This window comes from Microbacterium dextranolyticum, from assembly GCF_016907295.1.
Taxonomy (GTDB): Bacteria; Actinomycetota; Actinomycetes; order Actinomycetales; family Microbacteriaceae; genus Microbacterium; species Microbacterium dextranolyticum.
In genome coordinates, this window is sequence record NZ_JAFBBR010000001.1 from 515,986 (window position 1) to 573,656 (window position 57,671).

Sequence of the window (57,671 nt, forward strand, 5' to 3'; positions counted from 1 at the left end):
ACCGGAGCGCCCGAGCTGCCGGTATGCCGACGGGCGCGCCCCGCACCCGCGCCGCGCGCGCCGCGTCCGCCCGTCGTGGCCATGAGGCCAGCGTACCGGCGCACCGGACCCGCACCCGCCGTGCCCCGCCATCCGCGCGCTCAGCGCGCGCGGGTCGCCGAATCCGGTCGGGCGCCGGTCGCACGGGATGCCTGGGGGCGCGCCTGCTCGAAGGACAGAGCACAGACGCCGACCGCCGGGCGGGCGCCGCTCCCGAGGGGCCGACCAGCCGTCGGTGATGCGCCGATGATCAGGCCGCGAGCCGCAGTCCGCGCTGGTCGGTGGCCACCTGCTCGCCGTCGGCGATCTGGATGTCGTCGCCGATCAGAGAGCCGCCGGCGACGCGTGCGCGCGCACCCACGACGGCGCGCACACCGATCTTCGCGCCGGAGCCGATCGCCGCGCCCGATCCGATGTGCGCGTGCGGAGCGATCTCGGCGTCGGGGCCGATGACGGCGTCGGGCTCGATCCAGACGCCGCGGCCGATGTGCGCACCGGCCGCGATCTGCACACCCGGCTCGATGTAGGCGCCCGCCTCGACGAGCGCGCTCGCATGCACCTTGGCGCCGTTGGCGATCAGGCCTCGCCCGTTCACGTGCTTGCGGTAACGGAGCGTCCGGCCCTGATCGTCTTCGATGTCGACGTAGTTCTTGCCCACTGAAGTCCTCCTGACCGTGTCAACGATCTCCGTCCGCGGATCATTCCCGGCGTCGTGGCAGGCCGTCCGTGCCGCCGCGCTTGCGATGATGGATGCCATGCCCCCCACCCCGCCCGAGGCGTCAGGCGCCCCCGTCGACGATGCCGATGAGTTCGCGACGGGCAGAAGGCCAGACCCCGCCACCGCGCCGTCGCTCGTGTTCGACGCCAAAGCCCAGGAGCACTCCATCGTCGAGGACATCCTCGGGATCGGCACCGGGACGTTCCTCACCTCGCTCGGATTGCACGTGCTCCACGCCGCGCACGCGGTCACCGGAGGCACCGCCGGACTCTCGCTGCTGCTCGGCTACGCCACCGGCTGGCCGTTCTGGGTGCTGTTCCTGGCGATCAACGTGCCGTTCGCCCTCCTCGCCGTCTGGCGTCGCGGGTGGGACTTCACGCTCCGCACCATCCTGTGCGTCGGGCTCGTCTCGGGCTGGGCGCTGGTGCACGACGCCCTGTTCCCGATCGCGACGATCGAACCCTGGTACGGCACCCTGACGGGGAACCTGCTCGCCGGCGTCGGCGTGCTGATCCTGTTCCGACACCGCGCGAGCGTCGGAGGCGTCAACATCATCGGGCTCGAGGTGCAGGACCGCACGGGCTTCCGGGCGGGCTGGACGATGATGATCTTCGACGTGCTCATCATCCTGTGCGCGCTCGCCGTGATCCCGTGGACGGGCGTCGTGATGAGCGCACTCGGCGCGGTGCTGCTGAACCTGGTGCTCGCACTCAACCATCGACCCGGCCGATACCTCGGCCACTGAGGCCGCAGCCGGGGGGGTCAGGTCTGGCAGCGCGGGCACCAGAACACGATGCGCTCGCTCGTCTCGGAGGCCCCCAACTCGGTGCGACGGATGGGGGTGCCGCAGCGGCGGCACGACCGCCGTTCGCGTCGGTAGACCCAGTTCTGCCGCCCGGGGCGGCTGTCACCGGTGAACGTGCGTCCGTTCCGGTCGCGGTTGGCCCGGATCATCCGCGACGCGGTGTCGACTAGGCCCACGGCATCCACTTCTGTCGCGGGACGCGTCGGCAGGATGCCCCGGACGAACAGCAGCTCGTTGGCGTACTCGTTGCCGAGTCCGGCGAGATTGCGCTGGTCGAGGATCGCGACGTGGACGGCGCGCGGGTCGGATGCCACCCGGCGTGCGGCCTCGGCAGCATCCCAGTCCGGGCCCAGAAGATCGGGACCGAGGTGGCCGACCAGCTGGTCCTCATCGGAGGTCGGCACGAGATCGACCATCGCGATCTCGAAGCCGACCGCGACGGCCTGCGCTGTGCCGACGATCGCCCGCGCCTGGTGGGCGGGGGAGCGCCACGCCTCGCCCGGCCGGAAGAGAAGCCAGCGGCCCTCCATCTTCAGATGCGAGTGCAGCGTGTACTCACCGATCCGCATCAGCAGGTGCTTTCCCCGCGCTGTCACCTCGTGCACGATCTCGCCGGTGAGATCGGCGGTGGCGTGGCGCGGCACCCGGAGGTCGAACCGCGTCACCTCGTGGCCGGCGAGAGCCTCATGCAATCGCCGCGCCGCACGGAAGACGGTGTCGCCTTCAGGCATCCCTCGACCCCGTCCGCATCTCAGCCATAGGTCGACCCCGCTCCGCTCGGCGGTCTCATCGCTGCCGCCGCAGGGTGAGGCCCTTGCTGGATTCCACGAAGCCGGCGCCGAGCAGTGCGCGACCGGCCGGGGTGCCGTAGACGAAGGCTCCCGAGACCTGCTCGACGGTGAGCGTGTCGAGGCGGCGCGATCGGGCCGTCTCGACGAGGCTGCGGGCGGCGGCGGCGAGCACCTCGTCGTCGTCGGTGAAGACCAGCGCGGAGCGCCCGCCGCGCTCGAGGTAGAGCACGAGCGCGCCGTCGACCAGGGTCACCAGGCCTCCCGCCTTGCGACCGGGCCGGTGCGCGACGCCCTCGAGCGCCGGCCAGCCGAGCGCGGCGCCGTAGGGGTTCGCGGGATCCGTCGCCGCGAGCGTGACCGCGATGCGGGGCGCCGGATCGGGGAGCGCGGCGTACTCGCGCAGCCGGTCGACCGTCGCGGAGACCGCGAACTGGGCCGCGCCGAGCTTCTCGACGAAGTAGCCGCGGCGCGTGTGGCCGGCGTCTTCGAACCCCGCCAGGGTGCGGTAGGCCTGGGCGAATCCGCCGGGCATCCCCTCGTTCTGCACGCTGCCGCGCGTGACGACGCCGTATCGCTCGAGCAGCAGGCTCGCCGCGGCGGCCGTCCGCAGCGCGCCGTCGGTGCCGGCCGGGGGCAGCAGCGACCATCGGCCGCCGATGAGCGGGGGGCGCGGGGCCGGGGCGGCCCCGGTCGTACGCACACCGGCGAGCGGCGAGCCACGGAACATCCGGGCGCGCGGCGCCCGGCGCACGGTGCGGTGGGCCTGCGAGCCGCCGCCGAGCAACGAGCGGATCGGAGCGAACGTGTCGTTGGTGACGCGGGCAGTCCAGGTGAGGTTCCACAGCGCCTCGACGACCGACTGCTCGCTCTCGGCGCCGACCATGCCGGCCAGCTGCCCGGCGAAGAATGCGCCTCCGCCCGCCAGCACGTCGACGATGCGCTGTTCGAGCGCAGTCGTGGCAGACACGTCGCCGTCGCGGTCGGCGGGAGTCTGTGCCGTCGCGATCGTGAGCGCGACGGTGTCGGCGGGATGCAGCGCGATCCAGCCGTCGCGCCCGGGGAGCGATCCGTGCCCCGACCACAGCACCTCGCCCGTCGCCGTCAGTTCGTCGAGCATCGTCGAGCTGTAGTCGCGGACGCGCGAGGGCAGCACCAGCGACTCCCAGGAACTCGCCGGCAGCGGCACACCGGCGAGCTGTTCGACGACGGCGAGCACGCCGTCGACGCCATCGAGGGGGCGGCCTCCTGCCGAGCCCGAGACGTGCTGCCACGACGGCAGGAAGCGTGCAAAGGCGTCGGGCGACACGGGTTCGACCGTGCCGCGGATCGCCGCGAGCGACCGCAGCCGCAGACGGCGCAGGACTTCGGTGTCACACCACTCCGCGTCGCCGCCCGCGTCGGACGCCGCGCCCGCCTGCGGCGGTGCGGACGGGCCGGGCAGGAAGAACCCGCTCGAGAGCCGTCCCTGCGATTCGAGTCGTTGCAGTGCCTGGCGGGCGACGGCGACGCCGATCCCGAGCCGGGTCGCGACATCCGTCGTGCGGAACGGCCCGTGGGTGCGCGCATGCCGTGCCACGAGGTCGGCGAGCGGATCGGCGAACGGTTCGAGGAACGCATTCGGGATGCCGACGGGCAGAGCGAGCCCGAGGGCGTCACGCAGGCGGCCGGCGTCCTCGATCGCTGCGAACCGGTGCGCCCCGGCCATGGCCACGGGAATCGCACGGCGGGCGTCGACGAGCCCGTCGAGAAGTGCCCCGGCGGTCGCCGCATCGGCGGATGCCCGTGCGCCCGGCTCGTCGGTGGGGGAGGCGTCGGTACTCGCCGGATCGAGGCGTTCGGCCACCTCGTCGACGCTCAGGGGTCCGAGCAGCCGCAGCAGATCGGCGATGCCCTCGACGCCGCGGGCCCGCCGATCCGGGGACAGACGCTGCGCCTCGGCCTCGAACTGCGCAATGACGCCGGGGTCGAGCAGCTCTCGCATCTCGACCTTGCCGAGCAGCTCCGACAGCAGCGCCGGGTCGACCGACAGGGCGGCCGCGCGGCGCTCGGCGAGGGGGGAATCCCCCTCGTACATGAAGGCGCCGACGTAGCCGAACAGCAGGTCGCGCGCGAACGGCGAGGGCTGCGTCGTGGTCGTCTCGACGAGCCGGATGCGCCGATCGCCGATCGAGCGCGCGAGCCGCAGCAGCGCCGGCAGGTCGTAGACGTCCTGCAGCACTTCGCGGAGCGTCTCGAGGATGATCGGGAACGTCGGATGGTTCTTCGCGACCTCGAGCAGCTGGGCCGACTTCTGCCGCTGCTGCCAGAGCGGTGACCGCTTGTTCGGGTTGAGGCGGGGGAGCAGCAGCGCGCGTGCCGCGCACTCGCGGAACCGCGAGGCGAACAGCGCCGACCCGCCGACCTCGTCGGTCACGATCTGTTCGAGCTCGTCGGGTTCGAAGACGAACAGCTCCGCGCCGGGGGGCTCGGCCTCGGCATCCGGGACGCGCACGATGATCCCGTCGTCGCTCGCGACCGCCGACCCCTCGACGCCCAGGCGCTCGCGCACCCGCGCGTTCACGGCCAGCGCCCACGGCGAGTGGACGTGCATGCCGTACGGGGAATGCAGGATGATCCGCCAATCGCCGACCTCGTCGCGGGAACGCTCCACCGTCAGCGTTCTGTCGGTCGGAAGGGTGCCGGTGGCCTCCTTCTGCTCGGCGAGGTAGGAGAGCAGGTTGCCGATCGCGTTGTCGTCGAGTCCCGAGTCGCGCAGCCGCGCCGTGGCCTTCTCGGGCGCCGCGCCGGCGATCTCGCGCGAGAACGCGCCGAGGGCCTCGCCGAGCTCTGCGGGGCGGCCGAGACCGTCGCCGTGCCAGAACGGCAGCTTGCCGGGCTGGCCGAAGGCGGGCAGCACGTTGACCCGGTCGTGGGTGATCTCGGCGATGCGCCACGACGTGGTGCCGAGGGTGAACACGTCGCCGACGCGCGACTCGTAGACCATCTCCTCATCGAGCTCGCCGACGCGGGCGTTGCGGGTCTCGCCGGCGACGAACACGCCGAACAGCCCCCGGTCGGGGATCGTGCCGCCGCTCGTGACGGCGACGCGCTGCGCGCCGGGGCGCCCCGCGAGCGTGCCGTGGTCGCGGTCCCAGACGACGCGGGGCCGCAGCTCGGCGAACTCGTCAGAGGGGTACTTGCCGGCGAGCAGATCGAGGGTCGCCTCGTAGGCCGATCGGGGCAGCGTGCGGAAGGGTGCAGACCGGCGGACCGTCTCGAACCAGGTCTCCACGTCGAGGGCGCCCGTCGCGCAGGCGGCGATCGTCTGCTGAGCGAGGATGTCGAGCGGATTGCTCGGCACAGAGATCGCCTCGATGCGACCGGCGAGCATGCGCTCGGTCACGACGGCGGTGTGCAACACGTCGCCGCGGTGCTTGGGGAACAGGGCGGCGCGGCTGACCTCGCCGACCTGGTGGCCGGCGCGGCCGACGCGCTGCAGGCCGGATGCCGCAGACGGCGGAGCCTCGACCTGGATGACGAGGTCGACCGCGCCCATGTCGATGCCGAGCTCGAGCGAACTCGTCGCGACGACGCACCGCAGCGCGCCGCTCTTCAGCTCGTCCTCGACCTGGGCGCGCTGCTCCTTCGACACCGACCCGTGGTGGGCCTTCGCCAGCACGGGTTCGGCCCCCGACGAGGCGCCCGCCTGCGCCATCATCGCGGCGGGCGGCTTCGCGCCGCCGGGAGCGCTCGCGGCGCCCGCGGCCGGGTCGAGCCGTTCGGTGTAGATCTCGTTCAGTCGCCCCGTCAGTCGTTCTGCCAGACGCCGCGAATTGGCGAACACGATCGTGGACCGGTGGGCGAGCACCCGGTCGACGATCGCCTCTTCGACGTGGGGCCAGACCGACCCGGTGATCTCGGGCTGCGCGGGCGTCGAGAACCAGTCGCCGTCGCCCGCATCGCCGGCGTCGCCCCCTGCGGCATCGGAGGTCGACGGCGGCTCGTCGGAGCGCGGCGGAGGCGGCGGGTGCAGCATGTCGTCGATCGGCACGACCACCGACAGGTCGAACGCCTTGGTGGCCCGCGGCGCGACGATCTCGACCGGGGCAGATCCGCCGAGAAAACGTGCCACCTCGTCGATCGGCCGTACGGTCGCCGACAGCCCGATGCGCTGGGCCGGGGCGTCGAGCAGGGCGTCGAGGCGTTCGAGGCTGACCGCCAGGTGTGCGCCGCGCTTGGTCGCGGCCACGGCGTGCACCTCGTCGACGATCACGGTGTGCACGCCCCGCAGGGTCTCGGATGCCTGACTCGTCAGCATCAGGTAGAGCGACTCCGGCGTCGTGATGAGGATGTCGGGCGGATCGGTGAGCAGCCGGCGCCGGTCGGCAGAGGTCGTGTCACCCGAGCGCACACCGACCGTGACCTCCGGAACGGCGAGACCGAGCCGCCGCGCCGACTGGCGGATGCCGACGAGCGGCGACCGGAGGTTCCGCTCCACGTCGACTCCGAGCGCCTTGAGGGGCGACACGTAGAGGATGCGAGTGGCGGGGGCATCCGTCGGCTTCTTCGCGGCCCGCCGCCGCGGTGCGCGCTCGTCGCCGTCGCCCGCGGGCGGGGCGACCGGCTTCTCACGGAACACCCTGTCGATCGCCCAGAGGAACGCCGAGAGGGTCTTGCCCGAGCCTGTGGGCGCGACCACCAGCGCGTGGCGGCCGTGCGAGATCGCCTCCCACGCTCCCGCCTGCGCCGTCGTCGGCTGGGCGAACGCGCCGCGGAACCAGTCCTGCGTCGCAGGACCGAACCGCTCGAGCACGTCAGCCATCGGTCCATCTTCGCGCGGGCCGCCGACATCGCTCCCGGATCTCGCGCCGGGCGAACGCGGGCCGATAGGATGCCGCGGCGGTCGCCTGGACGCACGCGGGGGTCGGTGTCAGCGGGCGGACTCCGCGAGGCGGGCGCGGAGGAAGACGACGACGTCGTCGAGTTCGTCCTGAGAGACGCTGTGGGTGAGGCCCGGATAGACCCGACCGCTGAGATCGACGAAGCCGGGCAGCCACTCGGTGCTGTGCGCGATGCGGTCGGCGGGGATGACCTCGTCGCGCGACCCTCGCCCCCAGAACACCGGCGGGCGCCGGGCCGCGAGCGCCGCGTCCGTCGGCAGGGTGCCGTCGGCGACGAAGCCGGCCAGGGCGACGACGAACCCGATGCGCTCGGGGCGCAGGCGCAGGGCCTGCAGGCCGATCACCGCGCCCTGTGAGAAGCCGAGCAGTCCCACCGGTGTCGCCGGGTCGACCGAGCGGTCCAGCCAGTCGAGCAGTACCGTCGCCGACGCGGTGATCGCGCGGGCGTCGCGCGCCTGCAGACCCTCGATAGGGAACCACGACCATCCGGGTGCCGGGAACGGCGGCGTGAGCGGCGCGCGCACCGCGGCCACGACGAACTCCTTCGGCAGATGGGGTGCGAGGGCGAAGAGGTCGCCCTCGTGCGAGCCGTAGCCGTGCAGAAGGACGAGGAGCGGACGGCCGGCGCGCTCCTCGGGAGGCGCCGACCACTGCACCGCCTCGTCATCGATGCGGGGGACGCCGTCGGAGACCGTGTTCTCGCCCATGCCCCCATCCTGGCATCCACCCCCGACAGGACGCGGCGTCGGGCCGGGACGGGGTATACAAGAGACATGGCCGTCCGAACCCCCGACCCCGACCCGAACGAGCGCGACGACGACGGGACCCCGCGCGATCCCCTCGCGGGCATCGGTGCGGGACGCTCGGGGCATCCCCTCGGCGACGGGTCCTTCGGGTCGCCCGCTCCCGGCAACGCCGCCAATCCGGGCTGGCTCACCGACATCGAACTCGCCGAAGCGCGCCGGCGACTGCCGATCCTCTACGTCGAGGCCGTGCCCGTGCGCATCGACGGCATGGGACAGGTCACCCAGATCGGCGTGCTGCTGCGCGCCACCCCGCTGGGGGAGATCACCCGATCGATCGTCTCGGGGCGCGTGCGCTACGGCGAGACCGTGCGCGACGCGCTGTTCCGCCACCTCGAGAACGATCTCGGCCCGATGGCCTTCCCGCTGCTGCCGCCGCAGCCGGTGCCGTTCACCGTCGCCGAGTACTTTCCGCTGCCGGGCGTCACGGCGTTCCACGACGACCGTCAGCACGCCGTCTCGCTGGCATTCGTGGTGCCCGTCACCGGCACGTGCGAACCGCGCCAGGACGCTCTCGAGGTGACCTGGATGTCGCCCGAGGAGGCGTCCTCCGATGCGCTCGCCGCCGAGATGGAGGGCGGCCGGTCGACACTCGTGCGCCAGGCCCTGGCCTCCGTCGGCGCGCTGCGCTGAGGATCGCCGTGCCCGCGAGTCCCACTCTCGTCGACTTCTCGGTCGCCCTGCCGGTCGTCCTGCTGCTGTCGTATCTGATCGCACGCGGAATCCGGCTGCTGTTCGGTCGCCGCATCGCGCTGTCGACACCGACGCTCACCATCACCGCCGTGCTCGGGATGAGCGTCGGGCTGCTCGTGGCAGGGCTCTTCCTCGTGGGCCAGCGGCTGTGGATGACCACGACCGTGCTCATCGTCTTCGGATGCAGCGTCGGTCTCAGCTTCATCGTGGCCGCCGTCGCCGCCCTCGTGCGCGGTGCGCGCGGCGACATCGACGTGGCGGCGCTTCTGCGCGCGGGCGAGTCCGATCGGGTGGAGTTCAAAGAGACGGCCCGCTGGAACGTCCGCGAAGACAAGAAGGATGCCCGGATGGAGGCCGTCGTCGCCAAGACGGTCGCCGCCTTCCTCAACAGCGACGGCGGCACCCTCGTCATCGGCGTCGACGACGCGGGGCACGCGATCGGCCTCGACCGCGACTACGCGACGCTGCGCACGCCCGACGCCGACCGGTTCGAGCTGTGGCTGCGCGACATGCTGTCGACCTCGCTCGGCAAGAATGCGGCGGCGCTGCCCACGATCCGCTTCGCCGAGGTCGACGGGCGTTCGGTGTGCGCCGTGCGGTGCCCCCGGGCCGGCGAGCCGGTCTTCGTCGCGCAGGGCGGATCGACCGATCTGTGGGTGCGGGTGGGCAACTCGACGCGCTCGTTCGGAGTCGATGAGGCGGTCCGCTACGTCGCGCAGCACTGGCGCCCGAGTCTGCGCAGCTTCGTGGAATCGCCGCACTGATCGCGGCCGTGCCGGTGCCCTGACGACGTCGATGCCGGCGTTTAGGCTCGAGGCATGACCGCTCCCGCTCCGATCGTCTACCCCTCCGACGTCGACGGATGGCTCGCTTTCGCCTCCGATCGCCCCGCCGCCGCGATCGCCCGCGTCGCCGACGTCGACGCACGGCTGACGGAGGCGAGCGCGCGTGGAATGACGCCCGAGGAGCGACTCGACCTGTGGAACGACGCCGACCTCGCGCTGCGACAGGCCACCAGCGAGGTGTACCTGCTGAGCGAGGCGCACCCCGAGGCCGCGGTGCGTGCCGCCGCCGAGGCACAGGTGCAGCGCCTCGAGGCGCTGTCGGCGGGGCGTCTGCTCGAGCGTGCGCTGTTCGAGGCGTTCCGCGAGATCGGCGCGGATGCCGGGAACGCGCTCGATCACGACCGCCGACGCCTGTGGCGCGACGTCCTCCGCGACTTCCGGCGCGGGGGTGTCGACCTGCCGGATGCGGATCGGGAGCGGGTGCGCGTCCTGTCCGACCGCGACACCGAGCTGAGCCTGGAGTTCTCGCGCAACATCCGGGACGGCCGCCGCGAGATCCGCGTCGCACCCGAAGACCTCGAGGGCCTTCCGCAGGACTTCCTCGATGAGCACCCGGTCGGCGACGACGGGCTCGTCCGGCTGACGACCGACTACCCCGACCTCATGCCGGTGCGCGAGTACGCGGTGCGGCGCGAGACGCGCACGGCGCTAGTCGCCGCGGCGAACGACGTCGCGTGGCCCGAGAACGAGTCGGTCCTCGCCGAACTGCTCGCCGTGCGCGCCGAGCGCGCCGACCTCCTCGGCTATGGGTCGTGGGCGGACTACGAGACCGAGCCGCGGATGATCGGGAGCGGTGCCGCGATCGCCGACTTCCTCGAGCGCCTCGACGAGGCGTCCGCTCCCGCCGCGGCGGAGGAGTACCCGGTGCTGCTCGCCCGCCTGCAGCAGGACGGCCCCACGGCATCCGAGGTGACGATCGCCGACCTCTTCTACCTGCTCGGTGCGCTGCGCCGCGAACGCCACGACGTCGACGCCCAGCTCGTGCGCTCGTACCTGCCTTTCGAGCGCGTGCTTCCCGGAGTCCTGGCCACCACCGGGCGTCTGCTCGACGTCGAGTACCTGCCGGTGGACGCCTCGGCGTGGCACGCCGACGTGCGATCCTATGACGTCGTGCGGGGAGGTGAGCGGCTCGGCCGCATCCACCTCGACCTCCACCCGCGCGACGGCAAGTACAACCACGCCGCGTGCTTCGGCATCGCACCCGGCATCGCGGGTCGGGTGCTCCCCGAGGCGGCTCTGCTGTGCAACTTCTCGCGCGGACTGATGCCCCACGACGAGGTCGTCACCTTCTTCCACGAGTTCGGGCACCTCGTGCACGACATCCTCGGCGGGCGCCAGCGCATCGCGCGGTTCTCCGGGGTCGCCACGGAATGGGACTTCGTCGAGGCGCCGAGCCAGCTGCTGGAGGAATGGGCGTGGGATGCCGACGTGCTGGCATCCTTCGCGGCGAACGCGGCGGGCGAGCCGATCCCCTCCGAGCTGGTCGAGAGGATGCGCGTCGCCGACGGCTTCGGACGGGCCCTCGAAGTGCGCCGCCAACTGGGGCACGCCAACGTCTCGTACCACCTGCACGTGGACCGGCCGCACGACCTGCAGTCGGCCACCGAGCACTGGTACCGCACCACGTCGCCCGTGCAGCCGCTCGCCGGCCGGCACTCCTATGCCGGATTCGGTCACCTCACCGGCTACGGTGCGTGCTACTACACGTACCAATGGAGCCTCGTGATCGCCCGCGATCTGCTGTCGGGGTTCGGCGGCGACCTCATGAGCCCCGAGGCCGCGGCGCGCTACCGTCGCGAGATCCTCGAACCGGGTGGCAGCCGCGACGCCGCCGAGCTCGTCGAGGCCTTCCTCGGCCGGCCCTCCTCGTTCGACGCGTACCGGGCGTGGCTCGACGCCGAGTGACCGACGCCGAGTGACCGACGCCGAGTGACAGCGGCGGGGTGCGAGCGGGCGGCGCGTGGCTCAGGTGAGACGCGCGAGCTCCGCGACGAACGCGTCGACGTCGTCCTCGGCGGTGTCGAACGAGCACATCCACCGCACCTCGGTCGTGGATGCGTCCTCCTCGCCGGCGGGGCCCCAGTCGTAGAAACGGAACATCGTGCGCAGCTCGTCCGCGGCGCGGCGGGGAAGGGTCGCGAACACGCCGTTCGACTGCGTCGGCTGGGTGAAGGCGACGCCCGAGATCGTGCCGGCCGCGAGCTGCGCCTCGACGCTCGTGCGCAGGCGCTGCGCCATCGCGTTCGCGCGCCGCGCGTTGCGCAGGTACAGGTCTCCCTCGAGCAGGGCGATCAGCTGCGCCGAGATGAACCGCATCTTCGAGGCCAGCTGCATGTTGAGCTTGCGCAGGAACAGCAGGCCCTCGGCGGCATCCGGGTTCAGCACGACGACGGCCTCGCCGCCGAGCGCGCCGTTCTTGGTGCCGCCGAAGCTCAGCACGTCGACGCCGACGTCGGTCGTGAACGCGCGCAACGGCAGGTCGAGGGCGGCCGCCGCGTTCGAGATGCGGGCGCCGTCGAGGTGCAGACGCATGCCCCGGGCGTGCGCGTGGACGGCGAGGGCCCGGACCTCATCGGGCGTGTAGAGGGTGCCGAGCTCGGTCGACTGGGTGATCGAGACGACGAGCGGCTGCGCGCGGTGCTCGTCGCCCCAGCCCCACGCCTCACGGTCGACGAGCTCGGGGGTGAGCTTGCCGTCGCCGGTGGGGACGTTCAGGATCTTGATGCCCGCGACGCGCTCGGGCGCACCGCCCTCGTCGACGTTGATGTGCGCGGTCGACGCGGCGATGACCGCGCCCCACCGCGGCAGCATCGATTGCAGCCCGGTCACGTTCGCCCCCGTGCCGTTGAACACGGGGAAGGCCTCCGCGGCGTCGCCGAAGTGGTGGCGGAAGACCTCCTGCAGCCGGGCCGTATAGGCATCCTCACCGTAGGCGACCTGGTGGCCGTCGTTGGCGGCGGCGATGGCCTCGAGGATCTCGGGGTGGACGCCGGAATAGTTGTCGCTCGCGAAGCCGCGGACGGTCGCGTCATGCAGGGTGCTCACGACGGATCAGCCTAGTTCGGCCGGTTCGCGGGGGATGCCGCGGGCACCGGGTAGCCCCTCACGCCGCACGCCCCGTGATCCCTTCCGTCGAGGCGATGACGTCGCGCATCTTCCTCTCCAACGCCTCGAAGAACATCGACAGGGGGAACTCGTCGTCGCGCACCGCGTCGGTGTACCCCTTCGGCGGCCCCGCGAGGATCTCGTCGCTCAGCCCGCGGGCCCACAGCGAGGCCGGGTGAGGCGTCACGACGTCGGAGACCAGCCGATACGCCGCGAGCCAGTGCGCGGTCTTCGGGCGGTCGATCGATTCCCAGTACAGGCGGTCGATGGCATCCGAAAGCGCGATGACCGCGCCGGGCACCCCGTCCCAGTCGAAGGTCAGTGCCGTGTCGGTCCAGTGCAGCACGCCCCGCTGATGCAGCCACGCGAACAGTAGCTGGCCGCCGAGACCGTCGTAGTTGCGCACCCGCGACCCGGTGATCGCGAAGCGGAAGATGCGGTCGAAGACCACGGCGTACTGCACGAGCTGCGCCTGGTCGAGCATCTCTGCCTCCGCCGCGGTCAGGTCGCCTCCCGCGTCGACGCGTGCCTGCAAGTGCGCCTCGATGCCGACGCACTCGCGGAAGGCCGTCAGGTCGCACCGCAGCTCCTCGAGCGAATAGAGGAAGAACGGCATCCGCTGCTTGATCATGAACGGGTCGAACGGCAGGTCGCCGCGCATGTGCGTGCGGTCGTGGATGAGGTCCCACATGACGAACGTCTTCTCGGTGAGCTGCTGGTCGGCGAGCATCCGCGCGGCGCCGTCCGGCAGATCGAGCTTGGTGATGTCGGATGCCGCGGCCACCACCCGTCGGAATCGTGCCGCTTCGCGGTCCTGGAAGATCGCACCCCACGTGAAGGTCGGGACCTCGCGCATCGCGACCGTCTCGGGGAAGAGCACCGCCGAGTTCGTGTCGTATCCGGGGGTGAAGTCGATCAGCCGCAGCGAGACGAACAGGCGATTCGTATACGTGTGCTCCAGCTCGTCGATGGACTCCGGCCAGATCACCTCGCACAGCACGGCCTCGACGAACCGGTTGCGCGATCCGTTCTGCGTGTACATCGGGAAGACCACCAGGTGCCGGAGCCCGTCGACCCGATCACGCTGCGGCTGGAACGCGACCAGCGAGTCCAGGAAGTCCGGAACGCCGAAGCCGCCCTCCATCCAGCGCGAGAAATCGGCGACGGATGCCTCGAGATAGGCCGCGTCGTGGGGGAAGAGGGGCGCGAGCGCGCGGATCGAGGTCGTGATCGCGGCGACGAGGGAGGCTGCACGCGGGTGATCGTCGACTGCCGGGACCGAGCCGTCCTGCACCTGCAGAGACTGCAGTTCGGTCGCCGCGGCCTTGAGCGAGAGCCAGGCGGGCTGCTGCTCGATCGGCGCGTTCGCTCGGTCGTCTTCGACGACCAGCCTGTTCGCTCGGTCGTCTTCGACGACCAGCCTGTTCGCTCGGTCGTCTTCGACGACCAGCCTGTTCGCTCGGTCGTCTTCGACGACCAGCCTGTTCGCTCGGTCGTCTTCGACGACCTCGGGCTCCCCGATGACCGTCTTCAAAGTTGACGCGGTCAGTGACATGTGAACCTCCGATCGACGAAAAGCAGGAATAATTCCGGCTGACATAGCTTGCTGCAGGTATTCTTCCATGCATGGAAGACGATGTCGACGCCCGGATCCTCGCCGCGGTCTCTCGGGACGGTCGGGTGACCCTCGCCGATCTGTCCGCCGACGTCGGTTTGTCCGTCTCTGCGGTGCAGGCCCGTCTGAAGCGGCTCGAGTCGCGCGGCGTCATCAGGGGGTACCGCGCCGTCGTCGACCCCGAGGCGGTCGGGCGCCCCCTGTCGGCGTTCGTCGAGATCACTCCACTCGACCCCGGCCAGCCCGACAACGCCCCCGAACTGCTGCAGCACCTCTCCGAGATCGAGGCCTGCCACTCGATCGCCGGCGACGCCGCGTACATGCTGTTCGTGCGCGTCGCCTCGCCCCGTGCGCTCGAAGATCTCATCCGCGAGATCCGGCACATGGCCTCCGTCAACACCCGCACCACCGTCGTCCTGCAGACGTTCTACGAAGGGCGGCCGCTCGTGCCCTGACCTCCGACCGGGCGGCCGTCGGTGGCGACATACATCCCGCGGCGGATGCCACGGCATCCCGCTCTCGCGTAGCGTCGGAGGGTGTTCCGATCGCTGACCCGCACGCAGCGCAACGTCGACATCGTCGTCGCTGTGCTGTTCGGGCTCTGCTCCCTCGCTCTCACGATCGTGCCGTGGGACTCGGTGGGCTCGGCCCTGCTCTCGCCCGGGGTCGCGCTCGCGATGGCGCTCGTGCTCTCGGGGGTCTTCGCCGGTGCGCTCGCCCTGCGACGCCTCGCACCCGGAGTCGCACTCGGGATCGCGTGGGGCGCCGCGCTCATCCAGATGGGCTCGGGTCTGCCCCCGCTCCCCGCCAACGTCGCGATCTTCGGGATCCTCTACACGTGCGCCGCGTACGGCACGCGACGCGTGTACTGGACCGGCCTGGCCTCGTCGCTCGTCGGTGCTGCGGCCATCTCGGTCTACCTCGTCGCTCTGCCGATCCTCCGCAACGGCGCCGGCAACGGTGCCGTGTCGTTCGCCGCCACCCTCGTGTTCGCGAGCGCCGCGACCTTCGCCGCGGCGACCTTCGCACTGCTGCTGTCGTGGACGGGGGGCGCGCTCGTGCGTTCGAGCATGCGTGCCCGCGACAACCGCCTGGCGCAGCAGCTCGCCGAAGCGGCGGCGGCCGCCGAGGCGGAGCGCACCCGCATCGCGCGCGACATGCATGACGTCGTCGCTCACTCGCTCGCCGTCGTGATCGCACAAGCCGACGGGGCGCGCTACGCCGCGGCATCCGACCCGGCCGTCGCGACGGCGGCCCTCGGCACCATCTCGTCCACGGCGCGCGCCGCCCTGTCGGACGTGCGGATGCTCCTGACGCAGCTGCGCCATACCCAGGCCGAAGGTCCGCAGCCGACCCTCACCGAACTCGAGCAGCTGTACGCCCAGGTCCGCGCGGCCGGCATCGAGCTGCGCGTCGAGGTCTCGCCCATGCCGCCGGCCGACGTGCCGGCTGCAGTCCAGCTCGCCGTCTACCGGATTCTGCAGGAGGCTCTCACCAACGCCCTCCGACACGGGGCTCCCGACCCCGTCACCGTGCGGCTGGCGTGGCACCCTGGACGGGTGGATCTCACCGTGCGCAATGCCGTCGTCGGGGCGGAAGCCCCGGCATCCGCCGCCTCCGAGGGCGCGCGAGGCCATGGGCTGATCGGCATGCGCGAGCGGGCCCAGCTGGTGGGCGGCACGGTCGATGCGGCGCGGCAGGGCGACGTGTTCGTCGTGCACGCCGTCCTCCCGGTCGCCACGGCCGACAGGGCGAGCGGAGGTGCCGCGTGAGCGCCGCCGTGCGTGTCGTCCTGGTCGACGACCAGGCCCTGTTCCGCGCCGGCATCCGCATGGTGATCGACTCCCAGCCCGACCTGGAGGTCGTCGGCGAAGCCGGCGACGGCGCCGAGGGGCTGCGCGTCGTGCGCGCGACCCGGCCCGACGTCGTGCTCATGGACATCCGGATGCCGGTCATGGACGGCCTCGAGGCGACGGCGGCGCTCCTCGCCGATCCCTCGTTCGGCGACGCCCCACCGCGGATCGTCATGCTCACCACCTTCGACCTCGACGAGGCCGCCGCGCGCGCGATCCGTCAGGGGGCGAGCGGGTTCCTCCTGAAGGACGCCGATCCCGAGTTCCTGCTCGCGGCCATCCGTTCGGTGCACGCCGGGTCGGCGGTCATCGCGGCATCCGCCACGCGCGACCTCTTCGCGCACTTCTCCGAACCCGAGTCGAAGCCCGTGCCGCCTGCGTACGGCGACCTGACCGACCGCGAGCGGGAGATCTTCGCGCTCGCCGCGCGCGGCCTCTCCAACGCCGAGATCGCGCAGCGCGAGTTCCTGTCGGAGGCGACCGTGAAGACCCACATCAGCCGCATCCTCGCCAAGCTCGGCGTGCGCGATCGGGTGCAGCTCGTCGTCTTCGCCTTCGAGCACGGCCTCGCCTGACCCGCCCGTCGCCGCGCGCAGCCGGCGCGACAGGCCCGTGCGACGGACGACGGATCATCCTCCCGATGTACACGCTCGCGACGCGGGGCCGACGCGGGGGGATGCCCCGCATTCGTAGCGTCGAAGGCATGGAGATCACGACCACACAGCTCGGGCTCGCCGCCCGGGTGCAGAACCTCACGAAGACCTACGGCTCCGGCGAGTCCGGGGTGCGCGCCCTCGCCGACGTCACGGTTGGCATCCGTCGCGGCGAGTTCACCGCGATCATGGGTCCCTCCGGGTCGGGCAAGTCGACCCTCATGCACATCATGGCGGGACTCGACGCCGCCACCGCCGGCCGCGCCTGGATCGGCGACACCGAGATCACCGGCCTCTCCGACCTCGAGCTGACCCTGCTGCGCCGCCGCCGGGTGGGATTCATCTTCCAGGCCTTCAACCTCGTGCCGACCCTCGATGCGCTCGCCAACATCCTGCTGCCCTTCGACCTCGACGGGCGTCGACCGACCGCGCTCGAGCGCGCGCGCATCGACGGCCTGATCGATGCCCTCGGCCTGCGCGAGCGGCTGCGCCACCGCCCGCACGAGATGTCGGGCGGGCAGCAGCAGCGCGTCGCGATCGCGCGCGCACTCGCGACCGCTCCCGACCTCGTGTTCGCCGACGAGCCCACCGGAAACCTCGACTCGCGATCGAGCCGCGAGGTGCTGGCTCTGCTCGCCGCGGCCTCGCGCGACCAGGGCCAGTCGATCGCGATGGTGACCCACGACCCGGTCGCCGCCTCGCACGCCGACCGGGTGCTCTTCCTCGGTGACGGCCGGATCGTCGCCGACAAGCCCCGGCAGAGTGCCGAACAGGTCTCGGCGTTCATGCTCGCCGCGGAGGTGGCCTCATGAGCGCGGTGCTCGCGTCCCCCGACGTGGATGGCCGTACCGCGGCCTCCCCGCGCGAGGGAGCGGCGTCATGGGCGTGGCTGCGCGAGCGCGGCATGGGGGCGACGGTCCTCGTCTCCGGCATCTCGACGGCGTTCGGCGTGCTCCTGCTGAGCGCGACCGGGTACATCGCCGCGTGGATCGGATCGGATGCCACACTCGGCGACAGCGGGACCGCGGCGACGGTCATCGGCATCCTCAGCGTGCTGTTCCTGGGAGTCGCGGTCTACGTCGCGGCGATCGTGACCGCCAACACTTTCGCGACGATCATCGCGGGACGCACGCGCCGTATCGCGCTCCTGCGGTTGATCGGCGCCTCGGCGAGGTCCCAGCGCGGTGAGGTCGCCCGCCAGGGGCTCGCGGTCGGCGCCATCGGGGCCGCCGCGGGCCTCGTCGGCGGCACGGCGACCGGCGCCCTGTTGCGCCTGTGGGCCGACGCGGCACTCGGCATCTCCACGGATTTCCAGATCCTCCAGCCGGTGCTCGTCCTGCCCGCGATCGCGGTCGTGCTCACGACCTGGGCCGGAACGTGGAGCGGCTCGCGACGCGTCCTCACCGTCACGCCGCTGCAGGCGCTGTCGGGGTCGGCCCCGCGCACGCACGAGCAGGCCGGTCGCTCCCGCGGTCGCACGATCTCGTCGCTGCTGCTGCTCGTGGCCGGCGGAGCGCTCCTCGCCGGCGGCGTGATCCTCGGCTTCACCAGCCCGAGCGGCGTCATCGTCGCGTTCTTCGGAGGCATCCTCTCCTTCACCGGCCTCGTCCTCGCCGCCGTCCTCTTCCTGCCGCCGCTGCTGCGCGCGACGGGGCGACTCATGGGGCGCTCGGCGACGGCGCGTCTCGCCGCCGAGAATGCGCTGCGCTACCCCGAGCGCACGAGCCGCATGGCGATCGGCGTCGTCATGGGGGTCACCCTCGTCGTCATGTTCGCCGTGGCGAACGAATCGGTGAAGCTGCTGCTGACGACCGCGGCGGGCGGCGAACTGCCGGCCGAGCTCGGCAGCATCATGGACACCTTCGCCGCCATCATGATGGGGCTCGTCGCGGTCTCGGCGGTCATCGCCGGCGTGGGACTCGTCAACCTTCTGACGATCGGCGTCGTGCAGCGTCGCCGTGAGCTCGGACTGCTCCGCGCGCTCGGTCTCAGCTCGGCGCAGGTGCGACGCGTCGTGCTGTTCGAAGCGGTGCACATCACGGTCACCTCGCTCGTGCTCGGCCTCATCCTCGGCGTCGTCTACGGATGGATCGGTGCGCAGTCGCTGCTCGGATCGGTCGCCCTGTCGGCCACCGTGCCGCCGCCGACCTTCATCGCCCCCGGGGTGCCGTGGGTCCCGGTGCTCGTCGTCGTCGCGGCCACCGCGCTTCTCACGATCATCGCGACGGTCGTCCCGACGCGGCTGGCCACGCGCGTCACCGCCGTCGAGGCGCTCGCCGAGTAGGCGGCTGCCGCGCAGGCGATCTCCGTCTCAGTCGGACGACCCCGACGGGGCCTCACCGGTGAACTCCGGATCGTGGGCCCACGTCGGGGCCGTTCGGCGTAGCCGGGCACCGCGCCACTGCCACGTCGCCCACAATGCCGGCCACAGCGCCGGCGCGGCCGGTCCGCCGATGACGAGCCGATCGCGCCACAGCGTCTTCGTCGGGTCGCCGGGTGCGGCCGAGACCGCCATCTGGTGGTCCCAGACGTCGAGCGAGGCCAACGGGCCGGTCAGCGGGATGCCGCTGTCGCGGAGGATCCGCACCGGTCCGCGTGCCTCCGGCACGTACCGTTCGCTCACGTGGATCAGCTGGTCGCCGAGCCCGACACCGACGGACCCGAGGCCGAGTCGCATCCGCACCGGGACGTCGGCGCCCGGTTCGAGGGTCGGCGGCAGGGCGCCCGATCCGAGCGGCTCGAGCTCGACCAGCGGGCCGTAGAGCTCGGCCACGGCCCGAGGGGAATGCAGGGCGCGCCACGCCGCATCGGCGTCGCAGTCGAGCACGAGCTTGAGCATGATCCGCATGCGGCCAGTCTGGCACCGCGGCACGCGCCCCGGCAGCCGTCGACGTAGCCTGGAGCCATGCCCGCGCCGTTCGACCAGTCCCGCTATCAGGTGCGTTTCGAGTGGGGTGCGGCAGGCCTTGACCGCGTGGCCGCCGCCGATGTCGTCGTGGTCGTCGATGTGCTCCGATTCTCGACGACCGTCGCCACGCGTGTGGCGGATGGCGAGCGCGTCGCGCTGGATGCCGCGGCGCACGCCGTCTCGCTGAACGGCGCCGCGGTGGCCGAGCGGGCGGCCGAGTCCGGCGCGCTCGTCCTCCTCGGCGGCCTCGTGAACGCGTCGGCCGTCGCGGACGCCGTGCTCACCGAACAGCACCGTCGAGCCGAGCGCACGAGCATCCTCGTCCTCGCCGCGGGCGAGCTCACCTCGCGCGCCGCGGACGCGCACCTGCGCTTCGCCGTGGAAGACCTGCTCGGCGCCGGGGCGGTGATCGACGCCCTCGGAGCCCGCGGGATCGACCACACGTCGCCGGAGGCCGCGGCTGCGTGCGAGGCGTTCCGTGGCCTGCGGGGTGCCGTGCGGCACCTGCTCACGGCGAGCGGATCCGGTCAAGAGCTGATCGACCGCGGCGCGCGCGACGAGGTGCTCGCGGCGGCGCGGGTGGATGCCATGGCATCCGCCCCCGTGCTGCGCGACGGCGCGTTCGTCGCGGGGTGATCTCGCGCCCGGGTGTGGCTGCCGCCTTCGGTGCTGTGGGCCGTGGCATCCCTCGGCGGTCAGCGGCATCGATCCGTCGGGCGGTGCGGCGTCGGTGCGGCTGCGCCGGCTCAGGGCGTGCCGGCCACTTCGCGCGGGGTCATCGCGGCGCGCCGCGCCTCGGCGGTGATCTCCCGGCGGGTCCAGACGAACAGGTAGCGGTCGTCGAACGTGCGCGAGCACACGGCGCACGACGTGGGTCGCGCCGCGACGCGATGGCGGTAGGCGACGTGGCCCGCCGGGCAGACGCCGACCCACGGCGCGAGCTCGGTCGCCGTCTCGCCGCGATGGGTGACCCCGCCGGTGTAGCCGATCGCGCGTGCCGTGCGCTTCCACGCCGCGCCGTGGCCGGCCCGAGACCCGGCGAGAGCGTGCGCGATCTCGTGCAGCAGGGTCTGCCGGTTGGTCTCGTCGTCGTACCTCGCGGACAGGTACCGCGACACCGTGATGCGCTGGCGCGTGTAATCGCAGGCGCCCGCGCGGCGTTTGGCGTTGTCGTACGTGAACGACCACGTCGGGTCGAGGTGTCGGGCGATGAGCTCCTCCGCCTCGCGACGGAGCACGTGCAGATCGGACATGCGGCAGCTCAGGTGTCTCTGCGCAGTGCGGACGGACGGGCGGTGGTCATGCCCGACAGGCTAGAACGGACCGCCGACACTCAGCCGGCGACCGACACGTCGGCGCGACGCCGCTCGGCGGCGTCGATCGCGGCGAGGGTCGACTGCAGCTCCGGCTCGGGGGCGCCCGCCTCCTGCCGCAGGAACAGCGCCCGCTTGAAGTCCGCGCGCGCGTTCACGAAGTCGCCCGCGTCGTAGAAGACCTTGCCGCGGTGCTGGTAGGCGAAGGCGGCGAGCGCCGCCCACCCCTGTCCTTCGGCCTCTTCGCCGCACGTGGTGAGCTCTTGCACGGCCGCGGCATACGCGCCGCGGAACTGCAGGACCGTCGCGTGCAGCACCCGGGCGCGCAGCAGGTCCTTGCGGGGTCCGCCCATGCGCGCGACCCGCACCGACTGCTCCGAGACGGCGAGCGCGGCGTCGAGGTCGCCCGTGACCTTCAGCAGCCAGACGCGCTCCAGGAGCGCGGGCAGGGAGCGCTGGTCGCCCAGTTCGTCGAGCCGCTCGCGGCAGTGGCGTACGTCGACGATCTCGCGCAGGGTCTGCGGGTCGAATCCCTGGATGTAGCTCACCGGCATCCCTCTTCTTCTCGCGCGGTCGTTCTCGCGTGCAGGCGTCTCCCGCGTGCGCACGGATCGCGGGAGGGTCGTCGGTCCAGTGTCACCCGACACCGCGGGCATCCGTCGACCCCGCGCGGCGTGCCGCGCAGACGGCCCCCGCCACCCATCGCCGCCCCGGCCCTGGCCCGAACTCCTCCGATTCGTGCCCGCTTTGCCCCGTTACGCAGATTCTGCACACGCCGGGTGCCGAACTGGAGGAGTTCGGTCCGCAGCCCCGGGCGCACGCGGACGCGGAGCCGAGGCCGTCGTGAGCCGTGCGTCAGCGTTCGAACAGCGAGGCCGACGGCTTCGGCGAGGCCGTCGCGTCGGCATCCGTCACGGGAACCGCGCCCCGCACGAACGCGTCGATCTCGTCGCCCTGCGCCACCTTCGCGGGGTGCGGCCCGGCGGCCATGAGCCGGGGCAGCCATTCGACCGGCAGCGGTGCCGCGGATGCCGCGATCACGAGATTCCCGAAGCGCCGCCCCTTGAGGGTCTGCACCTCGGCGAGCACGATCACCTCGGACAGCACCGCGCGCACGGTCGCCACCTCGCGTCGGGCGAAGGCGAGCCCCGCACCGTCGGCGATGTTCACGAGCAGCACGCCGTCGGGCGCGAGCAGACCCGCGAGCACGCGGAAGTACTCGATCGTGGTCAGATGCGCGGGGGTCTGCGCGCCCGCGAACACGTCGGAGACGACGAGGTCTGCCGCGCCCTGCAGGCCCGCAGGCAGCTTGGCGGCCACGGCCCGGGCGTCGCCGATGCGCATCCGTACCTGGGCGGACCGGGCCAGGGGAAGCTCCGCGCGGACCAGATCGATCAGCGGCTGTTCGAGCTCGATCACCTGCTGGCGCGAGCCCGGACGCGTCTGCTCGATGTAGCGGGGGAGGGTCAGGGCGCCGCCGCCGAGATGGATCGCCGTGAGCGGCTGCCCGGGCATCCGCAGGCGGTCGATCACCGCTCCCATCCGTGCGACGTACTCGAAATGCAGATGCGTCGGATCGTCGAGGTCGACGTGCGACTGCGGGGTGCCCGCCACCTCGAGCTCGTACCCGCCCGCGAACCTGCTCGGCACGACGCGGGCGATGCTGCCGTCGCTGAGCCGTGTCTGCGCCGGCTCTTCGAGGTGTGCGCGGGCCATGCGACCACGGTAGCGGGCGGCGAGCCCGGTGCGGCGACGCATGCCGCGGCTCGCCGTGGGCAGCTGACGGGGTGCGTGGCCGGCGGGCGAGGGTGGCGTCTCGGCGCGCGAGATGACAGAGCGCGCGGCAGTGCGCGTGTGGCGGGCGGGGCGTGGATGCCGGTGTGCGTGGTGCACTGCGGACGAGCGCCGCCCCGCGGCGGGCACGACGGCGCCGGATGCGGGGCGGCTAACGTGGCCGCATGAGCACGATCGACCTGAACGCCGACCTCGGCGAGACGGTCGACGGCGAGCCGACCGCCGATGATGCGGCCATGTTCGCGGTCGTGTCGAGTGCGTCGGTCGCCTGCGGCGGACACGCCGGCGACGCCGCCTCGATGCGTGCAGCCATCGCGCGCGCCGCCGAGCGGGGAGTGGCCGTCGGTGCGCATCCGTCGTACCCCGACCGGGCGGGGTTCGGGCGCCTGCCGATGGTGCTCGGTGCGGCGGAGCTGCGAGCGGCGCTCGCCGAGCAGTTGGCCGCTCTCGTCGCCGCCGGGGCGGACATCCGCTACGTGAAGCCGCACGGGTCGCTCTACCACGCGGTGCGTCGCGACGCGCGGCACGCCGCCGCGGTCGTCGCCGCTGTGGCGGCGCTCTCGGAACGCGCGGGGCGTCCGATCCCGATCCTCGGGCTCGATGGCGAGATCTCCCGCGCTGCCGAAGCCGCCGGGCTGCCGTTCCGACGCGAGGCCTTCCTCGACCGCGGCTACCTGCCCGACGGCGGCCTCGTGCCGCGCGGCGACCCCGGCGCCCTGCTGCGCGACCCCGACGTCGTCGCCGCGCGGGCCGTGCGCCTCGCCCGCGACGGCATCGTCGAGGCGGTCGACGGGGCATCCGTCGACACGGGTGCTGCGTCGCTGTGCCTCCACGGTGACTCCCCGGGCGCGGTGGCGATGGCCCGCGCCGTCCGCGCTGCCCTGGATGCCGCCGGGATCGGCGTGGCGGCGCCGTGGTGAGGCCCGGTCTCCGCGCCCGGGTTGTGGTGAGGCCGGGGCACCGCGCCGGCGTGGCGCCGGTGCCGGGTCGCCCCGCCGGGGTCGTGTTGGTGCCGGGTCGCCCGGTGCGTGAGGGGTCAGCCCCCATCCGCAGGATCAGCCGCGGCGCGGGCGCTCTCGGAGACCTCACCCGCCTCATCCGTCACAGGTGCTCCTGCCGTGTGGGGGAGAGCCCGCGCCTCGCCGCGCGAGCCGTGCCCACGTCCGTGCCCGGACGGATGCGGAGGTCCGCGCCCGCGCCAGCCGCCGCGGCGACGACGCGGGGCGTGCGCCGGTGACGTCCCGGGTGCTGCCGTTCGGCGATCGCGCGGTACTGGCCGAGTGCGACACGCTCGAGGACGTGCTCGCCCTGCACGCGCGCCTCGCGGCGTCGCGGCCCGACGGCGTGGTCGATCTCGTCCCGGCGGCGCGGACGGTGCTCGTGCACGTGGATCCGGGCCGGCTCTCGCTCGCCGCGGCGCGTGCCTGGATCGCCCGCCTCGGTACCACACCGGTGGCGCGGGCTGCGGATGCCCCGGTCGTCGAACTCCCGATCGTGTACGACGGTCCCGACATCGAGGACGTCGCCCTGGAGCTCGGCCTGAGCGCCGCCGATCTCGCGGCGCAGCACGCGACGTGCGAATGGACCGTCGCCTTCACCGGCTTCGCCCCCGGATTCGGGTACCTCGTCAGCGACGGCTGGACCCACGACGTCCCGCGTCGTGCCAGCCCGCGCACGCGCGTGCCCGCCGGTGCCGTGGGCATCGCCGCGGGCTTCACCGGCGCCTACCCCCGCGAGACGCCCGGCGGATGGCAGCTCATCGGGACGACCAGCGCGCCGCTGTTCCGGCCGGATGCCTCGCCGCCTGCGCTCCTCGCCCCCGGAACCCGCGTGCGGTTCGTGCCCGCCCCGGCCGGTGCTCTCGGCGACCGCCATGCGCCGCCCCTCCCCGTCACCTCGGAGACCGCTCCCGCCGACGACGTCGCCCCAGGCACCGCCGCCACCCCCGCCCCGGTGCTGCGCATCGAGGCGCCCGGTGCGTTCGCGACCGTGCAGGATGCCGGACGAGTCGAGCACGCCGCCGAGGGCATCGCCGTCTCGGGGGCCGCCGACCGCGCGGCGCTGCGTCGGGCCAACCGGCTGGTGGGCAACCCCGAGGATGCGGCTGTGATCGAGGTCGCCCTCGGTGGGTTCCGCGCCGTCGCCCAGGCCGATCTGTGGGTCGCCATCACGGGCGCGTGGGGGCCGATGCGCCTCGGCGGGCGGCAGGTCGACGCCTCGGCGGCGCACCGGTGGCGGCGCGGCGACGAGCTCGAGCTCGGAGCGTTCGATCGAGGCCTCCGGGCGTGCATCGCCGTGCGCGGCGGCCTCGGCGGGGTCGCCGACGTCGGTTCGCGCTCGACCGACACGCTGTCCGGGCTCGGGCCGCGCCCGCTGCGCGCGGGCGATGTGCTCACGATCTCGGACCCGCGTCCGACGCGCCCGGTCCCGCCCGAGGATCTGCATCCGTGGAATCCGCCCGGCGGGGTCATCGACGTCGAGGTCGCCCCGGGGCCGCGCGCCGACTGGTTCGCCGACCCGCTCGCTCTCTTCGAGACCTCGTGGACCGTCTCGCCGCAGGCCGATCGCGTCGGCATCCGTCTCGACGGCGACCCGCTCGTCCGCTCGCGCGACGGCGAGCTGCCGAGCGAGGGGATGCTCCCCGGTGCGATCCAGGTGCCGCCCGACGGCCGCCCCGTGATCCTCGGGCCGGATGGTCCGGTGACGGGCGGCTATCCCGTCATCGGGGTGGTGGCGGATGCCTCCCGCGATGTCCTCGCGCAGGCGCGGCCCGGCACGCGCATCCGGTTCCGCCACGCCCGTCTCATCGGGTGACGGCGGGCGAGTCGGGGCCCGGCGACGAAGCACCGGTCGCCGGCATCGGACCCGCTCGCGCAGGGGGAGCGGAGCGGGGTTCGCGCGTTTATACCGCAGCATCCAAGAGTCGTCAAGAATCGACTGGACATGGCGCGTCGCCCGGTCTATAGTGGGTAGTTGCGCTCCCTTCTCCCATGCCCTCATATGGTGGTCGGCGTGCGTCTGCAGATCCCCGCTCCGGCGGCGCGTGGCAGACGTGGGGACGGAGCGTTTCACCTGACGACAAGGAAACCCGCCCCCGCCCGGGCTCACGGAGGTAATCCCCTTGGCTGCTGCGAGCAACGCAACATCTTCCACCACCACCCCCAAGAACGGCCGAGGCGCATCGCGTCTCTCGTTCGCCAAGATCTCCGACACGCTGACGGTCCCCGACCTTCTCGCGCTGCAGACGGAGTCCTTCGACTGGCTCGTCGCGAACGACGCCTGGAAGGCCCGTGTCGCCGAGGCGAAGGCCGCCGGCCGCACCGACGTGCCCGAGACCAGCGGCCTCGAGGAGATCTTCGAGGAGATCTCCCCGATCGAAGACCTCGGCGAGACGATGCAGCTGAGCTTCACGAACCCCTACCTCGAGCCCGAGAAGTACTCGATCGAAGAGTGCAAGGAGCGCGGCAAGACCTACGCCGCCCCGCTGTACGTCGAGGCCGAGTTCATGAACCACCTCACGGGTGAGATCAAGACCCAGACGGTCTTCATGGGTGACTTCCCCCTGCAGACCGGCAAGGGCACGTTCATCATCAACGGCACCGAGCGCGTCGTCGTCTCGCAGCTCGTCCGCTCGCCCGGCGTCTACTTCGACAAGACGCCCGACAAGACGAGCGACAAGGACATCGTCTCGGCGCGCGTCATCCCCAGCCGCGGCGCCTGGCTCGAGTTCGAGATCGACAAGCGCGACCAGGTGGGCGTGCGCATCGACCGCAAGCGCAAGCAGTCGGTCACGGTCTTCCTCAAGGCCCTGGGTCTGTCCAGCGAAGACATCCTGAACGAGTTCGCCGGCTACGAGTCGATCGCCGACACGCTCTCCAAGGACACGATCCTCACCAAGGAGGACGCGCTCCGCGACATCTACCGCAAGCTCCGTCCGGGCGAGCAGGTCGCCGCCGAGGCCGCCCGCGCGCTGCTGGACAACTTCTACTTCAACTCCAAGCGCTACGACCTGGCCAAGGTCGGTCGCTACAAGATCAACCAGAAGCTGGGCCTGGACAAGCCGCTGAGCGACTCGGTGCTGACGGTCGACGACATCGTCGCCACGATCAAGTACCTCGTCGCGCTGCACCGCGGCGACGAGTCGATCCCCGGCATCCGTAACGGCGAGGCCGCCGAGATTCGTCTCGACGTCGACGACATCGACAACTTCGGCAACCGTCGCATCCGCGCCGTCGGCGAGCTCATCCAGAACCAGGTCCGCACGGGTCTGTCGCGCATGGAGCGCGTCGTCCGCGAGCGCATGACCACGCAGGACATCGAGGCGATCACGCCGCAGACCCTGATCAACGTGCGCCCCGTGGTGGCCGCGATCAAGGAGTTCTTCGGCACGTCGCAGCTGTCGCAGTTCATGGACCAGAACAACCCGCTCGCGGGTCTGACCCATAAGCGCCGCCTGTCGGCGCTCGGCCCCGGCGGTCTGTCGCGTGAGCGCGCGGGCGTCGAGGTCCGTGACGTCCACCCCTCGCACTACGGCCGCATGTGCCCCATCGAGACCCCCGAAGGCCCGAACATCGGTCTGATCGGCTCGCTGGCATCCTTCGCGCGCATCAACGCGTTCGGCTTCATCGAGACGCCGTACCGCAAGGTCACCGACGGCAAGGTCACCGACCGCATCGACTACCTCACCGCGTCCGAAGAGGTCGACTACATCGTCGCGCAGGCCGGTGCCGAGCTGACCGCGGACGGCACGTTCGCCAGCGAGCGCGTTCTGGCCCGTCGCGGCCAGGGCGGCGAGGTCGACCTGTTCCCGGTCGACGAGATCGGCTACATGGACGTCTCGCCGCGCCAGATGGTGTCGGTGGGTACCTCGCTCATCCCCTTCCTCGAGCACGACGACGCGAACCGCGCCCTCATGGGTGCGAACATGCAGCGCCAGGCCGTGCCGCTGCTGCGCAGCGACTCGCCGTTCGTCGGCACCGGTATGGAGGGCTACGCCGCCATCGACGCCGGTGACGTCGTCACCGCCGACAAGGCCGGTGTGGTCATGGAGGTCTCGGCCGACGTCGTGACCGTGCAGCTGGACGAGGGCGGCACGAAGGACTACTTCCTGCGCAAGTTCGACCGCTCCAACCAGGGCAACTCCTACAACCAGCGCGTCATCGTCTCGGCGGGCGAGCGGGTCGAGGTCGGCGAGGTCATCGCCGACGGCCCCGCCACCGAGAACGGCGAGCTCGCGATCGGCAAGAACCTGCTCGTCGCGTTCATGACGTGGGAAGGTCACAACTTCGAGGACGCCATCATCCTCAGCCAGGACCTCGTCAAGAACGACACGCTCTCCTCGATCCACATCGAGGAGTACGAGGTGGATGCCCGTGACACCAAGCTCGGCAAGGAGGAGATCACCCGTGACCTCCCCAACGTCAGCCCCGACCTCCTGAAGGACCTCGACGAGCGCGGCATCGTCCGCATCGGCGCCGAGGTGCGTCCCGGTGACATCCTCGTGGGCAAGGTCACGCCGAAGGGTGAGACCGAGCTGTCGGCCGAGGAGCGTCTGCTCCGCGCGATCTTCAACGAGAAGAGCCGCGAGGTCCGCGACACGTCGCTGAAGGTTCCCCACGGCGAGCAGGGCACGATCATCGCCGTCAAGGAGTTCAACGCCGAAGACGGCGATGACGAGCTCGGCTCGGGCGTCAACCGCCGCGTCGTGGTCTACATCGCCCAGAAGCGCAAGATCACCGAGGGTGACAAGCTCGCCGGCCGTCACGGCAACAAGGGCGTCATCGCGAAGATCCTCCCCGTCGAGGACATGCCGTTCCTCGCGGACGGCACGCCGGTCGACGTCGTGCTCAACCCGCTCGGCATCCCCGGCCGCATGAACTTCGGCCAGGTCCTCGAGACCCACCTCGGGTGGATCGCGAAGCAGGGCTGGAAGGTCGAGGGCACCCCCGAGTGGGCCGCCAAGCTGCCCGAGGCCGCCCGTGAGGCCGCCCCCGGCACGAAGGTCGCCACCCCGGTGTTCGACGGTGCATACGAGGCAGAGATCGCGGGGCTGCTCGACTCGACGCTGCCGAACCGCGACGGCGAGCGCCTGATCGACAGCTCGGGCAAGACCCAGCTGTTCGACGGCCGCTCGGGCGAGCCGTTCCCGGCGCCCATCTCGGTCGGCTACATGTACATCCTGAAGCTGCACCACCTGGTCGACGACAAGATCCACGCGCGCTCGACGGGCCCCTACTCGATGATCACCCAGCAGCCGCTCGGTGGTAAGGCGCAGTTCGGTGGCCAGCGCTTCGGTGAGATGGAGGTGTGGGCCCTCGAGGCCTACGGTGCCGCATACGCGCTCCAGGAGCTCCTCACGATCAAGTCCGACGACATCGTCGGCCGCGTGAAGGTCTACGAGGCGATCGTCAAGGGCGAGAACATCCAGGAGCCCGGCATCCCCGAGTCGTTCAAGGTGCTCATGAAGGAGATGCAGTCGCTCTGCCTGAACGTCGAGGTCCTCTCGGCCGACGGCACGGCGGTCAACCTCCGCGACACCGACGACGAGGCCTTCCGTGCAGCGGAAGAGCTCGGCATCAACATCTCCGCGCGGTTCGAGTCCTCGTCCATCGACGAGATCTGACCCTTCGGCAAGCTCGGGGACCGATTCCCCGAGCCGCCGAACCACCGATTTCACGAACTTTCTGAGACACAGGAGAACCAGTGCTCGAGTCCACCACTTTCGATCAGCTTCGCATCGGTCTCGCCACCGCCGACGACATCCGTCGTTGGTCCTTCGGCGAGGTCAAGAAGCCCGAAACCATCAACTACCGCACCCTGAAGCCCGAGAAGGACGGTCTGTTCGGCGAGCAGATCTTCGGCCCCTCGCGCGACTGGGAGTGCGCCTGCGGCAAGTACAAGCGCGTCCGCTTCAAGGGCATCGTCTGCGAGCGCTGCGGCGTCGAGGTCACCAAGTCCTCGGTCCGTCGTGAGCGCATGGGCCACATCGAGCTCGCCGCCCCCGTCACCCACATCTGGTACTTCAAGGGCGTGCCCTCGCGCCTCGGCTACCTGCTCGACATGGCGCCGAAGGACCTCGAGAAGGTCATCTACTTCGCCGCGTACATGGTGATCTCGGTCGACGAGGATGCCCGTCACCGCGACATGCCCACGCACGAGGCCAACCTGCGCCTCGAGATCAAGAACCTCGGCGACCGCCGCGACGCCCGCGTCGCCGCGCGTCTGGCCAAGCTGGAGGAAGAGCTCGCCGTCCTCGAGAACGAGGGCGCGAAGGCCGACCAGAAGAAGAAGGTCAAGGACCTCGCCGAGAAGGAGATGGCCTCGATCCGCAAGAACGCGGACGACCAGGTCGCCAAGCTCGAGCGCATGTGGGACGAGTTCCGCGGACTGTCCGTCGGTCAGCTCAAGCAGGAGGACGACGTCTTCCACGAGCTGCAGGACCGCTTCGGCCAGTACTTCGAGGCCTACATGGGTGCCGAGTCGATCCAGCGTCGCCTGCAGGCGTTCGACCTGGCGACCGAGTCGGAGAACCTGCACCTGCAGATCTCCGAGGGCAAGGGCCAGCGCAAGATCCGTGCGATCAAGCGCCTGAAGGTCGTCAACTCGTTCCTGCAGACCGGCATGTCCCCGGCATCCATGGTCCTCGACGTCGTTCCGGTGATCCCGCCGGAGCTGCGTCCGATGGTCCAGCTCGACGGTGGCCGCTTCGCGACCTCCGATCTGAACGACCTCTACCGTCGCGTGATCAACCGCAACAACCGCCTGCGTCGCCTGATCGATCTCGGTGCCCCCGAGATCATCGTGAACAACGAGAAGCGGATGCTGCAGGAGGCGGTCGACGCGCTGTTCGACAACGGCCGCCGCGGTCGCCCCGTCACCGGTACGGGCAACCGTGCCCTGAAGTCGCTGTCCGACATGCTCAAGGGCAAGCAGGGGCGCTTCCGCCAGAACCTGCTCGGCAAGCGCGTGGACTACTCGGGCCGTTCGGTGATCATCGTCGGTCCGCAGCTCAAGCTCCACCAGTGCGGCCTCCCCAAGCAGATGGCGCTCGAGCTGTTCAAGCCGTTCGTGATCAAGCGTCTGATCGACCTCGGTCACTCGCAGAACATCAAGGCCGCCAAGCGCGCCGTCGAGCGTACGCGCCCCGAGGTCTGGGACGTGCTCGAGGAGATCATCCGCGAGCGCCCCGTGCTGCTGAACCGTGCACCGACGCTGCACCGTCTCGGCATCCAGGCCTTCGAGCCGCAGCTCGTCGAGGGCAAGGCCATCCAGCTCCACCCGCTCGTGTGTGCGGCGTTCAACGCCGACTTCGACGGTGACCAGATGGCCGTGCACCTGCCGCTGTCGGTCGAGGCTCAGGCCGAGGCCCGCGTGCTGATGCTCGCCTCGAACAACATCCTGAAGCCGTCGGACGGTCGCCCGGTGACCCTGCCCTCGCAGGACATGATCATCGGCCTGCACCACCTGACCACGGTCATCGAAGGTGCCTCCGGCGAGGGTCGCGTGTTCGGCTCGGTCGGCGAGGCGATCCTGGCGAAGGACGAGGGCACCCTCGACCTGCAGGCCAAGGTCCGCATCCGCATCCCCGGTCTGTCCTTCCTCGAGGGCGAAGCCCCCGAGGGATACGAGCGCCACGGCCTCGTGGATGCCTCGCTCGGCCAGGCGATCTTCAACGACACCCTCCCCAAGGGCTACCCGTTCGTGCGCGAGCAGGCCGACAAGGGCAAGCTGTCGCAGATCGTCAACAAGCTCGCCGAGGAGTACCCCAAGGTCGAGGTCGCCGCGTCGCTGGACCGCATCAAGGACGCCGGCTTCTACTGGGCCACCCGCTCGGGTGTGACCGTCGCGCTCAGCGACGTGCTCACGCCGCCGAACAAGGGCGAGATCATCGCCAAGTTCGAGAAGCAGGCGCAGAAGGTCCAGGGCCAGTTCGAGAAGGGTCTCGTGACCGACGCCGAGCGTCGTCAGGAGCAGATCAAGATCTGGACCGAGGCGACCGACGAGGTCCAGGCGGCCATGAAGGCCAACTTCCCCGCCGACAACACCATCAACCGCATGGTGTCCTCCGGTGCCCGTGGTAACTGGCTGCAGATCCGTAACATCGCGGGTATCCGAGGCCTGGTGAACAACACCAAGGGTGAGATCATGCCCCGTCCGATCATCTCCTCGTACCGCGAGGGGCTGTCGGTCGCGGAGTACTTCACCGCGACGCACGGTGCCCGCAAGGGGCTGGCCGACACGGCCCTCCGTACCGCCGACTCGGGCTACCTGACGCGTCGACTCGTCGACGTCTCCCAGGACGTCATCATCCGTGAAGACGACTGCGGCACCGCCAAGGGCCTCGAGTTCACGATCGCCGCTCCGGATGCCTCCGGCACGCTGGTGCGCGACGCGAACGTCGAGAACTCGGTGTTCGCCCGTACCCTCGCCGCCGCCGTCGTCGCCCCCTCGGGCGAGGTCGTGGCGGAGGCCGGTGACGACGTGGGCGACGTGCTCATCGACAAGCTGGTGGATGCCGGTGTCGAGACCATCAAGGTCCGCTCGGTCCTCACCTGCGACTCGGCGGTCGGCGTCTGCGCGAAGTGCTACGGCCGTTCGCTCGCGACCGGCAAGCTCGTCGACATCGGCGAGGCGGTCGGCATCATCGCCGCCCAGTCGATCGGTGAGCCCGGCACCCAGCTGACGATGCGTACCTTCCACACCGGTGGTTCCGCGTCGGCCGACGACATCACGCAGGGTCTGCCCCGCGTGCAGGAGCTGTTCGAGGCCCGTACCCCCAAGGGTGCGTCGCCGATCGCCGAGGCCGACGGCCGCATCACGATCGACGAGACCGACAAGGCCAAGAAGGTCATCCTGACGCCCGACTCGGGCGACGAGCCGCACGTCTACCCGGTCCTGAAGCGCGCGACGCTGCTGGTCGAGGACGGCCAGCACGTCACGGTCGGTCAGCCGATCCTGGTGGGCACGCTCGACCCCAAGGAGGTCATGCGTGTCATGGGTGCGCGCGAGGTGCAGAAGTACCTCGTGGGCGGCGTCCAGGGCGTCTACCGCTCGCAGGGTGTGCCGATCCACGACAAGCACATCGAGGTCATCGTCCGTCAGATGCTGCGGAAGGTCACCGTGGTCGACCACGCCGACACGACGCTGCTGCCGGGTGAGCTCGTCGACTTCAAGCGCTACCAGCAGATCAACCGCGAGGCCGTGGCCGAGGGCAAGCGCCCCGCGTCGGGCCGTCCGGAGCTGATGGGTATCACGAAGGCGTCGCTCGCGACCGAGTCGTGGCTGTCGGCCGCGTCGTTCCAGGAGACCACCCGCGTCCTGACGCAGGCGGCCATGGAGGGCAAGAGCGACCCGCTCGTCGGCCTCAAGGAGAACGTCATCATCGGAAAGCTCATCCCTGCCGGAACCGGACTCACGAAGTACCGCAACGTCACGGTCGAGGCGACGGAGGAGGCCAAGAGCGAGCGGTACCCCAACCGCATCTTCGCCTCGGACGGTGCGTACAGCGACGCCGACCTGAGCTACGTCGATTTCGACAGCTTCACGACGGACGACTTCACGCCGGGCACCTACAACTGAGTGAGGCGAGAGGAGAACGAGCTCGCTCGTTCGACCGAGCCGATCGAAGTTGTCGAGCGACGTAGTCGCGAGGACAACTGAGCCGATCGTCCGTACATCGGAGAGGGCCCCGGGCATCCGCCCGGGGCCCTCTCCCTTTTCGCCCCGCTGTCCACGCGAGCGGGAAGCGGGCGGAGGGGCGTTAGCCTGGGGGCGTGGCACGGGTCGGAGGGCGAAACGCGGTGGTCGCGTGGGTCATCGGTGTCGGCTGTGCGGCGGCCGTCGGTGCGCTCGCGGTGATCGCCCTGCCGATGCTGCCCGTGTCGGTCTCGTGGCTCGGAGGTGCGGCCGGTGCTCCGATCGCATCGTCGAGCGTCGTCGCCACGGATGCCACGCCGCGCCCTTCCGGGTCGGCGTCCGCGGCCGGTGCCGCGCCGCCCACGACGTGCGATCAGCTCTACGACGAGGCTCTCCAGGCCGACCTGGACGTCGCCGAGGGATCGCAGCTGACCCGATCCATCGACGCGCCCGAGACGACGGCGACGGCCCTCGTCGCGGCGCTCCAGCCACGTGTGACCCTCACGTGCGGCTGGCGATCCGATCAGGGCACCATCTCGACGACGCTCGCGGTCGTGCCGACGGATGCCGGAGCGCTTGCCGCATCCGCGCTTCCGCACGCCGGCTTCACCTGCACGGCGCAGGGCGAGCGTGCCCGCTGCACCCGCACCGAGGGTGATCTCGTCGAGACGATCGAGGCCGGAGGCGGACTGTGGCTGTCCACGAGCGAGCGCGGATGGCATCCGAGCGGCTACGCCGGGCGCACGGCCGCCCGCGTCTGGGGCCACTGACGCGGCGCGCACTGCGAAGGCCGCCGCCCTCGCGTCTGGAGAAGTCTGCTCCCGGGGGGACCGCTCGTGTACCGCCCGTGGGGAGCGCCGGCGGCTCCGATCACGGCGTCGGCGATGAGGACGGACGCGGCGTCGCGGTCTTGACCGAGGTCGCGAAGCGCGGCGGCGTCCCGGGCGCGGGCCACAGCGCGTCGATGACGGCGTCGGTGTAGCCGGCGGGGGAGAGGTTCGAGTACTGCGTGTCGACGACGACCCCGTCACGGTAGAAGACGGTGCGCCCCTGAGGGATCGGCAGCGCGGCATCCTGCCAGGTCTTCTCGCACCGAACCCCGCCGTCGGGCTCCCAGCAGGTGTAACCGTCGGCGCCGAGAGCGTAGAGGGCATCCCGTGCTGCGCGGTCGGGCGAGTAGCCGATCACGGTGACGAGTCGGGTGCCGATCGCGCCCGGGTCGCCCCACACGCACACCCGCGAGCTGTCGGCGCGGATGCCCCCGCCCATGCCGTCGGCGTTGAGCGGGACGCCGTCGAGCTGTGCGAGCACGGCCGTGTCGAGGATGTCGCGGCAGCCCTGCGGCAGATCCGCAGGCAGGGCGGTGGTCGATGTCGCCGCCCCCATCGGGAACGGCGCGAGCGTCATCGCCGGCGACGGCGCAGCGGCGATCGAGGCACGCTGTGAATCACCCGAGGAACCGTCGGAGGGCGCCGGCGCGGGCGAACCCGCGCATCCGGTGGCGATGAGCAGCACAGCGGCGCCCACGACGGCGATCGCGGTGGAGCGGAGAGGGCGGCGCATGCGTCCACGATAGGCATCGCAGCGTCGGGCCCTACGCCGACACGGCGCACGGGGGCGCGGATCGGGGCGGACGGATGGCGCGTCGGGCATGCGCGGACACGGCGGGCCGCCTTCCCGCTGTGCGCGGGGGTCGGCGTTACGCTCACTGTGCGGCGGCACGCGCCCCGCGTGAGGAGCACACGCCATGAGCGATCACAAGTACGGAGAGCCGGTCGAGGACACGTCCGCACCGCGCGACGCGACGTCAGCCGCCGAGGCCGTGGCGAGCGCTCGTGAAGGACTGGCCGACGCCGAGGCCGCGACGCGCGACGTCGTGCCCGACGAGACGACGGTCGCCGAGCCCGCGGTGGATGCCCCGGTGGAGCCTGTCGTCGACGAGCTGTCTGCGCCCGCGCCCGCGGGTAGCCTGTACGCCGACGATCCGGTCGACGAGACCTACGTGCCCGGTGCGTACTCGAGCGACGACGCCGACACCGTCGTGGCGCCGACCGCCGTCGTGGCTCCGGCCGCGTCCGATGTCGCCCCGACCGAGGTCGTGGCGCCCGCGATCGTCGCCCCCGACCTGGCCGCTCCCGCACCCGCACCGCAGCCGATCTTCGTCCAGGCTCCCGAGGCGCCGCGCCCCCGCGGCAACCGTGGCGCGGCCGCCCTCATCGGCCTGCTGGCCGCCGTGTCGTTCGCCGTGCTGTACCTGGCCGCGGCCCTCGGTCTGCGCGCCTTCGACGGCGACGTGACCGGGGCCAACCTGGGCACCGAGGCACTCGCGGCGCTGAGCACCTGGTGGTTCTGGGTGCCGGTCGTCGTCTTCTACATCGCGTTCTGGCTGCTGGGTGCGATCATCAACCGCGGCCGCTGGGGTCACTGGGTGATCTTCGGCATCTTCGTGGGGGTCGCGGCCTACGGCGGTCACATCCTCGGCCAGCTGTTCCAGGCCCCGTTCTGGGAGCTCACGGCACGTGAAGGCGCGGATCTCGCGCGCGGGCAGCTTCTCTCCCCGCTCGCGATCGTCGCATTCGTGCTCGGACGCGAGCTGACGGTGTGGTTCGGCGCGTGGGTCGCCGCCCGCGGTAAGCGCGTCGCCGAGCTGAACCGTGAGGCGCAGCGCGAGTACGAGCGGACTCTCGAGGCGGGGCCGCGCCTGCACCAGAGCTGAGCGGCGAGGACGCGCTCACGATGTCCGAACCGCGCGGGGCCGTCTCGGCGCCGGTCGCGGTGGCGTTCACGCTCGTCGGCTTCTTCGCGTTGCTGATCGCCGGGTTCGGCATGCTGAGCCTGCTCTCGGATGCCGAGGCGCTGTCCGTCGCGGGGCTCGGGCCCCTGCCGGGCGTCCTGGGGGTGGGGTGCGCGTCCGCCGCCTTCGCGGCCTCGACATGGTCGGTGGTGCACCGGGCCGCGCCCCGCTACCGTGGCGTCGCACTCATCGTCGTGGCCGCCTTCCTCGGTTTCCTCGTCGGCGTCCTCGTCGGTGGTGTGCTCGCGGGAGCGGACCTCGTCCGCACCATCGCTGCCGCCGGGAGCTTCGCGACGTCCTGGTTCGCGGTCGTCCTGGCATCCGCCGCGCTCGTCTGCGGCTGGGCCGCCGTCGCGCTCGTGCGGACGCGCACGGGCCGCCCGCGCTGGCCGTGGGAGGGAGACGAGGACTGACCATCGCGGAGGCCCGCCTCGCGCTGCGGAAATCCGCTCGTGCGCACGAAAGAACAGCAGCGCGAGTCGATTCCGACGGCGCGACGGGTGGATGCCCGGGGATGCCACGAGGGCGACGGGAGCCGCCCTCGGCGCCGGCGCCGCGCGGCGGAGAGGCAAATCCCGCCGCTTGGCCTGCCCAGCCGCGACAATGGTCCCGTGGAGCGGTCGATCGAGACCCAGGTCAGCCAGGCAGTCGATGCCTGGCTGCGATGGCTGCCGCGGTGGGCGCCGGCCACGCACCGCGGACGCGTCGCGCCCTGCCGCCGCTGCATCGGCTCGCCCGTGCTGTCGGCGGCCGGCCTCGGGTCGGATGTTCCGCACGGCGTCCAGCACGGACTGTCCACCCGCATCAAGACGATCGTCGACCATGCCGTCGCCGACTACACCGAGCAGAACCTGCCGATGCTCCAGGCCGAGCTCGACCAGCAGGCTGAACGCAACCGCGCCCGCAGCTACCGGCCCTCGGAAGGGCTCGACCCCGAGTTCGACGGACTGCCGCTGGACCCCGATCCCGATCCCGGCTCACCGTTCCTGTTCACGATCGGGGGGCTCGCCGACGAGGCCGATGCCGTCGTGCCCGCCCTGCCCCCGCTCAGCGAGGCCGCGAAAGCAGCCCTGCGGCAAGAGGTCGGGCTCGCCGACGACTACGCCAACATGATCGGCCGTGAGGTGTGCACCGTGCTGCTGCATCACCGCCTGCGCATCCAGGCGGCGATCGCGCAGCACGTCGAGCCCCAGGTCGCCGCGATGCTCGAGGAGCTGACCCGGTCGCTCGACGCGCCCTTCGACCCCCGCGCCGACCCGGGCCTATCCGAGCCGTAGCAGGTGCTGCGGCCCGCGCCGCGACGCGGGAGCGCCGGAGCGGTCTTGCGCTCGTACCCATCGGGCCGTTCCCGCCCCCTCTCCGGAGCGACCCGCGTCGAGGTGGCCGAAGCGCTCGGACCGTCCCTGGCCGGACGCCTCGCCCGGGGAGCCGCCCATGCCGTGTTCGCGCAGGAGGCGCCGACCGCCGAGGATGCCGCCGCCTTCTGGCGGATCGTCGAGACCGGCCGCTGCGACCTCGCGCCCACGCGGGGGGATCGCGTACGCTCCGCCGTATCGTTGAGATCGTTCGTCCACGGGAGCCGGCATCGGTTCCGATCCGCACCGAGAGGGGGAGCCGCGCGCGATGACGCGCGGCGCACCGCATGAGCCCAACCGCCGGCGATTCGCTCGCCTCCGCCGTCGCCCTGCTGAGCGTGCTCTCGGTCGCGGTCGGCGTCGTCCTCTATGTCTGGACCGGCCTCGCCCTGTCCGCGCTGTTCCGGAAGCTCGGCGAGGAGCGCTGGAAGGCCTGGGTGCCGTTCCTGAACATCGCCACCGTCCTCACGCGCGGAGGCTTCAGCCCCTGGCTCGTGATCCTGGCCGTCGTTCCCATCGCCCAGGTCGTGCTCTTCGTGCTCGTCGTCATCTCGGCGCACCGCATCAACCTCGGCTTCGGGTACGGCGCCGGCATGACCGTGCTCGCGGCCCTCGCCTTCGTCGTCTGGGCGAGCGTCCTCGGGTTCGGCTCGGCACGGTGGCTCGGTGCCGGTGCCGAGTCGCGCGGCCGTCTCGAACCGCCGCCGGCTCCACTCGCCCCGAGGCCGCCGAGCGTCCCACCGCTGTCGGTCGTCCTGCCGGGGGCCGAGACCGTCCGTCCGGCTCGGGATGCCGCGGACGCGGGTGCCGCATGGGCGGCCCCCGCGCCGCTGTCCGCGGCACCGGCATCCGCCGCCTCGTTCGCTCCGCCGACACCGTCGGCCTCGCCGACGCCGGGCGGCTGGACACCGCCGGACACCGGCGTGCCGTCTGGACCGATCACGGCCGTGCCCGGAGCGCGGCCCGCGCCCGACGAACCGCGCGCGGTGGCATCCGTCGCCCGCGTCCCCGCCGTCCGCGACGCCCCCGCACCGGAAGCGGCATCGCCCGAACAGGCCCAATCCGTCGTGCCGTCGACGCGTGCTCCGCGGGCTTCCGCCGAGTCGGATGCGGATGCCTTCCCGGAACTGTCCGCCGAGGTGTCCGCAGTCCTGGACGCGCCCCGCGCGGGGGCGCCCCGCTCCGCCGCCGGCGCCGTCCCGGCGCAGCACCGGCTCCTGGGCGACGGTCAGGAGACCGCCCCCGCGGACGACGACGGCGGCTGGTCGCCACCGCGCCCCGTCGAGGCTTCCGCCGTGCCCGAGGACGACATCGATGTGACGGTCATCGCCCGCCGGCGCCGGCGCCCGACCTGGGAGCTCGTACCGGCCGCCGGTGCGCCGATCCCGTTGTCGGCTGCCGTGGTCATCCTCGGTCGGAACCCCGCAGGCGACCCGGCGTTCCCCGATGCACAGCTCGTCTCCGTCGCCGACGAGGCCCGCACCGTGTCGAAGACGCATGCGCGCATCGAGTTGCGCGGCGAGTCCTGGACCGTCTCCGACCTGGGCTCGACCAACGGCGTGCTCGTGCGCACGCTCCGCGGCGAAGAGGTCGATCCGGGTCCGGACGGTCGGATCGAGCCGGGGGAGCGATTCCTCCTCGGCGACGAGGAGTTCCACCTGAGGCGGATCGAGCGCTGATACCGCGTTCCGTGCCGGGATGCCGGTGCGACACGCGTTTGCCCGGTTTCGTCATGCGGCGTAGTATTGACCGGGTGTGCGCCCTCGCGCGCCTTGCGTCGTGCCTCGGCCCGATGTGGGACGAACGGGGCGCCGCATGAGGGATCGGCCTGCGAACAGGTCGCCCCCACGGCATATCCACCACCCAGCACGACGATTTCGTCGTGCGGTGGATCTGTGGTGAAACCACGAACGCTGTCACCGTGCAGCACCTGTGCGCAGCGAGAGCTGCGGACAGATCGACAAGGAGAGAACGTGCCAACCATTCAGCAGTTGGTTCGCAAGGGACGCTCGCCCAAGGTCACCAAGACCAAGGCGCCCGCCCTGAAGGCGAACCCGCAGCAGGCGGGTGTCTGCACCCGCGTCTACACGACCACGCCCAAGAAGCCGAACTCGGCCATGCGCAAGGTCGCCCGTGTCAAGCTCCGCAACGGCACCGAGGTCACCGCCTACATCCCCGGCGAGGGCCACAACCTGCAGGAGCACTCGCTCGTGCTCGTCCGTGGGGGCCGTGTCAAGGACCTCCCCGGTGTCCGTTACAAGATCGTTCGCGGCGCCCTGGACACCCAGGCCGTCAAGAACCGCAAGCAGGCCCGTAGTCGCTACGGCGCCAAGAAGGGCTGAGTGAGATGCCTCGCAAGGGACCCGCACCCCGCCGCGTCGTCGTCAACGACCCGGTCTACGGTGCTCCGATCGTCACCCAGCTGGTGAACAAGATCCTCGTCGACGGCAAGAAGTCGATCGCCGAGGCCATCGTCTACAACGCCCTCAAGGGCGTTGAGGCCAAGAACGGCCAGGACGCCGTCGCCACGCTCAAGAAGGCGCTCGACAACGTCCGCCCCACCCTCGAGGTCAAGAGCCGCCGCGTCGGTGGCTCGACCTACCAGGTGCCCGTCGAGGTCAAGCCGCACCGCGCCAACACGCTCGCGCTGCGCTGGCTCGTCTCCTACGCGAAGGGTCGCCGTGAGAAGACGATGACCGAGCGTCTGCAGAACGAGATCCTGGACGCCTCGAACGGTCTCGGCGCCGCGGTCAAGCGCCGTGAGGACACCCACAAGATGGCCGAGTCCAACCGCGCCTTCGCGCACTACCGCTGGTAACCCGCTGACGGGCTCGGGGGTCGCTCCTCACCGGAGACGCCTCCCGAGCCCGTCGCAGGGCCCCGCCCACACCCACCACAAGTAAGGACACCCCGTGGCACAAGAAGTGCTCACCGACCTCAACAAGGTCCGCAACATCGGCATCATGGCGCACATCGATGCCGGCAAGACGACGACGACCGAGCGCATCCTCTTCTACACGGGTGTCAACCACAAGCTCGGCGAGACGCACGACGGTGCGTCGACGACCGACTGGATGGAGCAGGAGAAGGAGCGCGGCATCACGATCACGTCTGCCGCCGTGACCTGCTTCTGGAACAAGAACCAGATCAATATCATCGACACGCCCGGACACGTCGACTTCACGGTCGAGGTCGAGCGGTCGCTGCGCGTCCTCGACGGCGCCGTCGCCGTGTTCGACGGCAAGGAGGGCGTCGAGCCCCAGTCCGAGACCGTGTGGCGTCAGGCCGACAAGTACGACGTCCCCCGCATCTGCTTCGTCAACAAGATGGACAAGCTGGGCGCCGACTTCTACTTCACCGTCGACACGATCGTGAACCGCCTCGGTGCCAAGCCCCTCGTGCTGCAGCTGCCGATCGGTGCCGAGAACGACTTCGTCGGCGTCATCGACCTCGTCGAGATGCGGGCCCTCGTCTGGCCCGGCGATGCCAAGGGCGATGTCACCATGGGCGCCAAGTACGAGGTCCAGGAGATCCCCGCCGATCTCGCCGACCGCGCGGCGGAGTACCGAGAGAAGCTGCTCGAGACGGTCGCCGAGACCGACGAGGCGCTGCTCGAGAAGTACTTCGGCGGCGAAGAGCTCACTCTCGCCGAGATCAAGGGCGCGATCCGCAAGCTCACCGTCGGCGGCGAGCTGTACCCCGTGCTGTGCGGCTCGGCGTTCAAGAACCGCGGCGTGCAGCCCATGCTCGACGCGGTCGTGGACTACCTCCCGTCGCCCCTCGACGTGCCCGCCATCCAGGCGCACGACCCGAAGGACGAAGAGATCGTCATCGAGCGTCACCCCGACGCCAACGACCCGTTCGCGGCGCTGGCGTTCAAGGTCGCGGTGCACCCGTTCTTCGGTCGCCTCACCTACATCCGCGTGTACTCGGGTCACCTCGACTCGGGCGCCCAGGTCATCAACTCGACCAAGGGCAAGAAGGAGCGCATCGGGAAGATCTTCCAGATGCACGCCAACAAGGAGAACCCGGTCGACTCGGTCACCGCGGGCAACATCTACGCCGTCATCGGCCTGAAGGACACCACCACCGGTGACACCCTGGCCGACCCGGACAAGCCCGTCGTCCTCGAGTCAATGACCTTCCCCGAGCCCGTCATCGAGGTCGCCATCGAGCCGAAGACCAAGGCCGACCAGGAGAAGCTGGGCACCGCGATCCAGAAGCTCGCCGAAGAGGACCCGACCTTCCGCACCGAGCTCAACCCCGAGACCGGCCAGACGGTCATCAAGGGCATGGGCGAGCTGCACCTCGACATCCTCGTCGACCGCATGAAGCGCGAATTCCGCGTCGAGGCGAACGTCGGAAAGCCCCAGGTGGCCTACCGCGAGACGATCAAGAAGGCCGTCGAGCGTCACGACTACACGCACAAGAAGCAGACCGGTGGATCGGGTCAGTTCGCGAAGATCCAGTTCGCGATCGAGCCCCTCGAGGTCACGGCCGAGAAGACGTACGAGTTCGAGAACAAGGTCACCGGTGGCCGCATCCCGCGCGAGTACATCGAGCCCACCAACCAGGGCTTCCAGGACGCGATGAACGTCGGCGTGCTCGCCGGCTACCCCATGGTGGGCGTCAAGGCGATCCTGCTCGACGGTGCCAGCCACGACGTCGACTCGTCCGAGATGGCGTTCAAGATCGCCGGCTCGATGGGCTTCAAGGAGGCCATTCGCAAGGCCAACCCCACCATCCTCGAGCCGCTCATGGCCGTCGAGGTGCGTACTCCCGAGGAGTACATGGGCGACGTCATCGGCGACCTCAACTCCCGTCGTGGACAGATCCAGTCGATGGAGGACGGCTCGGGCATCAAGATCGTGCGCGCGCTCGTCCCGCTGTCGGAGATGTTCGGCTACATCGGAGACCTGCGCTCGAAGACCTCGGGTCGCGCCGTCTACTCGATGGAGTTCGACTCGTACGCCGAGGTCCCCAAGGCCGTCGCCGACGAGATCGTCCAGAAGAACAAGGGCGAGTGATCGCACGGATGCCGGGGGTTCCCGAGCTCGGCGGAGGAACCCCGGCATCCGTCATCACCGCTCCGGTGACACACAACTTCATACGCATACACTAGAAACATCCCCGTAGAGCCTCGGTCGCAATCCAGCGCCCGGAACCTCTACACGAATGTCCTGAGGAGGACCCAGTGGCCAAGGCCAAGTTCGAGCGGACCAAGCCGCACGTCAACATCGGAACCATCGGGCACGTCGACCACGGCAAGACGACGCTCACCGCCGCGATCTCGAAGGTGCTCGCCGACAAGTACCCGTCGGCGACCAACGTGCAGCGTGACTTCGCGTCGATCGACTCGGCTCCCGAAGAGCGCCAGCGTGGTATCACGATCAACATCTCGCACGTCGAGTACGAGACCCCCAAGCGCCACTACGCGCACGTCGACGCGCCCGGTCACGCCGACTACATCAAGAACATGATCACCGGTGCCGCCCAGATGGACGGCGCGATCCTCGTGGTCGCCGCGACCGACGGTCCCATGGCGCAGACGCGTGAGCACGTGCTGCTCGCCAAGCAGGTCGGTGTTCCCTACCTGCTGGTCGCCCTCAACAAGAGCGACATGGTCGACGACGAGGAGATCCTGGAGCTCGTCGAGCTCGAGGTTCGCGAGCTCCTCTCGTCGCAGGACTTCGACGGCGACAACGCCCCCGTCGTTCGCGTCTCGGGCCTGAAGGCTCTCGAGGGCGACGCCGAGTGGGTCGAGAAGATCGTCGAGCTCATGGACGCCGTCGACGAGTCGATCCCCGACCCGGTGCGTGACAAGGACAAGCCCTTCCTCATGCCCATCGAGGACGTCTTCACGATCACCGGTCGTGGCACGGTCGTGACGGGTCGCGCCGAGCGCGGCACGCTCGCGATCAACTCCGAGGTCGAGATCGTCGGCATCCGCCCGACGCAGAAGACCACGGTCACGGGTATCGAGATGTTCCACAAGCAGCTCGACGAGGCCTGGGCCGGCGAGAACTGTGGTCTGCTCCTGCGCGGCACCAAGCGTGACGACGTCGAGCGCGGCCAGGTCGTCGTGAAGCCCGGCTCCGTGACCCCGCACACCAACTTCGAGGGCACGGCGTACATCCTGTCCAAGGAGGAGGGTGGCCGTCACAACCCGTTCTTCACGAACTACCGCCCGCAGTTCTACTTCCGCACCACGGACGTCACCGGCGTCATCACGCTGCCCGAGGGCACCGAGATGGTCATGCCCGGCGACACCACGGAGATGTCGGTCGAGCTCATCCAGCCGATCGCCATGGAAGAGGGCCTCGGCTTCGCGATCCGTGAGGGTGGCCGCACCGTCGGTGCCGGTACCGTCACCAAGATCCTGAAGTAATTCCGCTTCACCACGAAGACCCTCGGGGAAACCCGGGGGTCTTCGTCGTGCTCGGGACGTTACGGTGGCACCGCAAGGTGAGAAGTATTATCTTGACCCCTCTCGGAGCCCGGGTTAGCGTCAGTCCTGGTTGGGTCGTAGGCCGGGGGGCCGGGCTCGACTGAGCGGACTGTGGGAGTCCGCTGACATCGTGCGTCGCGTTGCCGCGTTCGCACGACGAAGTGACGGGTTGTGGGGACCATGAGCGCTGCTCTCGATGGTTTTGGAGACGCTTCCACGGGGGAAAGCCGACGCGGTCGGCGGCACCGTGCGCACCGCATGGTGCTGCGCCGCCGCTGGTACGCCACGGGAGTCGTGACGCTGCTCTCAGGCGCGCTCGCCCTCTCGGGGGTGGCGCCGCTCGCTCTGGCCGCGGAGGCGCAACCGTCGCCCAGCGCGACCGGAGCCGCGCCGAGCCCGGTCGATTCCGGAGCGGGGAACGAGGGCGGCGCGTCGAGTGCGCCGGCGCCGTCGGAGACCCCGTCGGTGTCGGCGCCCGTCCCGAGCGACGAACCGAGTCCGAACGGCGACCCGAGCCCCAGCGACGAGCCGGCGCCCGTCCCGAGCGACGAGCCGGCGCCCGTCCCGAGCGACGAGCCGACGGCGGTTCCCGCTCCGTCGCCGTCCGAGAGCGTGACGGCGCCCCAACTCCGCTCGCTCGTGGCGCCGCTCACCGTGCCGGCCCCGTCCGCCGGGCAGGCCGTCATCACGGTCAAAGTCGGCACCGACCGCACCGGAACCGCCGGCGTCACCGCCCTCGCGGGCGTCACGCTGCTGCTGAACACGGGCGGTACGTCCGGGCCGAGCGGCACGCGACCCGATGGCGTCGCTGGGACGGGCGACGGGTGGGCCAAATGCGTCTCCGATGTGTCGGGGGACTGCTCGTTCGTGGTTCCGACGTCGGGGCAGGGCAGCCAGCAGGGCACCCGCCCATGGGTCGTGCAGGCCGGCGTCCCCACGGGGTACTACTCCAACCCCGTCCTGCGGGTGGGTGGCTACAGCGGCGCGGGCAGCACGTTGAGCTATGTCTTCCGGCTCCGTGCCGCGCTCCAGTCGGGCACGACCTACTCGTCGCTGAACTCCGCTCAGCTGATGGCGAGCACGTCCGATGACGTCGACGCATCCGGTGGGTGGTGGCAGCAGTCGCGGACCAACCCGACACTGAGCGCACAGTGCGGTCTGGATGTCGCGCTGATCCTCGACCTGTCCGGGTCCGTCGGCACCGATCTGCCGAACCTGAAGGCGGCCGCGGACACCTTCGTGAACTCCCTCGTGGGTACGCCGTCGCGGATGTCGCTGTTCTCGTTCTCCTGGGAGTCGCCCGCCAGCGGCGCCACGCAGAACTACCCCACGCTCGTACCCATGTCCACCACGGCACAAGCGAACACCTTCAAGCAGCGCTACTCCGGCTGGTCCTCCGACGGCGGCACGAACTGGGATCGCGGTCTCGCGCTGCCCGCCGCCGCCAACACCGCTTCGAACAGATTCGACGTCGCAGTGGTCATCACCGACGGTAATCCGACAACCTTCAACGAGCCCGATCAGGGCGACGGCGCCACGAACCGCTTCCAAGAGACGGAGGCGGGGATCTTCTCGGCCAACGCCCTGAAGAAGGAGGGAACACGTGTCATCGCCTTCGGAGTCGGCGCGGGCGCCAGCGGGACCACGACGGCGCGGAACCTGCGGGCGATCTCGGGCGAGGTCGCGTACTCCGGCAGCAACCCGTCCACGGCGGACTATTACCAGACGACCAACTACCAGGCGGTGGGCCAGGCTCTGCGGGCTCTCGCCCTCGGGAACTGCTCGGGGAACCTGACCGTCACCAAGCAGATCGTGCCGAGCGCGGCTCCCGCCGGCTCCATCCAGGGAGCAGCGCCGGCAGGAGCGGGATGGACGTTCAACGCCCAGTCCAACACGGCGGGCGTCACGACTCCCTCGCCGTCGGCGACGACGACCGGCGACGGCACGGGCACCGTGGGCTTCCCGCTCGCCTTCACCGGCGGCACGACCGCCGGGAACCTCACCGTCGCCGAGCAGCAGCAGACCGGGTACACGCTGACCCAGGTCGGTGGGGCGAACGCCGTCTGCACCAACCTCAACACGGGGTCGGCTGTGCCGGTGACGAACGCCGGGGCGCTCGGCTTCACCGTCAACGTCCCGCGCGAGGCCGCGGTCAACTGCACCGTCTACAACCGGGAGCCGAGTCCCGAGGCGGACGTCACGGTGGCGAAGAAATGGGTCATCAACGGCACCGCGTACAACGAAGGCGCCCAGCCGTCGGGATTCTCGGCGAAGCTGAGCCTGACCGGGCCCGGTGCCGCCGGGGCGACGCCGCAGCCGTGGGGTCAGTCGCGCTCCGGGTACACGGTCGGACAGTCCACCACGCTCAGCGAAGCGGTCACTCTCCCGAACCCGTCTCTCTGCACGAACGTCGCGACCGTCACCGAGGTCAACGGCGCCCCGGCCACCATTCCGCTCGGTTCCGGCTACGCGCTCAGCCTCACGACGCAGAAGAACACCGCAACGGTCACGAACGTCGTCACCTGCAAGGCCACCCTCACGCTGAAGAAGATCGTCGACAACACCAACGGCGGGCCTTCGTCCACGGATCCCTGGACCCTGACGGGCGCCGGGCCCCAGACGATCTCCGGTGTCTCGGGATCTCCCGCGGTGACCGGTGCGACCGTCACGCCCGGCGGGTATGCCCTGAGCGAGAGCGGACCGACGGCCGGCTACACGGCGAGCGCATGGACCTGCACGGGTGGCACCCTCACCGAGGGCACGGTTGCGGTGCCGAGCGGTGGGAACGTGGTGTGCACCATCACCAACACCAGTAAGCCCGGCGTCGCTTCATGGACCAAGACGGATGCGTCGTCGGCTCTCCTCGGAGGATCGGTGTGGACGCTCACCGGCCCCGGCGCGAACGGGCCGAGTGTTCAGGTCACCGACTGCGTGCAGAATCCCTGCGCCGGGCCCGATGCCGACCCCGCACCCGGGCGGTTCGTCGTCGCGGCCCTGAAGTGGGGTTCCTACACGCTCGTCGAGAAGACCGCTCCGATCGGCTATCTCGTCGACGCGACGCCGCACCCGTTCACGATCGACGCGGCCAACGCCGGCACCACGGTCGTCGTGGGGGCATTCGTCAACGTGCCCGTCGTGCCTCCGACGCTGCCGCTCACCGGCGGCATCGGCCGCGACGCTTACGTGATCGGCGGCTTCGCGGTTCTCGCCATCGGCGCCGCAATCTTCGTCATCCGACGGCTCCGACGCACGCGTCGGGTGTGAGCCCGGCCCCGTCGATACCTCCGAGCATCGACGGGGCGGTCCCGCCGATCCCGGGCTGGTGGCGATGCCGCCCGCTCCCGAGCAGCAGTACACGCGTTGCCGTCCGAGCGCACGCGTTTCGAACCAACGAAAGGTGGAAGCATGAAGAACAACACAGGCGCCCTGCGGCGCCTCGCGATGGGGGCGGGAGTGATCGCCCTGGCCCTCGTCGGGGTGAGCGGGATCTCGAGTGCGGCCAACGCCGCCGGCTTCCCGGTCGTCCCCGACCAGACGGGGTCGCTGACCGTGCACAAATACGCAGGCGACCCTATCCCGGGCGCGCCCAACAACGGTACGAAGATCGACGGTCCCATCCCCCGTACCGCTCTTCAGGGGGTCCAGTTCACGGTCTGGCAGGTCGGCAAGCCGAGCGGCTCCACCTGCACCCCGGTGAGCCTGACCACGCCCGCAGGGTGGGCGGACGTCACCGCCGCCTCCGCCGCGCTCGCGGCAGCGCCGGGGAGCATCCCCACCGGATTCTGCGCGGTCACGACGGCGGGGACGACGCAGCCCACCGACGCGACGGGCGCGACCACGTTCGCGGGTCTCAAGGGCCTGTACTTCGTCAAGGAGACGGGCGCGGGCGACAACCTCATCAAGACGCCGGCGGCCCCCTTCCTGGTGACCGTCCCGTTCCCCGTGACCGGCAGCGGCGGCACCGCCGACAGCTGGCTGTTCGACGTGCACGTGTACCCGAAGAACCAGCTCAACGAGTTCACGCCGCAGAAGACGGTGGACGCGTCGAACAAGGACGGCGTCGTCGTCCCGGGCGCAGTCGTGCCCTGGACCATCAGCGTTCCGGTGCCGAAGTCGCCGTTGCCGTACACGTCGCTGACCATCGCCGATGTGCCGGCGGCGGGGATGACCTTCACCGCCTGGGGAACGATCTCGGTGAACGGCACCGCGCTCGTTCCCGCCGACTACACGATCACCGGCGCCAGCGTCGCCCTCACGACGAGCGGTCTCGGCAAGGTGAACGCGCTGGCGGCATCCGGTGACGTGACCGTCACGGCTGCGCTCACCACCACCGTGACCGGCACCGTGGTCGGCTCCATCAAGAATGACGCGAACGTCACCCTCAACGGCACGACGAAGCCGGTCAACCCGCCGACGACCAACTGGGGCACGCTCCGCGTCCTGAAGCAGGATGCCGCGAGCACGACACCGCTCGCCGGGGCCGAGTTCGCCGTCTACGTCAAGACCGGTGCCGACTGCACCCAGCTGCCGACCACGCCTGCGGCCACGGGCACCACCGGCAGTGACGGCACGTTCTCGCAGGCACTGTGGGTCAGCAACACGAACGCGGGTGCCGCCGCCGGCACGAAGGACTACTGCCTCAAGGAGACCAAGGCTCCCAGCGGGTACGTCCTCGACAGCGCCGTGCGGCTCGTGACGATCAGCCCGGCGGGCACGGCTGTCACGAACTACACGTTCCCGAACACGAAGGTGAACGGGCCGCAGCTGCCGCTGACCGGTGCCGACGGCACCGTGTGGTTCACCGTCGGTGGCCTGGCGCTGATCGTCGTCGCCGCGGGAGCGCTGCTCGTCCTGCGTCGTCGCCGCGCCGAGCACTGATCCGATCCGGGGGGATGGGGCTCGCCCCGTCTCCCCGGACCCCGCCACCGTCCTCGCACGAGACGAGACCTCATGACCATGACCGCCGAGTCACCCGCTCCGGGGGGCCCGCCCCCACGCGAGGCCCCGCCTCGCGTCCGGCGATGGCGGATGCCATGGGGGGCCACGGGCGCCGTCGGCCTGTTGCTCGTCGGATTCGGCGTCCTCGGCTACCCCGAGATCGCGAGCTGGTTCTCGCAGTATCAGCAGTCCACGCTCATCGCCGAGGTGGCCGGCACTCAATCGCTCGAGCGCAGCGCCGACCTCGACGCGCAGATCGCGGCGGCGGCCCGCTACAACGATCTGCTCATCGGAGGGGCGCTGGTGTCACCGGACAGCCGCGTGCCGACCGCCGCCGGTGACCCGGGCGCGCATGCGCAGTACGAATCGCTCCTCAACGCCAACCACGACGGGGTGATGGGGCGGCTGCGCATCGATGCCATCGGCGTCGATCTGCCGATCTACCACGGAACCAGCGAACAGACCCTCGCGCGCGGGGTCGGCCACCTCGAGGGCACCTCGCTTCCGGTGGGCGGATCGTCGCAGCGTGCCGTGTTGACGGCGCACCGGGGCCTTCCCGAAGCGACGCTGTTCGACCACCTCGATCAGGTGAAAGTCGGAGATCTCGTGACGATCGAGATCTTCGGGGAGGTGCTCTCGTATCGGGTGTTCGAGACGCAGGTCGTCCTACCGGAAGACTCGCAGAGGGTGATGCCCGTGCAGGGGAAGGATCTCGTCACACTCGTCACCTGCACGCCTCTCGGCATCAACTCGCACCGCATCCTCGTCACCGCCGAGCGGGTCACACCCACACCGCCGGATGTCATCGCGTCGGCCGGCGCTCGACCGGACCTCCCCGGATTCCCCTGGTGGGCACTGATCGGGGGGCTCCTCGTCGTGGGCGGGGTCGCCTATATCTGGCGCAGCGGATACGCCGGCGAGCGCTCACGACGGTAGCGCGGGCGCACCACGACCCCCACAGACCGGGTGGGACGGGCTTCCCCAAGGGCCCGTCCCACCCCCATTTCGTTCAGGAGCAAGATGCGCTGACCGCGCGGCGTGAAGCGGTGAGCCGTTTCTCGAGATGACGCTCGCACCCATCCTCGTCGAAGGTCCGTTACCTGACTGTGCTAGCGTGCGATTGCATTCTTGTGCATCGGGGGAGTGGGAACTGGGTTTCCCCCGTGTGCGAACTGGGACCGCTCGACAGCGTCGAGCGATGAAATTGGGGAGAACCTCGATGGCAGGTCAGCCACCGATCATTGCTGCGCGCGCGCAGCGTTCGCGCCGGCATCGCCGGACTCATCACCACCGCGCTCGTCGCCGGTCTCATCGGTGCGGGGGTCGCGCCGGCGTCCGCCGTGACGACGGGAGGGACGTCCAACGCGGTCTCGGGCCTCGTGTTCGAGGACTTCAACGGCAACGGAGCGTTCGACAGCGGCAACGCGGCGAACACCGGCATCGCGAACGACGCGCCGATCGCCGGTGTCGTCGTCGCCGCCTACGACGCAACGAACACGCAGGTCGGCTCTGTGACGACGACGGCCGGGAACGCGAACTACTCGCTCCCGATCGCTTCGAGCGTCCCCGCCGGCGCACGCCTGCGCGTCGAGTTCACACCGCCCGCCGGTTACGAGAGCTCCGCGCACGGCACGCAGAACGGCACCAGCGTGCAGTTCGTGACGGCCGGCTCCACCTCCGTGAACTTCGCGGCTCTGCGCCCGGGCGAGTACAACTCGGGCAACCCGGGCCTCGCCGTGGCGATCCAGTCCGCCGGTGACCCGACGAAGGTCGCCAAGGAGGTCGCCGACCTGCCCGCGCTGGTGGCGACGCCCTGGAGCACCGCGGAGAACTCCGGTGGGGCGACCTTCCCCGGGCGTAAGACCTATGCGACGTTCGGACAGGTCGGCGCGCTGTCGAGCACCGTGTTCAACCCCGCGGACATGTCCCTCTTCGCCGCGGCCGCATACAAGCGCGAGTCCGGTCTGGGACCACTCGGCATCGGTGGGATCTACCGTGTGCCGGGCGTGCTCACCGCCGACGGCTCGCTGAAAGACTCCTCTGGTGCGCCGGAGAAGTGGCTCGACGTCGCGACGCTGAACATCGACCTCGGCCAGGTGAAGTCGAATGCGGATCGCGGGCTGGCAGGGGCGACCGATCCGGCGGCCGACATCGACGCCTTCCAGAAGGCGGGTAAGGTCGGCATCGGAGGAATGGCGATCGACGCGCAGGGCAAGGTCCTGTACTTCGTCAATCTCAAGGATGCGAAGATCTACGCGATCGACATCGCGAGCAAGACCCTGCTGGGTTCATGGGCGACTCCGGTCAACGACGTGACGACGCAGCGCGCCTACGCACTGACGCTGCGCGCCGGTAACCTCTACGTCGGCTACAACGACACGGGATCGACGCCGTTCCAGTCCGCGGACGCCGCGGGGCTCAAGTACTACGTCGCCCGCGCGGCTGTCAGCGGCAACGGCGCTCCGGGTGCCTTCGCTACGGTCCTTTCGGGTCCGTTGGGGTACCAGAAGGGCAACCCGGCCGTATCTGCGGCCGACCCGGGCACCTACCCGCAGATGACGCGATGGAACTCGTGGACCGACGTGTGGAGCAAGGACTCCGCCAGCGTCGGCATGAACGCGAGCTGGGGGTGGTTGCAGATCTATCCCCAGCCGCTTCTGTCGTCCGTCGCGATCGAGTCGGACGGCTATCTGACGGTCGGCTTCCAGGACCGCACCGCGATCCAGGGCGGCAACCGCAACGTGTCGGCATCCAACCCGACTGTGCAGAACGGCAACGCCTACTTCCAGACCATCTCGAGCGGCGACATGCTGCTCGCCGCCCCGAAGGGTGACGGCACCTACACGCCTGAGTCCGCCGGCATCGCCGGCGGGCGCAAGGCTGCCCCGAACCGTGATCAGCTGCCGACCACCGGAGAGGGACCCGGCGGCAACGAGTTCTGGTACGACCGACAGGACAAGGGTCTGGGCGGTTATCACCGCGAGGGATCGTTGGGCTCCGTCGTCGCCGCGCCGGGCGTCGCCCAGATCTCTTCGACGTTCATGGATCCGCTCGGGATGGTCCGCGTGACCGGACTGGCGTGGTTCGACAGCACGAACGGCAACAACGTGCGCGGCTATGAGCAGACGAAGGACGACGGTCTGAGCACGCTGTCCCCGACCTTCCAGAAGGGAGGCGGCCTGGGCGCCGTCGCCCTGATCACGAAGTCGGCACCGGTCGAGATCGGCAACCGGGTGTGGTTCGACGCGGACGGCAACGGCCGTCAGGACGCCGACGAGCCGTCGATCCAGGGCGTGACCGTCGAACTGCGCAACGCCGCGGGGACGGTCATCGGCACGACGACCACCGACTCGAACGGCGAGTACTACTTCCGCACCGAGGACTCGGCGACCGGAGGCACCCCCGGGTTCACGAAGAACGGAACGTACACCGTGACGTTCGTGAAGCCGACCTCGGGCTCGGTGGCCCTCACCGGGGCCAATAGCAACACGTTCGGCACGGTCGACTGGTCGCAGGCATCCTTCACCGGTCAGAACGCCGCCGGCACGACGACCGCCAATGACTCGAACGCCGACGCGTCGGGCACCGCGACGGTCGTGGTCGGCGGGGCGGGCAAGAACGACCACACGATCGATGCGGGCATCCGTGCGACCGGGTCGTTCCAGGTCAAGAAGCTCTACGACAGCCAGACGCCGCCGACGCCCGGGCAGACCTTCACGATCTCCGTGACCTCCGCCACCGACTTCCGCGGCAAGGACGTGCTGAGCACACTGACGACCAAGGACTTCACCGTCGGCACAGACCTCGCGCTGGTCCCGGCGACGCCACAGCAGCTCCCGGTCGGAACGAAGATCACGATCGCCGAGAAGGGGGATGCCTCGGTCAAGAACGTGACCTATGACCCGAACACCCGCACGATCACCACCAACGGAGGTGCGGCGCAGACGTTCACCGTCACCAACACGCTGTTCCGCCCGGGCACGTTCACGGTGAGCAAGAAGGTGACCGGCGACTTCGACGGTCAGCTCACGGCAACGGGCACGCTGAAGGACACGACCTTCACCGTCGCGTACACGTCTCCCGCAGGAACGGGCTCGCTGCTGCTGAACCGCGACAACGGGTGGAAGGCGTCGTCCTCGAAGCTGCCGTACGGCGCGAAGGTGACGCTCTCGGAGCCGACCATCGCCAACGCCCCGGTGAACGTGAAGTGGAGCACTCCCACGTGGTCCGCCAGCGAGATCACCATCGGTGACGGAACCGACACCGCGGTGACTCTCACCAACCCGTCGACCGCGCTGGTGGGTGGGTTCTCGGTCACCAAGAAGGTGACGGGCGCGGGCGAACCCCTCGTTCCCTCCGACTACTCGTTCACTGCGCAGTACTCCACGTCGCCCGATGGCGGCTGGAAGGACCTGTCGGTGACGAAGAACGGTACCGTCGCGGGTCCGACGGACCTGCCGGTCGGCACGGTCGTGTACCTGCGCGAGTCGGCGCCGGGAAGTCTCACCGGTGTGAGCTGGGGCCAGCCCTCGTTCTCCGGATCGGGAGTGGTCTCCAGCGAGGACACGCGCTACGCGGCCAGCCTCACCATCCCGGCCGGCTCGGACGTCGCTCCGGTCGCTGTGGAGCTCACCAACCCGACCCAGCAGAAGACGGGTCAGTTCTCCCTCACGAAGAAGGTCGAAGGCCCGGGCGAGAAGCTCCTGGCGGACGGCTACACCTTCACGATCGGCTACACCTATCCCGGTCAGACGTCGCCGCAGACGGCGACGGTGACCAACGGCGGTTCGTGGACCTCGGCCCCGCTCGTCGAGGGCACGAAGGTCACGATCACCGAGGTCGCTCCCACCGGTGGCCTGCCCACCGGTGCTGCCTGGGGCACGCCGACCCTCGAGGTCGACGGAGTCCCGCAGGACAACGGCGCGACGATCACGATCGGCGACGGCACCACCGTCGCGGTCACGGTGAAGAACCCGACGACGGTCACGCCGTCGCTGACCATCACCAAGGGTGACGGCGACGCGAAGACGGGCACGATCGTGAACGAGGCCGACACCGTCGCCGACGGTGCCGTCTACACGGTGGGCGAGACGCGCGACATCGTGATCCGTGTCAAGAACACCGGGCCCGAGCCGCTGCGCGAGGTGACCCTGACCGACGAGGTCCGGGCCGGCGAGCAGATCAAGGGTCTCGTCTGGACGCTCCCCGGTGGGGCGAAGCTGAACGCCCAGTGGGACGCCGATTCGAAGACGTGGACGGCTCCCTGGCCGGGCACGTTCGGTGACGGCACCGAGTCCTGGGCGGTCGGCGACGAGATCGTCGGAACCGCCACCCTGACCCTCACGAACGCGACCAGCCCCCACCAGGACGTCGCAGCCGTCGAGGCGACCGGCAAGTACAGCGGCACCACGCTCACCAAGGACAACCCCTACAACGCGTTCACGGCGGGGATCCAGGTGATCAAGTACGACGGTCAGAAGAGCGACCCCGTCGTGTTCGATTCGGCGGCCGAGAAGTGGGTCCAGCCCGGCAAGCCGCTCGCGGATGCCTCGCAGGACGCGAACACCGCCGACGCAGCGGTCGTCTACCCGGTCGACACGGCGCGGAAGGTGCGCTGGGTCGTCACGAACACGGGTTCGACGGCGCTGACCAACATCACCCTGAAGGATGTCACCGGCGCGGGCCCCGCGATCGGCGACGACTGGACGGCCGATCTGTCCGCCTTCGGCGGCCTGACAAGCTACTCCTTCGCCCACGACGGCGTCTGGCGGGGCGTGCTGCCCGCCGGTGCATCGTTCTTCGCGCAGGGCACTCTGACCCTGCCCGCGCAGACGACGCACGAAGACACGGTCACGGTGACGGGTGACGTGGTGGCTCCGGCGACCAATCCGCGCACGGGCGTGCCGACGGACGAGCCGGCACGTGACGACAGCGGCAACCCGGTTCTGGCGCACAAGCCCGGCACCGACGGCGGTCCGTGGACGCTGACCGATTCCGACCCCTTCCACGCGAAGACCGGCATCGGCCCGAAGGTCGCGATCACCAAGGGTGATGGCACCGGCGAGACCATCGCCCACGAAGCGGACACCGTTGCCACCGGCCAGGCCTACGAGCCCGGCTCGGGACGCACGATCGTGCTGCGCGCGCAGAACACCGGTGACGAGCCCCTCGTCGACGTGACGCTGACGGACGTGACCACGGCGGGCGGTCGGATCGACGACCTGCAGTGGAAGCTGCCCGACGGCACGGTGCTGCCGGCGACCAAGGTCGGCGACGACACCTGGGCGGCGACGTGGAACGGGCCGTGGGCTCCGGGCGACTGGATCATCGGCACCGCCCACCTGACGCTCGGTGCCTCGGCTGCCGTGCACCAGGACGACGTGAAGGTGGATGCCAAGGGCCAGCTCTCGGCGAAGCCCGTCACCGACCACAACGGGTACAACGCCTTCACCGGCTCGATCCAGGTGATCAAGTACGACGGACAGAAGCCCGACCCGGCGGTCAAGAACGACGCCGGTGCGTGGATCACGCCGACCAAGCCCCTTGTCGACCCGGCGCAGGACGCCAACGACAAGGACCACGCGGTCGAGTACCCCGTGGACACCGCGAAGAAGGTGCGCTGGGTGGTCACCAACACCGGTTCGACCTGGCTCACCGATCTGACCCTCGCCGACGTCACGGGCGAAGGCCCGGCGATCACGGGTGACTGGACGGCGGACCTGTCCGCGTTCGACGCCTCCGCCGGGGCGAGCACCTACTCGTTCGTCCACAACGGCACCTGGCACGGGCTGCTGCCTCCGGGAGCGTCCTTCTTCGCCGAGGGCACGCTGACGCTGGCCGCCGAGCAGATCCACCAGGACACGGTGACGGTCGTCGGAACGGTCGTCGTCCCTGCGGACGACGAGGCGGGCAAGCCCACGAACAAGCCGCTGCTCACCGAGGGTGGCACTCCGGTGCGCGCCATGGTGGACCGTGGCGGCGACCGTCCGGTCGACTTCACGGTGACCGACAACGATCCCTTCAACGCCTGGACGGGCGTGGGACCGTACGTCGACATCGAGAAGGGCGATGGCACCGGCACGCAGATCGTGCACGACGCCGACACCATGACCGACGCCCAGTTCTACACGCCGGGCGAGACGCGGACGATCGTGTTCCGGGTCACCAACACGGGTGACGAGAAGCTCCGACAGGTCACGCTGACCGACGAGGGCATCTCGGGCGGGACCATCACGGACCTCGTCTGGACGCTGCCCGATGGCACCACCCTCCCCGCCACGCGGACGGAGACGGGTTGGAGTGCCACGTGGGCGGCGACCTTCGACGGCGGAACGGCGACGTGGGACCCGAAGGCGGTCATCACGGGAACCGCGACGCTGACCGTCGGTCTGTCCGACCAGCCCCACGTCGATCGCGCGACGGTCACCGCCGTGGGCGCCGGTTCCGGCAAGCCGGTCACCGATCGGGACGCCTACAACGCCCTGACCTCGGGTATCCAGGTGATCAAGTACGACGGCAACAAGGCCGACCCGGCGGTGAAGGACGGCGACGGGAACTGGATCGTTCCCTCCAAGCCGCTGGTCGACGCCGCTCAGGACGCCAACGACACCGGGCACGCGGTCACCTACACCGCGGGTACGGCGAACAAGGTGCGCTGGGTCGTGACCAACACGGGAACCACGTGGCTCACCGCGATCACGCTCGCCGATGTGACCGGTGCCGGCCCCGCCGTGGGGTCGGGCTGGACGGCGGACCTGTCCGCCTTCGGCGGCCCGTCGAACTACAGCTTCGTGAACTCGGGTACGTGGCACGGGCTCATCCCGCCGCACGCGTCCTTCTTCGCGGAGGGTTCGCTGACGCTGGGTGAGGGTGCGGCCCACGCCGACACCGTCACGGTCACGGGTACCCCGGTGGTCCCCGCGGTGGATGAGGGGGGCACCCCCCTGAACAAGCCGCAGATCGGCGAGGACGGCACGCCCGTCGTCGTGAAGGACGCCGCGGGCAACCCCGTCGTCCTGACCGACGCGGACCCGTTCCACGCGAAGACGAACCTGCCGGCCACCGGTGGCTCGTTCGCCGTCACGATCTGGACGTTGTCCGCCCTGCTGGTGCTGGTGCTCGGAGCGATCCTGGTGCTGCGTCGCCGTCGCAGCCTCGGTGAGGTCTGACGCACGACGCTGACAGCCTGAGCACGAAGGGGTCGGATGCCGCGAGGCATCCGGCCCCTTCGTCGTCATCTCGGAGGGGCATCGCATCGTCGGCGGCCGCGTCGACCCGACGCGGCGGCATCGCGCCCGCACGGGGCCGCACGCGTGCGACCGCCCGCATCACACAGATGCACGCAGCGTCGCAGAGGGCCGCGTCACGCGGCGAGACCGATGGCCCGTGCGGGCCGGAACGTCCGCGGGCCGCTCAGAACAGCGTCGAGCCGAGCGGTGAGGACGCCGAGAAGCCCGGCAGCACAGCGAATGCCGCCGTTGCGGTCGGGGTGGCGAAGCGCATCATGTCGTCGATCTCGTCGAGGCGCAGCTGCGTGCGTGCGAACGTCTGCACGTCGGCCTGGTAGGAGATGAACATGTGCCCCTGGTCGGCCGCGGACGCCCGATAGCTGTAGCTGCGTCGCAGCATGAGGGCGCTGCCGGTGAACGAGGGATGGGCGGCCCTGGCGTGCGAGCGCGCGGGCACG

40 protein-coding genes (2 of these 40 only partly in view) are annotated in these 57,671 nt (G+C 70.6%); 27 read left to right on the top strand and 13 right to left on the bottom strand.

The window, feature by feature from the left end:
• Window positions 1-83, bottom strand: partial view of a substrate-binding domain-containing protein gene (locus JOE64_RS02235; RefSeq protein WP_204962756.1) — the beginning only. The gene continues 736 nt to the left of window position 1, outside the view; only the first 83 of its 819 coding nucleotides appear in the window; the start codon lies at window positions 81-83; its stop codon lies beyond the left edge, outside the window.
• Between the two features lie 206 nt (window positions 84-289).
• On the bottom strand, window positions 290-697 hold the full coding sequence (locus tag JOE64_RS02240) for a transferase (protein ID WP_204962757.1): 408 nt from the start codon (window positions 695-697) through the stop codon (window positions 290-292).
• Between the two features lie 97 nt (window positions 698-794).
• On the opposite strand from JOE64_RS02240, the gene JOE64_RS02245 reads away from it, so the two are divergent.
• Window positions 795-1,502, top strand: a complete 708-nt coding sequence (locus JOE64_RS02245) for a YitT family protein (RefSeq protein ID WP_204962758.1) — start codon at window positions 795-797, stop codon at window positions 1,500-1,502.
• 17 nt (window positions 1,503-1,519) lie between these two features.
• On the opposite strand, the gene JOE64_RS02250 is transcribed toward JOE64_RS02245, so the two are convergent.
• From JOE64_RS02250 to JOE64_RS02260, 3 genes are all read right to left on the bottom strand, one after another.
• Complete coding sequence (locus JOE64_RS02250) at window positions 1,520-2,293, bottom strand: DNA-formamidopyrimidine glycosylase family protein (protein WP_204962759.1); 774 nt, start codon at window positions 2,291-2,293, stop codon at window positions 1,520-1,522.
• A 55-nt stretch (window positions 2,294-2,348) separates the two neighbouring features.
• A complete protein-coding gene (locus tag JOE64_RS02255) occupies window positions 2,349-7,154 on the bottom strand; it encodes an ATP-dependent helicase (RefSeq protein WP_204962760.1) in 4,806 nt (1,601 codons plus the stop codon).
• 108 nt (window positions 7,155-7,262) lie between these two features.
• Window positions 7,263-7,940, bottom strand: coding sequence for an alpha/beta hydrolase (locus JOE64_RS02260; RefSeq protein WP_204962761.1), 678 nt, complete (start codon window positions 7,938-7,940; stop codon window positions 7,263-7,265).
• 66 nt (window positions 7,941-8,006) lie between these two features.
• On the opposite strand from JOE64_RS02260, the gene JOE64_RS02265 reads away from it, so the two are divergent.
• From JOE64_RS02265 to JOE64_RS02275, 3 genes are read left to right on the top strand one after another with little or no spacing between them, the layout of a single operon-like run.
• Entirely contained in the window at window positions 8,007-8,669 is a 663-nt protein-coding gene (locus JOE64_RS02265; protein WP_204962762.1) for an NUDIX hydrolase family protein, read from the top strand.
• 8 nt (window positions 8,670-8,677) lie between these two features.
• Window positions 8,678-9,493: an AlbA family DNA-binding domain-containing protein gene (locus JOE64_RS02270; RefSeq protein ID WP_204962763.1), complete on the top strand. Its 816-nt coding sequence runs from the start codon at window positions 8,678-8,680 to the stop codon at window positions 9,491-9,493.
• A 54-nt stretch (window positions 9,494-9,547) separates the two neighbouring features.
• Window positions 9,548-11,479 (top strand): M3 family metallopeptidase, encoded by a 1,932-nt coding sequence (locus JOE64_RS02275; protein ID WP_204962764.1) that lies wholly within the window; start codon window positions 9,548-9,550, stop codon window positions 11,477-11,479.
• Between the two features lie 60 nt (window positions 11,480-11,539).
• Here JOE64_RS02275 and JOE64_RS02280 read toward each other — a convergent pair whose 3' ends face one another.
• Together JOE64_RS02280 and JOE64_RS02285 are read right to left on the bottom strand one after the other, a co-directional pair.
• Window positions 11,540-12,619 (bottom strand): threonine aldolase family protein, encoded by a 1,080-nt coding sequence (locus tag JOE64_RS02280; RefSeq protein WP_204962765.1) that lies wholly within the window; start codon window positions 12,617-12,619, stop codon window positions 11,540-11,542.
• A gap of 58 nt (window positions 12,620-12,677) precedes the next feature.
• Entirely contained in the window at window positions 12,678-14,234 is a 1,557-nt protein-coding gene (locus JOE64_RS02285; RefSeq protein ID WP_239531676.1) for a DUF6421 family protein, read from the bottom strand.
• A 71-nt stretch (window positions 14,235-14,305) separates the two neighbouring features.
• Between JOE64_RS02285 and JOE64_RS02290 the strand changes: the two genes are divergently transcribed.
• The 5 genes from JOE64_RS02290 (at window position 14,306) to JOE64_RS02310 (ending at window position 19,084) form a co-directional block, all read left to right on the top strand.
• Window positions 14,306-14,749 carry an Lrp/AsnC family transcriptional regulator gene (locus tag JOE64_RS02290; RefSeq protein WP_204962766.1) on the top strand — a complete coding sequence of 148 codons (444 nt, stop codon included), beginning with the start codon at window positions 14,306-14,308 and terminating at the stop codon, window positions 14,747-14,749.
• 81 nt (window positions 14,750-14,830) lie between these two features.
• Entirely contained in the window at window positions 14,831-16,066 is a 1,236-nt protein-coding gene (locus JOE64_RS02295; RefSeq protein WP_204962767.1) for a sensor histidine kinase, read from the top strand.
• Entirely contained in the window at window positions 16,063-16,722 is a 660-nt protein-coding gene (locus tag JOE64_RS02300; RefSeq protein ID WP_204962768.1) for a response regulator, read from the top strand. Before JOE64_RS02295 ends, JOE64_RS02300 begins: the two co-directional genes overlap by 4 nt.
• Before the next feature lie 128 nt (window positions 16,723-16,850).
• The gene (locus tag JOE64_RS02305; protein WP_204962769.1) at window positions 16,851-17,612 is read left to right on the top strand and encodes an ABC transporter ATP-binding protein; all 762 of its coding nucleotides are present in this window, start codon (window positions 16,851-16,853) and stop codon (window positions 17,610-17,612) included.
• On the top strand, window positions 17,609-19,084 hold the full coding sequence (locus JOE64_RS02310; protein WP_204962770.1) for an ABC transporter permease: 1,476 nt from the start codon (window positions 17,609-17,611) through the stop codon (window positions 19,082-19,084). Before JOE64_RS02305 ends, JOE64_RS02310 begins: the two co-directional genes overlap by 4 nt.
• Before the next feature lie 27 nt (window positions 19,085-19,111).
• Here JOE64_RS02310 and JOE64_RS02315 read toward each other — a convergent pair whose 3' ends face one another.
• Window positions 19,112-19,648, bottom strand: a complete 537-nt coding sequence (locus JOE64_RS02315) for a hypothetical protein (protein ID WP_204962771.1) — start codon at window positions 19,646-19,648, stop codon at window positions 19,112-19,114.
• A 57-nt stretch (window positions 19,649-19,705) separates the two neighbouring features.
• On the opposite strand from JOE64_RS02315, the gene JOE64_RS02320 reads away from it, so the two are divergent.
• Window positions 19,706-20,344, top strand: a complete 639-nt coding sequence (locus JOE64_RS02320; RefSeq protein WP_204962772.1) for a 2-phosphosulfolactate phosphatase — start codon at window positions 19,706-19,708, stop codon at window positions 20,342-20,344.
• A gap of 110 nt (window positions 20,345-20,454) precedes the next feature.
• Here the strand turns inward: JOE64_RS02320 and JOE64_RS02325 are convergent, their stop codons facing one another.
• The 3 genes from JOE64_RS02325 to JOE64_RS02335 all read right to left on the bottom strand — a co-directional run bounded on the left by JOE64_RS02325 (window position 20,455) and on the right by JOE64_RS02335 (window position 22,737).
• Window positions 20,455-20,961, bottom strand: coding sequence for a SprT-like domain-containing protein (locus tag JOE64_RS02325; RefSeq protein ID WP_204962773.1), 507 nt, complete (start codon window positions 20,959-20,961; stop codon window positions 20,455-20,457).
• 80 nt (window positions 20,962-21,041) lie between these two features.
• Window positions 21,042-21,569 carry a hypothetical protein gene (locus tag JOE64_RS02330; protein WP_204964932.1) on the bottom strand — a complete coding sequence of 176 codons (528 nt, stop codon included), beginning with the start codon at window positions 21,567-21,569 and terminating at the stop codon, window positions 21,042-21,044.
• A 307-nt stretch (window positions 21,570-21,876) separates the two neighbouring features.
• Window positions 21,877-22,737, bottom strand: a complete 861-nt coding sequence (locus JOE64_RS02335) for a spermidine synthase (protein ID WP_204962774.1) — start codon at window positions 22,735-22,737, stop codon at window positions 21,877-21,879.
• Window positions 22,738-22,979: 242 nt separating this feature from the next.
• On the opposite strand from JOE64_RS02335, the gene pxpA reads away from it, so the two are divergent.
• The 5 genes from pxpA (at window position 22,980) to JOE64_RS02360 (ending at window position 34,220) form a co-directional block, all read left to right on the top strand.
• Window positions 22,980-23,735 (top strand): 5-oxoprolinase subunit PxpA, encoded by a 756-nt coding sequence (pxpA, locus tag JOE64_RS02340; RefSeq protein WP_204962775.1) that lies wholly within the window; start codon window positions 22,980-22,982, stop codon window positions 23,733-23,735.
• Window positions 23,736-24,048: 313 nt separating this feature from the next.
• A complete protein-coding gene (locus JOE64_RS02345) occupies window positions 24,049-25,629 on the top strand; it encodes a 5-oxoprolinase subunit B/C family protein (RefSeq protein WP_204962776.1) in 1,581 nt (526 codons plus the stop codon).
• Window positions 25,630-25,936: 307 nt separating this feature from the next.
• Window positions 25,937-29,437 (top strand): DNA-directed RNA polymerase subunit beta, encoded by a 3,501-nt coding sequence (gene rpoB, locus JOE64_RS02350; RefSeq protein ID WP_204962777.1) that lies wholly within the window; start codon window positions 25,937-25,939, stop codon window positions 29,435-29,437.
• 80 nt (window positions 29,438-29,517) lie between these two features.
• Window positions 29,518-33,393, top strand: coding sequence for a DNA-directed RNA polymerase subunit beta' (gene rpoC, locus JOE64_RS02355; RefSeq protein ID WP_204962778.1), 3,876 nt, complete (start codon window positions 29,518-29,520; stop codon window positions 33,391-33,393).
• 194 nt (window positions 33,394-33,587) lie between these two features.
• A complete protein-coding gene (locus JOE64_RS02360) occupies window positions 33,588-34,220 on the top strand; it encodes a hypothetical protein (RefSeq protein WP_204962779.1) in 633 nt (210 codons plus the stop codon).
• Between the two features lie 100 nt (window positions 34,221-34,320).
• On the opposite strand, the gene JOE64_RS02365 is transcribed toward JOE64_RS02360, so the two are convergent.
• Window positions 34,321-35,013 carry a hypothetical protein gene (locus JOE64_RS02365; RefSeq protein WP_204962780.1) on the bottom strand — a complete coding sequence of 231 codons (693 nt, stop codon included), beginning with the start codon at window positions 35,011-35,013 and terminating at the stop codon, window positions 34,321-34,323.
• Between the two features lie 184 nt (window positions 35,014-35,197).
• Here JOE64_RS02365 and JOE64_RS02370 point away from each other — a divergent pair, with 184 nt between their 5' ends.
• The 12 genes from JOE64_RS02370 (at window position 35,198) to JOE64_RS02425 (ending at window position 57,153) form a co-directional block, all read left to right on the top strand.
• Window positions 35,198-36,166: an ABC transporter gene (locus JOE64_RS02370; protein WP_204962781.1), complete on the top strand. Its 969-nt coding sequence runs from the start codon at window positions 35,198-35,200 to the stop codon at window positions 36,164-36,166.
• 20 nt (window positions 36,167-36,186) lie between these two features.
• A complete protein-coding gene (locus tag JOE64_RS02375) occupies window positions 36,187-36,657 on the top strand; it encodes a DUF6121 family protein (protein ID WP_204962782.1) in 471 nt (156 codons plus the stop codon).
• 198 nt (window positions 36,658-36,855) lie between these two features.
• A complete protein-coding gene (locus tag JOE64_RS02380; RefSeq protein ID WP_204962783.1) occupies window positions 36,856-37,521 on the top strand; it encodes a spermidine/putrescine ABC transporter substrate-binding protein in 666 nt (221 codons plus the stop codon).
• Window positions 37,522-37,886: 365 nt separating this feature from the next.
• Window positions 37,887-39,278 carry a DUF5684 domain-containing protein gene (locus JOE64_RS02385; RefSeq protein WP_204962784.1) on the top strand — a complete coding sequence of 464 codons (1,392 nt, stop codon included), beginning with the start codon at window positions 37,887-37,889 and terminating at the stop codon, window positions 39,276-39,278.
• Between the two features lie 294 nt (window positions 39,279-39,572).
• The gene (gene rpsL / locus JOE64_RS02390; RefSeq protein ID WP_018187369.1) at window positions 39,573-39,941 is read left to right on the top strand and encodes a 30S ribosomal protein S12; all 369 of its coding nucleotides are present in this window, start codon (window positions 39,573-39,575) and stop codon (window positions 39,939-39,941) included.
• Window positions 39,942-39,946: 5 nt separating this feature from the next.
• A complete protein-coding gene (gene rpsG / locus JOE64_RS02395) occupies window positions 39,947-40,417 on the top strand; it encodes a 30S ribosomal protein S7 (RefSeq protein WP_018187368.1) in 471 nt (156 codons plus the stop codon).
• 94 nt (window positions 40,418-40,511) lie between these two features.
• A complete protein-coding gene (gene fusA / locus JOE64_RS02400; protein ID WP_204962785.1) occupies window positions 40,512-42,626 on the top strand; it encodes an elongation factor G in 2,115 nt (704 codons plus the stop codon).
• Between the two features lie 167 nt (window positions 42,627-42,793).
• The gene (gene tuf, locus JOE64_RS02405; RefSeq protein ID WP_204962786.1) at window positions 42,794-43,987 is read left to right on the top strand and encodes an elongation factor Tu; all 1,194 of its coding nucleotides are present in this window, start codon (window positions 42,794-42,796) and stop codon (window positions 43,985-43,987) included.
• A gap of 318 nt (window positions 43,988-44,305) precedes the next feature.
• Entirely contained in the window at window positions 44,306-47,311 is a 3,006-nt protein-coding gene (locus tag JOE64_RS02410) for a SpaA isopeptide-forming pilin-related protein (protein WP_204962787.1), read from the top strand.
• A gap of 141 nt (window positions 47,312-47,452) precedes the next feature.
• The gene (locus tag JOE64_RS02415) at window positions 47,453-48,925 is read left to right on the top strand and encodes a SpaH/EbpB family LPXTG-anchored major pilin (protein ID WP_204962788.1); all 1,473 of its coding nucleotides are present in this window, start codon (window positions 47,453-47,455) and stop codon (window positions 48,923-48,925) included.
• A gap of 150 nt (window positions 48,926-49,075) precedes the next feature.
• Window positions 49,076-49,921: a class C sortase gene (locus JOE64_RS02420; RefSeq protein WP_204962789.1), complete on the top strand. Its 846-nt coding sequence runs from the start codon at window positions 49,076-49,078 to the stop codon at window positions 49,919-49,921.
• 305 nt (window positions 49,922-50,226) lie between these two features.
• Window positions 50,227-57,153: a DUF5979 domain-containing protein gene (locus tag JOE64_RS02425; RefSeq protein ID WP_204962790.1), complete on the top strand. Its 6,927-nt coding sequence runs from the start codon at window positions 50,227-50,229 to the stop codon at window positions 57,151-57,153.
• 244 nt (window positions 57,154-57,397) lie between these two features.
• Here the strand turns inward: JOE64_RS02425 and JOE64_RS02430 are convergent, their stop codons facing one another.
• Window positions 57,398-57,671 carry the 3' end of a Dyp-type peroxidase gene (locus JOE64_RS02430; RefSeq protein WP_204962791.1) on the bottom strand. 965 nt of this gene lie beyond the right edge of the window, so only the last 274 of its 1,239 coding nucleotides appear in the window; the start codon falls outside the window, past its right edge; it ends in the stop codon at window positions 57,398-57,400.

Coding starts and splice junctions, on each gene's coding strand:
- JOE64_RS02315 (WP_204962771.1), bottom strand. CDS start 19,648: ATGCGGATCATGCTCAAGCTCGTGCTCGACTGCGACGCCGATGCGGCG.
- JOE64_RS02290 (WP_204962766.1), top strand. CDS start 14,306: ATGGAAGACGATGTCGACGCCCGGATCCTCGCCGCGGTCTCTCGGGAC.
- JOE64_RS02370 (WP_204962781.1), top strand. CDS start 35,198: ATGAGCGATCACAAGTACGGAGAGCCGGTCGAGGACACGTCCGCACCG.
- JOE64_RS02250 (WP_204962759.1), bottom strand. CDS start 2,293: ATGCCTGAAGGCGACACCGTCTTCCGTGCGGCGCGGCGATTGCATGAG.
- JOE64_RS02245 (WP_204962758.1), top strand. CDS start 795: ATGCCCCCCACCCCGCCCGAGGCGTCAGGCGCCCCCGTCGACGATGCC.
- JOE64_RS02285 (WP_239531676.1), bottom strand. CDS start 14,234: ATGTCACTGACCGCGTCAACTTTGAAGACGGTCATCGGGGAGCCCGAG.
- JOE64_RS02310 (WP_204962770.1), top strand. CDS start 17,609: ATGAGCGCGGTGCTCGCGTCCCCCGACGTGGATGGCCGTACCGCGGCC.
- JOE64_RS02335 (WP_204962774.1), bottom strand. CDS start 22,737: ATGGCCCGCGCACACCTCGAAGAGCCGGCGCAGACACGGCTCAGCGAC.
- JOE64_RS02305 (WP_204962769.1), top strand. CDS start 16,851: ATGGAGATCACGACCACACAGCTCGGGCTCGCCGCCCGGGTGCAGAAC.
- JOE64_RS02275 (WP_204962764.1), top strand. CDS start 9,548: ATGACCGCTCCCGCTCCGATCGTCTACCCCTCCGACGTCGACGGATGG.
- JOE64_RS02320 (WP_204962772.1), top strand. CDS start 19,706: ATGCCCGCGCCGTTCGACCAGTCCCGCTATCAGGTGCGTTTCGAGTGG.
- JOE64_RS02420 (WP_204962789.1), top strand. CDS start 49,076: ATGCCATGGGGGGCCACGGGCGCCGTCGGCCTGTTGCTCGTCGGATTC.
- JOE64_RS02410 (WP_204962787.1), top strand. CDS start 44,306: ATGGTGCTGCGCCGCCGCTGGTACGCCACGGGAGTCGTGACGCTGCTC.
- JOE64_RS02325 (WP_204962773.1), bottom strand. CDS start 20,961: ATGTCCGATCTGCACGTGCTCCGTCGCGAGGCGGAGGAGCTCATCGCC.
- JOE64_RS02365 (WP_204962780.1), bottom strand. CDS start 35,013: ATGCGCCGCCCTCTCCGCTCCACCGCGATCGCCGTCGTGGGCGCCGCT.
- rpsG (WP_018187368.1), top strand. CDS start 39,947: ATGCCTCGCAAGGGACCCGCACCCCGCCGCGTCGTCGTCAACGACCCG.
- JOE64_RS02415 (WP_204962788.1), top strand. CDS start 47,453: ATGAAGAACAACACAGGCGCCCTGCGGCGCCTCGCGATGGGGGCGGGA.
- JOE64_RS02265 (WP_204962762.1), top strand. CDS start 8,007: ATGGCCGTCCGAACCCCCGACCCCGACCCGAACGAGCGCGACGACGAC.
- JOE64_RS02255 (WP_204962760.1), bottom strand. CDS start 7,154: ATGGCTGACGTGCTCGAGCGGTTCGGTCCTGCGACGCAGGACTGGTTC.
- JOE64_RS02385 (WP_204962784.1), top strand. CDS start 37,887: ATGAGCCCAACCGCCGGCGATTCGCTCGCCTCCGCCGTCGCCCTGCTG.
- JOE64_RS02260 (WP_204962761.1), bottom strand. CDS start 7,940: ATGGGCGAGAACACGGTCTCCGACGGCGTCCCCCGCATCGATGACGAG.
- JOE64_RS02375 (WP_204962782.1), top strand. CDS start 36,187: ATGTCCGAACCGCGCGGGGCCGTCTCGGCGCCGGTCGCGGTGGCGTTC.
- pxpA (WP_204962775.1), top strand. CDS start 22,980: ATGAGCACGATCGACCTGAACGCCGACCTCGGCGAGACGGTCGACGGC.